The sequence below is a fragment of the Flavobacterium stagni genome (assembly GCF_004122105.1).
Classification (GTDB): Bacteria; Bacteroidota; Bacteroidia; order Flavobacteriales; family Flavobacteriaceae; genus Flavobacterium; species Flavobacterium stagni.
In genome coordinates this window covers 115,343-173,013 of sequence record NZ_SBKN01000003.1, presented here as the reverse complement: position 1 = coordinate 173,013, position 57,671 = coordinate 115,343, and the positions used below count along the sequence as shown (strand labels likewise).

The 57,671-nt window shown below is 38.5% G+C and carries 53 protein-coding genes and 3 tRNA genes (2 of these 56 running past the window's edge); 24 read left to right on the top strand and 32 right to left on the bottom strand.

Going from position 1 to position 57,671, the window contains the following annotated elements; genetic code table 11:
* Positions 1-591, top strand: the end of a protein-coding gene (locus tag EQG61_RS06835; protein WP_129461171.1) for a YHYH protein. The gene continues 744 nt to the left of window position 1, outside the view; 591 of the gene's 1,335 nt are visible here — the last part of the coding sequence; the start codon falls outside the window, past its left edge; its stop codon occupies positions 589-591.
* Positions 592-611: 20 nt separating this feature from the next.
* Positions 612-1,790 (top strand): cytochrome-c peroxidase, encoded by a 1,179-nt coding sequence (locus EQG61_RS06830; protein WP_129461170.1) that lies wholly within the window; start codon positions 612-614, stop codon positions 1,788-1,790.
* Positions 1,791-1,864: 74 nt separating this feature from the next.
* On the opposite strand, the gene sucD is transcribed toward EQG61_RS06830, so the two are convergent.
* The 8 genes from sucD to EQG61_RS06790 form a co-directional block, all read right to left on the bottom strand.
* The gene (sucD, locus tag EQG61_RS06825; protein WP_129461169.1) at positions 1,865-2,737 is read right to left on the bottom strand and encodes a succinate--CoA ligase subunit alpha; all 873 of its coding nucleotides are present in this window, start codon (positions 2,735-2,737) and stop codon (positions 1,865-1,867) included.
* Positions 2,738-2,848: 111 nt separating this feature from the next.
* A complete protein-coding gene (locus EQG61_RS06820) occupies positions 2,849-3,208 on the bottom strand; it encodes a nuclear transport factor 2 family protein (RefSeq protein ID WP_129461168.1) in 360 nt (119 codons plus the stop codon).
* Positions 3,208-4,140 carry a UDP-3-O-(3-hydroxymyristoyl)glucosamine N-acyltransferase gene (locus EQG61_RS06815; protein WP_129461167.1) on the bottom strand — a complete coding sequence of 311 codons (933 nt, stop codon included), beginning with the start codon at positions 4,138-4,140 and terminating at the stop codon, positions 3,208-3,210. The genes EQG61_RS06820 and EQG61_RS06815 overlap by 1 nt, the downstream gene beginning before the upstream one ends.
* 3 nt (positions 4,141-4,143) lie before the next feature.
* Positions 4,144-4,710 (bottom strand): elongation factor P, encoded by a 567-nt coding sequence (gene efp / locus EQG61_RS06810; protein WP_129461166.1) that lies wholly within the window; start codon positions 4,708-4,710, stop codon positions 4,144-4,146.
* Between the two features lie 20 nt (positions 4,711-4,730).
* A complete protein-coding gene (gene lpxA, locus EQG61_RS06805; RefSeq protein ID WP_129461165.1) occupies positions 4,731-5,516 on the bottom strand; it encodes an acyl-ACP--UDP-N-acetylglucosamine O-acyltransferase in 786 nt (261 codons plus the stop codon).
* 2 nt (positions 5,517-5,518) lie between these two features.
* The gene (locus tag EQG61_RS06800; protein WP_129461164.1) at positions 5,519-6,907 is read right to left on the bottom strand and encodes a bifunctional UDP-3-O-[3-hydroxymyristoyl] N-acetylglucosamine deacetylase/3-hydroxyacyl-ACP dehydratase; all 1,389 of its coding nucleotides are present in this window, start codon (positions 6,905-6,907) and stop codon (positions 5,519-5,521) included.
* A 23-nt stretch (positions 6,908-6,930) separates the two neighbouring features.
* A complete protein-coding gene (gene lpxD / locus EQG61_RS06795; RefSeq protein WP_129461163.1) occupies positions 6,931-7,947 on the bottom strand; it encodes a UDP-3-O-(3-hydroxymyristoyl)glucosamine N-acyltransferase in 1,017 nt (338 codons plus the stop codon).
* A 35-nt stretch (positions 7,948-7,982) separates the two neighbouring features.
* Entirely contained in the window at positions 7,983-9,215 is a 1,233-nt protein-coding gene (locus EQG61_RS06790; protein ID WP_129461162.1) for an HD domain-containing protein, read from the bottom strand.
* Positions 9,216-9,321: 106 nt separating this feature from the next.
* On the opposite strand from EQG61_RS06790, the gene EQG61_RS06785 reads away from it, so the two are divergent.
* Entirely contained in the window at positions 9,322-9,747 is a 426-nt protein-coding gene (locus EQG61_RS06785; protein WP_129461161.1) for an SRPBCC family protein, read from the top strand.
* Between the two features lie 133 nt (positions 9,748-9,880).
* Here EQG61_RS06785 and EQG61_RS06780 read toward each other — a convergent pair whose 3' ends face one another.
* Complete coding sequence (locus tag EQG61_RS06780) at positions 9,881-11,857, bottom strand: alpha-ketoacid dehydrogenase subunit alpha/beta (protein WP_129461160.1); 1,977 nt, start codon at positions 11,855-11,857, stop codon at positions 9,881-9,883.
* A gap of 183 nt (positions 11,858-12,040) precedes the next feature.
* Here EQG61_RS06780 and EQG61_RS06775 point away from each other — a divergent pair, with 183 nt between their 5' ends.
* The 8 genes from EQG61_RS06775 to EQG61_RS06740 all read left to right on the top strand — a co-directional run bounded on the left by EQG61_RS06775 (position 12,041) and on the right by EQG61_RS06740 (position 18,050).
* The gene (locus EQG61_RS06775) at positions 12,041-12,994 is read left to right on the top strand and encodes an isopenicillin N synthase family dioxygenase (protein WP_129461159.1); all 954 of its coding nucleotides are present in this window, start codon (positions 12,041-12,043) and stop codon (positions 12,992-12,994) included.
* A 114-nt stretch (positions 12,995-13,108) separates the two neighbouring features.
* Positions 13,109-13,441, top strand: coding sequence for a translation initiation factor (locus EQG61_RS06770; RefSeq protein WP_129461158.1), 333 nt, complete (start codon positions 13,109-13,111; stop codon positions 13,439-13,441).
* Positions 13,442-13,544: 103 nt separating this feature from the next.
* A complete protein-coding gene (locus EQG61_RS06765) occupies positions 13,545-14,411 on the top strand; it encodes a nucleoside phosphorylase (RefSeq protein WP_129461157.1) in 867 nt (288 codons plus the stop codon).
* Between the two features lie 73 nt (positions 14,412-14,484).
* Complete coding sequence (locus EQG61_RS06760; protein WP_129461156.1) at positions 14,485-15,024, top strand: GNAT family N-acetyltransferase; 540 nt, start codon at positions 14,485-14,487, stop codon at positions 15,022-15,024.
* Positions 15,021-15,872: a substrate-binding domain-containing protein gene (locus EQG61_RS06755; RefSeq protein WP_129461155.1), complete on the top strand. Its 852-nt coding sequence runs from the start codon at positions 15,021-15,023 to the stop codon at positions 15,870-15,872. The genes EQG61_RS06760 and EQG61_RS06755 overlap by 4 nt, the downstream gene beginning before the upstream one ends.
* A gap of 17 nt (positions 15,873-15,889) precedes the next feature.
* A complete protein-coding gene (locus EQG61_RS06750) occupies positions 15,890-16,822 on the top strand; it encodes a transglutaminase (RefSeq protein ID WP_129461154.1) in 933 nt (310 codons plus the stop codon).
* 48 nt (positions 16,823-16,870) lie between these two features.
* Complete coding sequence (locus EQG61_RS06745; protein WP_129461153.1) at positions 16,871-17,449, top strand: DUF3575 domain-containing protein; 579 nt, start codon at positions 16,871-16,873, stop codon at positions 17,447-17,449.
* Positions 17,450-17,462: 13 nt separating this feature from the next.
* Positions 17,463-18,050 (top strand): hypothetical protein, encoded by a 588-nt coding sequence (locus EQG61_RS06740; RefSeq protein WP_129461152.1) that lies wholly within the window; start codon positions 17,463-17,465, stop codon positions 18,048-18,050.
* Here the strand turns inward: EQG61_RS06740 and ung are convergent, their stop codons facing one another.
* The gene (gene ung / locus EQG61_RS06735) at positions 18,051-18,716 is read right to left on the bottom strand and encodes a uracil-DNA glycosylase (protein WP_129461151.1); all 666 of its coding nucleotides are present in this window, start codon (positions 18,714-18,716) and stop codon (positions 18,051-18,053) included. It lies immediately after the preceding gene.
* A gap of 81 nt (positions 18,717-18,797) precedes the next feature.
* Here ung and EQG61_RS06730 point away from each other — a divergent pair, with 81 nt between their 5' ends.
* Both EQG61_RS06730 and EQG61_RS06725 read left to right on the top strand, forming a co-directional pair.
* On the top strand, positions 18,798-20,972 hold the full coding sequence (locus EQG61_RS06730; protein WP_129461150.1) for an endonuclease MutS2: 2,175 nt from the start codon (positions 18,798-18,800) through the stop codon (positions 20,970-20,972).
* Positions 20,969-21,379, top strand: coding sequence for a thiol-disulfide oxidoreductase DCC family protein (locus EQG61_RS06725; protein ID WP_129461149.1), 411 nt, complete (start codon positions 20,969-20,971; stop codon positions 21,377-21,379). Before EQG61_RS06730 ends, EQG61_RS06725 begins: the two co-directional genes overlap by 4 nt.
* 251 nt (positions 21,380-21,630) lie before the next feature.
* On the opposite strand, the gene EQG61_RS06720 is transcribed toward EQG61_RS06725, so the two are convergent.
* From EQG61_RS06720 to aroC, 3 genes are all read right to left on the bottom strand, one after another.
* Positions 21,631-23,091 carry a T9SS-dependent choice-of-anchor J family protein gene (locus EQG61_RS06720; RefSeq protein ID WP_129461148.1) on the bottom strand — a complete coding sequence of 487 codons (1,461 nt, stop codon included), beginning with the start codon at positions 23,089-23,091 and terminating at the stop codon, positions 21,631-21,633.
* 73 nt (positions 23,092-23,164) lie between these two features.
* Positions 23,165-24,409: a dicarboxylate/amino acid:cation symporter gene (locus EQG61_RS06715; protein ID WP_129461147.1), complete on the bottom strand. Its 1,245-nt coding sequence runs from the start codon at positions 24,407-24,409 to the stop codon at positions 23,165-23,167.
* Positions 24,410-24,413: 4 nt separating this feature from the next.
* The gene (gene aroC / locus EQG61_RS06710; protein ID WP_129461146.1) at positions 24,414-25,478 is read right to left on the bottom strand and encodes a chorismate synthase; all 1,065 of its coding nucleotides are present in this window, start codon (positions 25,476-25,478) and stop codon (positions 24,414-24,416) included.
* A gap of 166 nt (positions 25,479-25,644) precedes the next feature.
* Here aroC and EQG61_RS06705 point away from each other — a divergent pair, with 166 nt between their 5' ends.
* Positions 25,645-26,130 (top strand): porin family protein, encoded by a 486-nt coding sequence (locus tag EQG61_RS06705; protein WP_129461145.1) that lies wholly within the window; start codon positions 25,645-25,647, stop codon positions 26,128-26,130.
* Positions 26,131-26,159: 29 nt separating this feature from the next.
* On the opposite strand, the gene EQG61_RS06700 is transcribed toward EQG61_RS06705, so the two are convergent.
* The 10 genes from EQG61_RS06700 to EQG61_RS06655 all read right to left on the bottom strand — a co-directional run bounded on the left by EQG61_RS06700 (position 26,160) and on the right by EQG61_RS06655 (position 36,840).
* On the bottom strand, positions 26,160-26,591 hold the full coding sequence (locus tag EQG61_RS06700; protein WP_129461144.1) for a protease complex subunit PrcB family protein: 432 nt from the start codon (positions 26,589-26,591) through the stop codon (positions 26,160-26,162).
* 2 nt (positions 26,592-26,593) lie between these two features.
* Positions 26,594-27,721, bottom strand: coding sequence for an N-acetyl-alpha-D-glucosaminyl L-malate synthase BshA (bshA, locus tag EQG61_RS06695; protein WP_129461143.1), 1,128 nt, complete (start codon positions 27,719-27,721; stop codon positions 26,594-26,596).
* Between the two features lie 148 nt (positions 27,722-27,869).
* On the bottom strand, positions 27,870-30,881 hold the full coding sequence (locus tag EQG61_RS06690; protein ID WP_129461142.1) for a glycoside hydrolase family 3 N-terminal domain-containing protein: 3,012 nt from the start codon (positions 30,879-30,881) through the stop codon (positions 27,870-27,872).
* 9 nt (positions 30,882-30,890) lie between these two features.
* The gene (locus EQG61_RS06685; RefSeq protein WP_129461141.1) at positions 30,891-31,373 is read right to left on the bottom strand and encodes an ABC transporter ATPase; all 483 of its coding nucleotides are present in this window, start codon (positions 31,371-31,373) and stop codon (positions 30,891-30,893) included.
* A gap of 4 nt (positions 31,374-31,377) precedes the next feature.
* On the bottom strand, positions 31,378-31,989 hold the full coding sequence (locus EQG61_RS06680; RefSeq protein ID WP_129461140.1) for a hypothetical protein: 612 nt from the start codon (positions 31,987-31,989) through the stop codon (positions 31,378-31,380).
* A gap of 1 nt (position 31,990) precedes the next feature.
* Positions 31,991-32,782, bottom strand: a complete 792-nt coding sequence (locus EQG61_RS06675) for a (Fe-S)-binding protein (protein ID WP_129461139.1) — start codon at positions 32,780-32,782, stop codon at positions 31,991-31,993.
* Between the two features lie 22 nt (positions 32,783-32,804).
* Entirely contained in the window at positions 32,805-33,251 is a 447-nt protein-coding gene (locus EQG61_RS06670) for an LNS2 domain-containing protein (RefSeq protein ID WP_129461138.1), read from the bottom strand.
* A 98-nt stretch (positions 33,252-33,349) separates the two neighbouring features.
* Positions 33,350-34,675 (bottom strand): (Fe-S)-binding protein, encoded by a 1,326-nt coding sequence (locus EQG61_RS06665; protein ID WP_129461137.1) that lies wholly within the window; start codon positions 34,673-34,675, stop codon positions 33,350-33,352.
* 5 nt (positions 34,676-34,680) lie between these two features.
* Complete coding sequence (locus tag EQG61_RS06660) at positions 34,681-35,637, bottom strand: MlaD family protein (protein ID WP_129461136.1); 957 nt, start codon at positions 35,635-35,637, stop codon at positions 34,681-34,683.
* A 33-nt stretch (positions 35,638-35,670) separates the two neighbouring features.
* Positions 35,671-36,840: an N-acetylmuramoyl-L-alanine amidase family protein gene (locus tag EQG61_RS06655; protein WP_129461135.1), complete on the bottom strand. Its 1,170-nt coding sequence runs from the start codon at positions 36,838-36,840 to the stop codon at positions 35,671-35,673.
* Positions 36,841-36,972: 132 nt separating this feature from the next.
* Here EQG61_RS06655 and EQG61_RS06650 point away from each other — a divergent pair, with 132 nt between their 5' ends.
* The gene (locus EQG61_RS06650; protein WP_235829038.1) at positions 36,973-39,570 is read left to right on the top strand and encodes a putative LPS assembly protein LptD; all 2,598 of its coding nucleotides are present in this window, start codon (positions 36,973-36,975) and stop codon (positions 39,568-39,570) included.
* Between the two features lies 1 nt (position 39,571).
* The gene (locus EQG61_RS06645; RefSeq protein WP_129461133.1) at positions 39,572-39,952 is read left to right on the top strand and encodes a RidA family protein; all 381 of its coding nucleotides are present in this window, start codon (positions 39,572-39,574) and stop codon (positions 39,950-39,952) included.
* A 1-nt stretch (position 39,953) separates the two neighbouring features.
* On the opposite strand, the gene EQG61_RS06640 is transcribed toward EQG61_RS06645, so the two are convergent.
* The 5 genes from EQG61_RS06640 to EQG61_RS06620 form a co-directional block, all read right to left on the bottom strand.
* Positions 39,954-40,325 carry a methylglyoxal synthase gene (locus tag EQG61_RS06640; protein ID WP_129461132.1) on the bottom strand — a complete coding sequence of 124 codons (372 nt, stop codon included), beginning with the start codon at positions 40,323-40,325 and terminating at the stop codon, positions 39,954-39,956.
* Between the two features lie 75 nt (positions 40,326-40,400).
* A complete protein-coding gene (locus tag EQG61_RS06635) occupies positions 40,401-41,252 on the bottom strand; it encodes an N-acetylglucosamine kinase (RefSeq protein ID WP_129461131.1) in 852 nt (283 codons plus the stop codon).
* Positions 41,253-41,323: 71 nt separating this feature from the next.
* Entirely contained in the window at positions 41,324-42,325 is a 1,002-nt protein-coding gene (gene gap, locus EQG61_RS06630) for a type I glyceraldehyde-3-phosphate dehydrogenase (RefSeq protein WP_129461130.1), read from the bottom strand.
* A gap of 30 nt (positions 42,326-42,355) precedes the next feature.
* On the bottom strand, positions 42,356-43,342 hold the full coding sequence (gene pfkA, locus EQG61_RS06625; protein ID WP_129461129.1) for a 6-phosphofructokinase: 987 nt from the start codon (positions 43,340-43,342) through the stop codon (positions 42,356-42,358).
* A gap of 152 nt (positions 43,343-43,494) precedes the next feature.
* The gene (locus EQG61_RS06620) at positions 43,495-47,934 is read right to left on the bottom strand and encodes a translocation/assembly module TamB domain-containing protein (protein WP_235829037.1); all 4,440 of its coding nucleotides are present in this window, start codon (positions 47,932-47,934) and stop codon (positions 43,495-43,497) included.
* A 199-nt stretch (positions 47,935-48,133) separates the two neighbouring features.
* Here EQG61_RS06620 and tsaD point away from each other — a divergent pair, with 199 nt between their 5' ends.
* From tsaD to EQG61_RS06585, 7 genes are all read left to right on the top strand, one after another.
* Positions 48,134-49,156: a tRNA (adenosine(37)-N6)-threonylcarbamoyltransferase complex transferase subunit TsaD gene (tsaD, locus tag EQG61_RS06615; protein WP_129461127.1), complete on the top strand. Its 1,023-nt coding sequence runs from the start codon at positions 48,134-48,136 to the stop codon at positions 49,154-49,156.
* A gap of 1 nt (position 49,157) precedes the next feature.
* A complete protein-coding gene (locus EQG61_RS06610) occupies positions 49,158-49,862 on the top strand; it encodes a 16S rRNA (uracil(1498)-N(3))-methyltransferase (RefSeq protein ID WP_129461126.1) in 705 nt (234 codons plus the stop codon).
* A 1-nt stretch (position 49,863) separates the two neighbouring features.
* A complete protein-coding gene (locus EQG61_RS06605) occupies positions 49,864-51,048 on the top strand; it encodes a thioredoxin family protein (protein ID WP_164974901.1) in 1,185 nt (394 codons plus the stop codon).
* Positions 51,045-51,686 carry a DUF4159 domain-containing protein gene (locus EQG61_RS06600; protein WP_129461124.1) on the top strand — a complete coding sequence of 214 codons (642 nt, stop codon included), beginning with the start codon at positions 51,045-51,047 and terminating at the stop codon, positions 51,684-51,686. Before EQG61_RS06605 ends, EQG61_RS06600 begins: the two co-directional genes overlap by 4 nt.
* Before the next feature lie 83 nt (positions 51,687-51,769).
* Entirely contained in the window at positions 51,770-52,732 is a 963-nt protein-coding gene (locus EQG61_RS06595; RefSeq protein ID WP_129461123.1) for a zinc metalloprotease, read from the top strand.
* Positions 52,733-52,811: 79 nt separating this feature from the next.
* Positions 52,812-53,903 carry an AI-2E family transporter gene (locus tag EQG61_RS06590; protein ID WP_129461122.1) on the top strand — a complete coding sequence of 364 codons (1,092 nt, stop codon included), beginning with the start codon at positions 52,812-52,814 and terminating at the stop codon, positions 53,901-53,903.
* The gene (locus EQG61_RS06585) at positions 53,904-55,082 is read left to right on the top strand and encodes a class I SAM-dependent methyltransferase (protein WP_129461121.1); all 1,179 of its coding nucleotides are present in this window, start codon (positions 53,904-53,906) and stop codon (positions 55,080-55,082) included.
* On the opposite strand, the gene EQG61_RS06580 is transcribed toward EQG61_RS06585, so the two are convergent.
* From EQG61_RS06580 to EQG61_RS06565, 4 genes are all read right to left on the bottom strand, one after another.
* Positions 55,079-55,774, bottom strand: coding sequence for a M15 family metallopeptidase (locus tag EQG61_RS06580; RefSeq protein ID WP_129461120.1), 696 nt, complete (start codon positions 55,772-55,774; stop codon positions 55,079-55,081). The genes EQG61_RS06585 and EQG61_RS06580 overlap by 4 nt on opposite strands.
* Positions 55,775-56,302: 528 nt before the next feature.
* Positions 56,303-56,376 (bottom strand) — tRNA-Arg (locus tag EQG61_RS06575).
* 4 nt (positions 56,377-56,380) lie between these two features.
* Positions 56,381-56,455, bottom strand: a tRNA-Pro gene (locus EQG61_RS06570).
* Positions 56,456-56,463: 8 nt separating this feature from the next.
* Positions 56,464-56,547 (bottom strand) — tRNA-Ser (locus EQG61_RS06565).
* A gap of 247 nt (positions 56,548-56,794) precedes the next feature.
* Between EQG61_RS06565 and EQG61_RS06560 the strand changes: the two genes are divergently transcribed.
* A protein-coding gene (locus EQG61_RS06560) for an acetyl-CoA C-acyltransferase (protein ID WP_129461119.1) crosses the window boundary here: on the top strand, positions 56,795-57,671 show its 5' portion. Its footprint extends 302 nt past the window's final position; the window shows 877 of its 1,179 coding nt (coding positions 1-877); its start codon is at positions 56,795-56,797; its stop codon lies beyond the right edge, outside the window.

Genomic DNA, 57,671 nt, shown 5'->3' with positions numbered 1-57,671 from the left:
ATGAAATCAAGTTATCAGTTAAAGAATCAAACCACACGAACCAATGGACCTGCGGTTAATGCAACGTATTTTAATGGATATTTTAGAGAAGATTACGAATACATTGCCCATCCCAATGACCCTTCATATTTGGATGAACACAACGGTCGTTTTTGCATTACCCCCGAATATCCTAACGGAATTTACTGCTATTTTGCTACGGTTGATACCAATCACAATTCGGCTTATCCGTATGTTGTGGGTCCGACCTTCTATGGTGTGAAGTCCGGTGTCAAAGTGACGTCTATTACAGAAACTACTACAACGTACACAGCGCCTTTAGCAGCAAGTGAATTTTCATTAGAAAAAATGCATCTTGTGGTTGCGCCCAATCCGGCTCAAGATTTTATTGCCATACAAACCACAATCACCGACCGTGATTTTGATGTTGTGCTTGTCGATGCATTGGGAAAAATCGTAAAACGCACCCAATTACTTCAAGGGAGTACGCTGGCAATTATGGAAACCGACGGACTTTACAACGGCGTATATTTTGTGAAAGTGGGTTCGGGGAATTTGGCAAAAACATTTAAAGTTATCATCAAGAAATAAATTCTTGTAAAATTGAACGTATGAGAAAACTACTTTATATTGTATTATCGAGTGTACTTTTGACTTCTTGTCACAAGAACGAAGACTATGTTGCGGTAGATCCTTTTGCTGCAGTGAAATCAACTTTTGGTTCCAATCTCGACATGAACAACTTGGCCAATTATGCCAACCAACCCGTTCCAGCTTATATTACTAAATTCAATGGAGCCAACAACCCTATCACGGATAAAGGCGCTACATTAGGCCGAGTTTTATTTTATGATAAAAAACTATCTTCCAACAATGCCATTTCGTGTGCCAGTTGTCATATTCAAGCCCATGCTTTTAGTGACACCAATGTGGCGAGTTTAGGCGTAAACGGTTCGACAGAACGCCATGCCATGCGATTGGTCAACTCGCGTTTTTCTATAGAATCTAAATTTTTCTGGGATGAACGTGCGGCCTCTTTAGAAGCACAAACTACCATGCCAATTCGCAATCATGGGGAAATGGGTTACAGTGGCACCAATGGGGATGAAGATTTTTCAGCTTTACTCACCAAATTAAATGCCGTTGATTATTACAAAGAATTGTTTCAGTATGTCTACGGTTCATCAGAAGTAACGGAAGCTAAAATTCAGAATGCATTAGCGCAATTTATTCGAAGTATTCAATCGTTTGATTCTAAATACGACACTGGAAGAGCTTTGGCAGGAAGTGATAACGGACCTTTTTCTAATTTTACTGCACAAGAAAATCAAGGTAAAAATTTATTCTTGACTCCTCCTGTTTTTGATGCAACTGGAAACCGAACAGGTGGAGGATTGGGTTGTGTGGGTTGTCATGGTGCACCTGAATTTGACATCAATCCGATTAGTGGAAACAATGGAATCATTGGTAAAATTTCAGGAACTGGAATTGACGTGACGGTCACCCGCGCTCCCACCCTTCGCGATTTGGTAAAACCCGACGGAACGACCAACGGTCCGATGATGCATACCGGAGTGATTACTTCATTGCAAGCCGCGATTGGTCATTATGGAACAATTAATATTGCACCGGGCAACACCAATTTAGATCCAAAACTAACACCTAACGGTTTTGGACAACAATTGCATTTGAATGCACAAGAAGTTAATGCAATGATTGCCTTTTTGAAAACACTCAGCGGCAACAATGTATATACCGATGTGAAATGGTCCAATCCATTTCCCAATTAATTGGAATAGCAAACTAAACTATAATAAAAAAGTCCCAAGATTACTTGGGACTTTTTTTATTGATGAATTAAGGATTAACCTAATACTTCTTTTACTTTTTTACCGATTTCAGCAGGAGAATCAACAACGTGGATACCACACTCTCTCATGATCGCTTTCTTAGCTGCTGCAGTATCATCAGAACCACCAACGATAGCACCTGCGTGACCCATAGTACGTCCTTTTGGAGCTGTTTCACCAGCGATGAAACCAACAACTGGTTTGCGATTTCCGTCTGCTTTGATCCAACGAGCCGCGTCACCTTCTAATTGACCACCGATTTCACCAATCATGATGATACATTCAGTTTCTGGGTCGTTCATCAACAATTCAACTGCTTCTTTGGTAGTTGTTCCAATGATTGGGTCACCACCAATACCGATAGCTGTTGTAATACCGAAACCTTGACGCACAACTTGATCAGCCGCTTCATAGGTTAAAGTACCCGATTTTGAAACGATACCTACTTTTCCTTTTTTGAAAACGAAACCAGGCATGATACCTACTTTGGCTTCTTCTGGTGTAATTACACCTGGACAGTTAGGTCCGATTAAACGACAATCTCTATTTTTGATATAATCGTAGGCTTTCATCATATCGGCTACAGGAATACCTTCAGTAATGGCAATGATTACTTTGATACCTGCATCAGCCGCTTCCATAATTGCATCTGCAGCAAAAGCGGGTGGAACAAAAATGATAGAAGTATCAGCACCGGCTTGGTCTACAGCATCTTTTACGGTATTGAAAACAGGACGGTCTAAGTGAGAAGTTCCTCCTTTTCCTGGAGTTACACCACCAACAACATTCGTTCCGTACTCAATCATTTGAGAAGCGTGGAAAGTTCCTTCGCTTCCTGTAAAACCTTGTACAATTATTTTTGAATTTTTATTTACTAAAACACTCATGACAGCTATTTATAAGTTTGTTAAAAGGTGTGACAAAAATAGGAAATTGAAATTAGTAAATCCATTTCATTTCGAACTATTTTTTACCAATTTGCTAAGTTTCTATACATTTTAAAATTGACTCATCTGATACCCGCGGTACAGTTTATTGTCTTTGACTTCCCAAATGACAAAAAAGTTGGCCAATAACATTTCTTCTCTTGGATTTTCAATGGTTTTTACAAAATGGGAATACCGAACAGATACCATATTTCCATCTTGCAAAATATGACTAATTCGAATTTTAGAACGTACATACGCCCGACTCAATTCATCCGTCAAATTTAAGACATCTTCAAAATCCAATTCGACAAATCCTTTGGTGCTATTCCATTCGATTTTTAATTCGGGATGCAAAAACTCTTTTACTTCGTCACGGCGCAGCAATACATCCGATTTATAAAAGTCCAAGACTAAATCTTTCGCCTGCATTATTCTTTATTTTTGTTTAGCAATTCGGGAATGCGTTTGACATTCGCCAGTTGTTTTAATTTTTCTCGGGATTCTTCGACTGGTGTGCCAAAATAACTTTTTCCACCTTCAATCGATTTGGTCACTCCGGTTTGGCCAAGAACTACGGCTTTTGCTCCAATAGTTATCCCGCTTGTCGTACCCACTTGCCCCCACAAGGTTACTTCATCTTCAATCACTACACAGCCAGCAATACCGGTTTGGGAAGCAATTAAACATTTTTTACCTATGATCGTATCGTGACCAACATGCACCTGATTGTCAATTTTTGTCCCTGCGCCAATGGTTGTATCCCCAGTAACGCCGCGATCGATGGTACACAGCGCTCCAATTCCGACATTGTCTTCAATGATTACGCGACCTCCAGACAAGAGTTGATCAAATCCTTCGGGACGTTTTTTGTAATAAAAAGCATCGGCGCCTAATACCGTACCCGCGTGAATAATCACGTTATCACCAATGATAGTGTGATCATAAATAGCCACATTAGCGTGAATCTGGCAATTTTTACCAATTTTCACTTGATTTCCAATAAAGCAATTGGGTTGAATTACTGTACCTTCTCCTATTTCCGCTGAAATTGATACCGATGCTTGTGCAGCAACAAAAGGGCGAAAATGACGTGTCAATTTATTGAAATCTCGAAAAGGATCATCCGAAACAAGTAACGCTTTTCCATCCGGACATGCCACTTCTTTATTAATAAGAACAATAGTCGCGGCAGATTGTAAGGCTTTGTCGTAATATTTGGGATGGTCAACAAATACGATATCGCCAGGAGTAACCACATGGATTTCATTCATCCCTTCAACAGGAAAATCATCGGAACCTACATAAGAGGTACCGATGATTTCTGCGATTTCTTTCAGCGTATGGGTGTACGGAAACTTCATGAATTATTCTTTTACCCTTTCTATATAGGCTCCCGTAGCTGTGTCAATTTTAATTTTATCTCCTTCATTAATAAACAAAGGCACATTCACGTTAGCTCCAGTTTCCACAGTTGCAGGCTTGGTAGCATTCGTAGCCGTATTCCCTTTAACACCTGGTTCAGCATACGTCACCTCTAAAATAATAGAAGCGGGCATATCCACTGACAAAGGCATATCGGTTTCTGTGTTGATTTGCACCATTACATTCGTTCCTTCTTTCAACAATTGAGGAGCATCCAATACATCTTTGTTTAAAGTAATTTGCTCATAGGTTTCTGTATTCATAAAATGAAAATCATTGCCTTCATTGTATAAATATTGAAAGGTGTGTGTTTCTACACGAACTACATCAATTTTATGTCCAGCAGAAAACGTATTATCCAATACTTTTCCATTGGTTAATGATTTTAATTTCGTACGAACAAATGCAGGTCCTTTTCCTGGTTTAACGTGTAAGAATTCTACGATTTTATAGATATCGTGATTAAATTTAATACAAAGTCCGTTTCTAATGTCTGCAGTAGATGCCATTGTTTTATTGATTTATTTTTTTAATAAGTTCCTGTATATCCTTTCATAATACCTCGTGAAGAGTTTCGGATAAAATCCAAAATTTCATCGCGCTCTGGAGAAGCAGCCATTTCGGCTTCAATGATACCAACGGCTTGCGAAGTATTGTAATTTTTTTGGTATAAAATACGGTAGATGTCTTGAATCTCACGAATCTTCTCTGTTGAAAATCCGCGACGTCGTAATCCTACCGAGTTGATGCCCACATAAGAAAGTGGTTCTTTTGCGGCTTTGGTATAGGGCGGTACATCTTTACGAACTAAGGATCCTCCTGAAATCATAGCGTGTTCGCCAATATGAATGAATTGGTGAATCGCCGCTAAACCTCCAATGATGGCAAAATTACCCACCACCACGTGACCCGCCAACGCAACACCATTCACAATAATCACATTATCACCTATATGGCAATCGTGTGCAACGTGCGCCGTAGCCATAATCAAACAGTTGCTTCCTATTTTCGTCTGACCCGAAGCGATGGTTCCGCGATTGATGGTTACGAATTCGCGCACCGTAGTATTGTCGCCAATAATGGCCAAAGAATCTTCTCCACCAAACTTTAAATCTTGCGGAACGGCGGCGATAACAGCACCTGGAAAAATGTTACAATTTTTACCAATTCGTGCCCCTTCCATGATGGTCACATTGGAGCCAATCCAAGTTCCCTCCCCGATTTCTACATTATTATGTATGGTTGTAAAGGGTTCGATTACCACATTTTTGGCAATCTTCGCACCCGGATGTACGTAAGCTAACGGTTGATTCATACTTATTGGTTTTTAGCGATTTGTGCCATTAATTCTGCTTCTGCTACTAATCGCCCGTTGGCATAGGCATTGGCTTGCATGTGGCAAATTCCGCGACGAATCGGAGAAATCAAATCACATTTAAAAATTAATGTATCTCCAGGCAACACTTTGTGCTTGAATTTTACATTGTCGATTTTCATAAAATAGGTCAGGTAATTTTCAGGATCGGGCACCGAACTCAAAATTAAAATTCCACCCGTTTGGGCCATGGCTTCCACGATTAAAACCCCAGGCATAACTGGAGCTCCCGGAAAGTGACCCACGAAAAAGTCTTCATTCATGGTCACATTTTTCAATCCAACCACGTGGGAATCCGACATTTCAATAATGCGATCCACCAATAGGAACGGCGGACGATGCGGCAACATTTTCATGATTTTCGTCACATCCATCAACGGCTCTTTGTTCAAGTCGTAGGTAGGCACATGATTGCGTTGCTCTATTTTGATAATCTTGGACATTTTTTTAGCAAACTGCGTGTTTACAAAATGTCCGGGTTTGTTGGCAATGACTTTTCCTTTGATGCGGCAACCGATTAAAGCCAAATCACCAATCACGTCCAATAATTTATGGCGTGCTGCTTCATTGGGATAATGCAAGGTCAAATTATCCAAAATACCGTTGGGTTTCACAGAAATATTGTCTTTCCCAAACGCTTTTTTCAAATTTACCATGGTTTTTTCAGAAATCTCTTTGTCCACATAAACGATGGCATTATTGAGATCGCCTCCTTTAATCAAACCGTGGTCCAAAAGGGTTTCTAATTCGTGTAAAAATGAGAACGTACGGGCATCTGCGATTTCTGTTTTGAATTCGCTCATGTGCTTCAAGGTAGCATTTTGTGTACCTAATACTTTAGTACCAAAATCCACCATAGTTGTCACCTGATACTCATCTGATGGCATCACAATAATTTCACTTCCCGTATTTTCATCTACATAAGAAATGACTTCTTTCACTACATAATAGTAGCGTTCTGCCTCTTGCTCAACAATTCCAGCCTTTTCAATGGCTTCCACAAAATATTTCGAAGAACCATCCATGATGGGTGGTTCCGATTCGTTCAATTCAATAATCACGTTATCCAAATCGCAACCAATACACGCCGCTAAAACGTGTTCTGAGGTTTGGATTTTCACGCCTAATTTTTCCAAATTGGTGCCTCGTTGTGTATTCACCACATAATTGGCATCCGCTTCAATAACAGGACAACCTTCTAAATCAACACGTACAAAGGTAAATCCATTGTTTACCGGTGCCGGTTTTAAAGTCATTGTCACTTCTTTACCAGTATGTAAACCCACACCGGTTAGGGTAATTTCAGATTGAATGGTTTTTTGTTTAACCATGGTTAGTTTATTTTCAGTTTAGCTTATTGTTTCTTTTTTAGTTCGTTCAAGTCGGCCACAATTTTGGGCAAATTACGGAAATGAACATAGGATTTGTTCCAATCGCCGTAGTTGAAGGCCGGACTACCTTGAATGGTCTCGCCATCAGCAATGCTTTTACCAATACCGGATTGGGCTTGAATGCGTACGTTGTTACCAATAGTGATGTGACCTACAATCCCTACTTGCCCACCAATCATGCAGTTTTTACCGATCTTGGTCGAACCCGCAATTCCAGATTGAGAAGCGATGACTGTATTTTCACCAATTTCAACATTGTGTGCAATTTGGATTTGATTGTCCAGTTTTACGCCTTTGCGAATGATGGTCGAACCCAACGTAGCACGGTCAATCGTAGTACACGCGCCTACTTCAACATTATCTTCTAAAATAACATTACCAATTTGTGGAATTTTACTGTAGGTTCCATCTTCAGAAGGTGCAAATCCGAAACCATCGGAACCGATAATTACACCCGAGTGTATGGTGCAATTGTTTCCAATTTCTGATTCGGAATAGATGCGAACACCTGCGAATAAAACGCAATTGTCACCAATTGTTACGTTGTCGCCAATGAACGAATTGGGGTATATTTTCACATTGTTTCCAATGGTAACGTTTTTACCGATATAAGAAAAACTGCCCAAATACAAATGTTCGCCATACGTCACATTTTCAGAAATCACCGAGGGTTGCTCGATACCTGATTTCATCAATTTGACTTGATTGTAGTATTCTAAAAGTTTTGAAAAGGACTTGTACGCATCTTCCACCTTAATTAGAGTGGTTGTGATGGGTTGTTCCGGCTCAAACGTTTGATTGACAATGGTGATGGAGGCTTGAGTGGTGTAGATGTAGTTTTGGTATTTTGGATTGGCTAAAAACGAAAGCGAACCTTCCGTTCCTTCTTCGATTTTGGCTAATTTATAGACTTCAACCTGTGGATTTCCCACGACTTCTCCGCCTAAAATACCTGCTATTTGTTCCGCTGTAAATTTCATTCCGACAAAAATATAAAATTTAATAGAATAAGCCGTTACCCAAGTAATACTTTTGGATAACAGAGGAAATACTTGGTGACGGCTTTGGACATGGCTTTCACTTGGGATTGCTCCGAAGTTTCTTCCAAGACTTCCACCGTGCGGTCTTTTTTCAAAATACGAATGGGCACACTTTCTTTGCTGTACGCGATATTTTTCAATTTCCCTTTAAACACAAAATAATCCGCTTCTTTATCAGTAATGGGATATTTTTGAAGCAACTGAGCTTTCAACTGTTGCAATTGCTCGGATTGGGGTTTTCCTTCTGTCATTTCAATTTTAAGCAAATCCCGATTGATAATCATCTTACACAAACTGGATAACACAAAGTCTTCTGCAAACTGCCAGGATTTAATAGCGCCCATTACATCGTAATCATCCAATAATGCAAACTTTTCCAAAGTAGCCGCATCAAAAGATTCCTGTGCAATTTTATGTTGCAAAAAAAACTGTAAGGGTTCGCTACACGGTAAAACAACTCCTTTTTGGGTTAATTCTTTGGCGCGTTTTAGTATTTTGGTTAAAATTAACTCGGCAACCACCGAAGTTTTGTGCAAATACGCCTGCCAATACATGAGGCGGCGCGCCATCAAGAATTTTTCTACCGAATAAATCGCTTTGTCTTCTATCACCAAATTATCATCGGCCACATTCATCATTTGAATCAACCGATCGCTGTTGATGTTTCCTTCGGCTACGCCACTGTAAAAACTATCGCGTTTTAAATAATCCATGCGATCCATATCCAATTGACTTGAAATCAATTGCAACATGAACTTACGGTGGTATTCTCCTTTGAAAATTTGAATCGCCAGACTTAATTTACCCTCAAATTGAAGGTTTAAGGCGTCCATAAAACGCAAGGAAATTTCCTCATGGTGAATATCTTCCACAATGCTGTGTTCCATGGCATGTGAAAAGGGTCCGTGACCGATATCGTGTAGCAAAATGGCAATATACAAAGCGGTTTCTTCTTCGTCTGAAATTTCGACACCTTTGTATTTAAGCGTTTCCACGGCTTTTTGCATAATGTGCATACAGCCCAACGCATGATGAAAACGGGTATGATGCGCACCGGGATAGACCAAATAGGACAAACCCATTTGCGAGATACGGCGTAAACGTTGAAAATACGGGTGTTGGATAAGATCAAAAACCAGGGAATTAGGAATCGAAATGAAACCGTAAATCGGATCGTTGAATATTTTGAGTTTATTGGTCGAATTCACAAAAACAGAATTAGAGCACAAATATAGGTGAAAAGCGAAAAAGCACAATATCAATTGGTTTTGTACTAAAAATTTGATTAATTTTAAAGGATAAATTCGCAACGAAATGGCTTCCACAATTCGTGTTTCAGAAATCTACCCCGTCCCTCCTGCTGAAGTTTGGCAAGCACTTACGGATGTTCATTGCATGAAATTTTGGTATTTCAATCTAAAAGAGTTTCGAGCTGAACCCGGATTTACTTTCGAATTTTACGGTGGGAAAGATGAAAATATGCAGTATTTACACCGTTGTACTGTACTTGAAGTGATTCCGAACAAACTACTTACTTACAGTTGGTTGTATGTGGGATTCAAAGGGATTTCTGAGGTCAGTTTTGAATTGACTGCAACAGCACAAGGTACGTTATTACAACTCACACACAGCGGCATTTCATCGTTTGAACAAGAAAATAAAGATTTCGATTGCAGTGAATTTCAAGCAGGCTGGAATTATATTTTACGCATCAGTTTAAAACAATATTTGACCGCATAAAAAAACCTAACTACTCGAGGCAGTTAGGTTCACTATTCTTGAATTTTTGCACGATTTAGCCCTGATGGAAGCGGCATCCTCACGGAGTTTACGGAGTGAGATACAGCGGACAGCAGGAAATAGCTCCAAAAAATTAATAGGCAATCAATTCCTTTAATGCCGTTTCAAAGCGTGCTTTAGGTAAGTATTGATCTTCCAAAGTTTTCATAAACGGAATGGCGGTTTCAAGACTTCCAACCCGTTGCACAGGCGCATCCAAATACTCGAAAGCTTGCTCCATAATCAAGGCCGAAATATCGCTCGCAATTCCGCCAAACAAGGTGTCTTCTTGTAAAATTATCGCGCGGTTGGTTTTCTTCACCGAGTTCAAAATGGCTTCGGTGTCGAGCGGCTGTAGCGAACGTAAATCGATCAAGTCGGCACTAATTTCAGGATGTTTATCCAACAACTCGATGACCCAATGCACACCGGCGCCAAAGGTAATGATGGTTACTTGCGAACCTTCACGCAATAACGATGCTTTCCCAAAAGGTAAGGTAAAATAGTCTTTCGGTACATCTTGGTAAATACTGCGATACAACAATTTATGTTCGAAATACAATACCGGATTTGGATCATTGATGGCCGTATTCAACAATCCTTTGGCATCGTAGGGAAATGCGGGATAAAGCACTTTTAAACCTGGTGTTTTGGTAAACCAGGCCTCATTGGTTTGCGAGTGGAAAGGTCCGGCCTGCGTTCCGCCGCCACAGGGCATGCGCACCACTACATCCGATTTTTCACCCCAGCGGTAATGTTGTTTGGCCAAAAGATTCACGATGGGATTGAATCCAGTGGACACGAAATCGGCAAACTGCATTTCGACCACTGCTTTAAATCCGTTGATGGACAAACCGTTGGCAGCTGAAACGACAGCGCTTTCACAGATGGGCGTATTGCGTACGCGGTCTTTACCGAATTGCGCGACAAATCCGTCTGTGATTTTAAAAGCTCCACCGTATTCGGCAATGTCTTGACCCATGATTACCAAATTAGGATGACGTTCCATGGATTCGCGTAAGGCGCCTGAAATGGCGTCAATTACCCGTATATTTTCTTTTTCGGTAGACGGACTTACTTCTTGATAATCAAAAGATTCGTACATGTCACCTAATTCTTCTTCTAAATTGGCTACAAAGTCCGGTTCGGCCTGCGTAATGGCCCAATGGCTATCGATTTCTTGTTTGATAGCTGCGCGGAAAGCTTCGTCTTGTTCATCGGTGAGAACACCTTCTTGTTTTAAAAAGGATTGATAGTTGGCAATCGGATCTTTAATCGCCCACATATCCATTAGTTCTTGGGGCACATATTTGGTACCACTCGCCTCTTCGTGACCGCGCATGCGGAAGGTTTTGAATTCCAATAAAACGGGACGTGGATTTTCTGCTAATGATGCTTTCAATTCGGCAATCTTGGTGTATACCTCCAAGATATTATTCCCGTCGAGTATATGACTTTCCATACCGTAACCGATGCCTTTGTCGGCTAGGTTTTCACAACGGTATTGTTCGTTGGTAGGTGTAGACAAACCGTAGCCGTTGTTTTCAATAACGAAAAGTACGGGTAAGTCCCAAACGGCTGCAATATTTAAGGCTTCGTGAAAATCGCCCTCAGAAGTGGCGCCTTCTCCGGTAAATACGGCGGTTACTTTCCCGTTTTTCTTTAATTTATTGGCTAAAGCGATTCCGTCGGCTACGCCCATTTGCGGACCTAAATGCGAAATCATTCCGATGATTTTGTATTCTTGCGTTCCAAAGTGGAAACTGCGATCACGGCCTTTGGTGAATCCTGATTTCTTTCCTTGCCATTGCGAGAACAACTTGTGTAACGGAATATCGCGACCGGTGAAAACGCCCAAATTACGGTGCATCGGAAGAATGTATTCGTCTTTGTCTAATGCTGCGGTGATTCCAACTGAGATCGCTTCTTGTCCGATGCCAGAGAACCATTTGGATACTTTTCCTTGACGCAATAAAATGAGCATTTTTTCCTCAATTAATCGCGGTTTTAATAATCTTTTATATAAATCCAATAAGACTTCATTGGATAAATCGTGACGATTAAAATTCATGTGTTCAGTTTGTGGTTTGTGGTGCCAAAAGTAGTAAATTCTATCTACTTACACTTTTAAAAAAGGCAAAGATTAAAATTGGTTAATGTTGATAACTTTTAGCTTGAAATCCTTTAAAAGTCTTACATTTGTAGTTGCGCTTTGATTTCACAGCGTTTAAGTTATTAACAAAAAATGTTTAGTATGCAACAAATTCCAAGTGTTGACTTACGTGATTTCCTGTCGGATGATCCGGCACGTAAACAAAAATTTGTAAATGAAATCGGCAAAGCCTACGAAGAAATCGGCTTCGTAGCATTAAAAGGTCATTTTCTTGATGATCAATTGGTGGGAGAATTGTATGACGAAGTGCGTAACTTCTTCAATCTTCCATTGGAAACCAAAGCAAAATATGAGATTCCAGGCATTGGAGGACAACGCGGTTATGTTTCTTTTGGAAAAGAACACGCCAAAGGTCGTTCGGCAGGTGACTTAAAAGAATTTTGGCATTTTGGCCAATACGTGAGCGAAGGCTCCAAATGGGAAGGCGAATATCCCGATAACGTGACGGTTGATGAATTACCAAAGTTCAATGCCGTTGGAAAGCAAGCTTACCAAATGTTGGAAAAAACGGGTGTGTATGTATTACGCGCTTTGGCTTTACACATTGGTTTGGACGAGTTTTATTTTGACAATTACATCAAAGACGGGAACAGCATTTTACGTCCGATCCACTACCCGCCTATTACGGACGAACCGAAAGACGGTGCTGTTCGTGCGGCTGCTCATGGTGACATCAACTTGATTACACTATTAATGGGTGCGCAAGGAAAAGGATTGCAAGTGCAAAACCACGAAGGCCAATGGATTGATGCCATAGCCCAAGACGATGAATTGATGATTAATGTTGGCGATATGTTGTCCAGACATACCAACAATAAATTAAAATCAACCATTCACCAAGTGGTTAATCCGCCGCGTGAATTATGGGGAACTTCGCGTTTCTCGATTCCTTTTTTCATGCATCCAGTAAGTGATATGAAATTGGATTGTTTACCGCAATGTATTGATGAAAACAATCCTAAATTGTATGAAGACATCACGGCGGGTGATTTCTTAAACGAACGTTTGGTGGAATTAGGATTGATTAAAAAATAAGGAAATATAATTTCCCAAACTGAAATTCCAAATTCCAATGCATTGTTGGGATTTGGAATTTGGTTTTTTACACCTTGATTATTCGGAAATACAAAACCTAAAAAAGAGACTCCCATGAGTAACTTAGAAGAACAACTAAAGAAACTATTCCCTGATCATATTCCAACGGAACCCGAACCCGAAGTTCCGCAAGAACACGAATTGTTTGTTCAAAAAGAACCGATGATTTGTAAATATGAAAAGCGTAAAGGAAAACCCACTACCATCATTGAAGGGTATGAAGGCGAAGACGAAGATTTTAAAATCTTAGCCAAAGAAATCAAAACCAAATTGAGTGTGGGAGGCAGTTTTAAAGACGGCGCAATAATCATTCAAGGCGACTACCGCGATAAAATCATGAATTTGTTAAAAGACAAAGGTTTTAAAGTGAAGCGCGTGGGAGGTTAAGAAAATTAGAAATTATAAATTATGAATTATAAATTGTCTTTCTAATCAAAAACCAGTCACTAATTACTAATCACTAATTACTAATCACTAATCTCTATCACCGATGATTGCTTCATCTGAATTAATATTAAATCCTGATGGAAGTGTTTACCATTTGAACTTACTTCCCGAACATATTGCCCACGACATTATTTTTGTGGGGGATCAAAACCGTGTGGAAAAAATTACCCAACATTTTGACCGTATCGAATTTTCACAACAAAAACGCGAATTTAAAACCCAAACTGGCTACTTCAAAGGCAAACGTATGACGGTAATGTCTACGGGTATCGGTCCGGACAACATTGATATTGTCATGAACGAGTTGGATGCCTTGGTCAATATTGATCTTGCGACGCGAACCGTTAAAGACGAATTAACGTCGTTGAATATTATCCGAATTGGAACTTCAGGATCGTTGCAAGCCGACATTCCCGTTGATAGTTTTGTTATGAGCCAATACGGATTGGGTTTGGACAACATGCTTCGCTCCTATATAATTGACGCCGTTTCTGAAAAAGAAATGGAAGAAGCCTTTATCCAACAAACCAATTGGGACTTGCGCAAAGGTCGGCCATACGTAATCAAAGGTTCGGAAACCTTAGAAAAAAGAATAGAAAGCGACCAAATGCACAAAGGATTTACAGGTACGGCGGGCGGATTTTATGGTCCACAAGGAAGAGTATTACGTTTACCAATTCAAGATCCGGATTTAAATGCAAAAATGGACAGCTTTGAATTTAACGGAATAAAAATGACCAATCTCGAAATGGAAACCGGTGCAATTTATGGCTTGGGGAAATTACTAGGCCATGAATGTTTATCACTGAATGCCATTATTGCTAACCGAGCCAATGGTACCTTTAGTGCCGATCCATACAAAGCCGTAGACGCCTTGATCGCCTATACTTTGGATAAATTAGCACAATGATAATAAGGAGCTATTTCCCGCTTTCGCCTTTACCTGCCTGCCGGCAGGCAGGTCGGGGCTAAAACAAACCGTGATGATTCAACGTTTAGAAACCGAAAGACTGTATATGCGTCCCTTTAAAATCTCGGATGCAGCCGATATGTTTGCCATGGATGCCAATCCCAATGTGCACAAATACTTATGGCAACAACCTACGCTCGAACTGGAAGAATCGGTAAAAGTTATCGAGTACATTCTGGGACAATACGAACGTAATCAAATTGGGCGTTTTGCTACTTTTTTGAAAGAAACGAATGAATTTATTGGCTGGACAGGAATCAAATACATCGATGACCATGTGGAAAATGGGAACACCAACTTCTTTGATTATGGGTACCGACTTGTAGAAAAGCATTGGGGAAAAGGCTATGCGACCGAAGCCTCTATTGCTTGGCTAGAGTACGGATTTGAAACCCTCAAAATTCCGGTAATGAATGCCTACGCACACAAAGAAAATGGAGCATCGAATCGCATTTTGCAGAAAATAGGACTTAAATTTAAAGAAACCTATCCCGACAAAGACGGCGTGCCATGGAATTGGTATGCGTTAGAAAACCCAAATTTACAACCATGAAAACGATAAAGATTGTAGGCGTTCCCGAACATTTTAACTTGCCTTGGTACCAAGCTATTGAAAATCAACTTTTCGAGGCAGCAGGTATCGATTTACAATGGACCGATATCCCAGAGGGTACCGGTAAAATGTGTCAAATGCTTCGCGAAGGGGAAACCGATATCGCCATACTACTTACAGAGGGAATCGTTAGGGATATTGAAGCGGGCAATCCGTCAACGATTGTTCAAGTGTATGTAAAAACGCCTTTGATCTGGGGAATTCATGTGTCTGCCAATTCGTTGTATGAAACGGTAGCCGACTTACAACATACCAAAGCGGCCATTTCCCGTATGGGTTCGGGTTCCCATTTGATGGCTTATGTCCATGCACAACAACAGGGTTGGGATACAAAATCGTTACAATTCCATATAGTAAACACGATAGATGGAGCCGTTGAATCCTTAGATCGTGGCACCTCTGATTATTTTATGTGGGAGCGATTCATGACACAACCTTTGGTAGATCGAGGTGTCTTTAGACGTGTTGGTGAATGCCCAACACCTTGGCCTTGTTTTGTTATTGCGGTTCGAAATGAAGTTTTACTTTCAGAAAAAGAAACGCTACAAAAACTGTTAGCGATAATCAATTCCGTTACAATTGGTTTTAAAAATCAACCGAATATAGCTTCTCTTTTGGCCCAACGTTTTCATCAAAAAACAGAAGATATTCAGCAATGGCTTTCTTTTACCGGATGGAGTCAAGCAGCATTAACGGTTGAACAATTAATTAACATCCAAAATCAACTTCTTGAACTTCAATTAATCGATAAAAAAAGTAATTTTGACACTATTGTTTCCGTTATATAGTTCAACCTCCTAGCCGAATGGTAGCTTCTGCTAAAAATTCATTGCAGCTTTTACAAGACCGACTTCGTATTCCAAAACCTTGGGATAAGATCATCATTTTGGCGTTGAATCTACTGATTACAGTTCCTCTTTTTATCATTATCCATCAAAACATAACGCCGCTAAACTGGCCGTATGCTTTGGATAAAATCGGATTGTTTATTTTGCTCTTGGTCGTTTTGCAACTTCTTTTAGTGGCCTTGCGACGAATCACCTTTGTGAGCATTGCCTTGTATATAGTGTTTTTACTGTGGGGTACATTGATTGGTGATTATGGATTTGGTGAAGTCTACTCTGATTATGAATCTATGATTTATACCATGCAAGACAATCCCTATCCACAGGATATCGTCGTGGATAAATTACTTCCTTTTCCCAACAAAACAAAAATCACCAAAGCCATAACATTTGATCATTATAAAGTCAGGAATTTTGCTATTATGGCTGCCAATAAACATTTTAAAAACATAAAACAATACCCCGAATACACCTACTTAATTCAGTATTTTGCGGTTTTTAAAGAAATCAATTCCCGTTGGTATTATGTCAAAGATCCTGTTGGGCATGAATACATTGCCACTGCCGATGAATCGTTAAATTATTTATCAGGCGATTGTGATGATCACTCCATTTTAATGGCAGCGGCAGTTAAATCAATCGGTGGAATTCCGAGACTCATCCACACCCAAGGTCATATTTATCCTGAATTGTATGTGGGTACACATAAAGACATGGAGAAGGTCAATTTTTTAATCAAAAAAGTATTGTTTCCAAAAGAGAGTCAGCACAAATCCGTGCATTATCACATCGATGAACGCGGAAATATTTGGTTGAATTTAGATTACACTGCCAAATACCCTGGTGGACCTTTTATGAAAGAAGAAATTTTAAGTGCTTTGACGTTAAATTAAAATCCCGTTTAAATAAATTACTATATTAGCCAAGCTAATTGAATCACCATGAAAAAAATACTATTGCTTTGTTGCACTTTGCTTCTCACTTTTGAGATGGCCGCACAGCAAAATGCCCCAAGTGGATTGGAATCCAAGAAGAATGAATTGCGTGTCGATGTTTTACAAGCCTTAGCCTATGGTAAAATTGGCTTGAGCTATGAACGCTTTTTTGAAGGTAGTTTTTCTGTCGGAATAAACGCAAATTTTTCAAACAGTTCCAAATTTGAAGAGGATTTTAATAATGGTTTCCGAAACAATATTCCGCGCTACGAGTTCAATCCTTTTGTACGATATGCGCTTTCGAAGAGTAAAGCCCGCTATTATTTCGCTGAAATTTTTGGATCTGCTAATGGTGGTGATTACAAAGAAATCATTCGTGAGTCCGAAGGTGGTGTAGGTTATTATACCATCAAACAAAGTAAATACACTGATTATGCCCTTGGTGGAAGTTTGGGTTACAAAATGTATATCAAAAATGCTTTAGCCATTGAGTTTTTAGTTGGATTTGGTTCGAATTTAACCAATAAAGAAAAAAGTCCGGATGTGATTTCGCGCGTCGGTCTAAATCTAGGGTACCGTTTTTAATATTTGAATGACCATGAAAAAAATAATCGCACTTTTTGTTTTAGTAGTAACCACTCCATTTATCGGTTGTGATACCAACGATGATGATTTTTACAATACGGAATATGTTCGTGTAAATGGCCTTATCAATGTAGAAACGCAATCCAACTATCAAGTTGGTGATAAACTCTATATTAATTGCAATGCCAATCGTTTAGTGACTGAAGTGGGACAAACCACTCCATTAGACATTCGAAAAACCACAAATAATGCACCTTCGTTAAGTTTTTCTTATGTATTGGAAAAGCAAACGAGTCCGACAGAATGGACCACGGTTACTATTCCCAATGCACAAATTGACCTTACAGCTGGTGCTATTGAGAGTATTGGATTTTATATGGCTACCGCTAATTATAACGCACTAACCGATTCGTATCAATTCAGAGCAGGCTTACCTTTATTAAGTGCAGGAACCTATAAATTGTCCTACGGATACAACAGTTCGGCTACCGATGTAGTCGAATTGCGTTCGAACAGCCGTTCGTCTGACATTACACTGATGATTTATACCACATCCAATGCAGTTAATTCGGAAGGAAACTACATTTTTACTGTGAATTAGTTACCAAGCAATCGGCTCCTTTTGACGTTCAATTAAAAAAGCGTTGGTTTGTGAAAAATGTCGATTTCCAAACCATAAACCACGATTGGCACTCAGTGGCGAAGGATGTCCTGATTCCAAAACTAGATGTTTTATTCGATCAATTTTAGCTCCTTTCTTTTGGGCAAATGCACCCCATAATAGAAAAACAACGTCTGACTTTTGTTCTGATATTGTGGCAATTACGGAATCGGTAAATTGCTCCCACCCTTTCTTTTGATGGCTTCCTGCCTGATTTTCTTGAACGGTCAAGGTAGCATTTAATAACAAAACTCCTTGTGCCGCCCAACGTTCGAGATTTCCAGAGATAGCAATCGGGATATCACAATCTTGCTCCAATTCTTTAAAAATATTGATTAAAGAAGGTGGAAAAGCGACCCCATCATTGACTGAGAATGCTAATCCGTTGGCTTGACCAAATCCGTGATAGGGATCTTGTCCGATGATGACCACTTTAACCTGATCAAACGAACACTGTTCAAAAGCATTAAAAATAAGTTCTTGTGAAGGGAAACAGCGTGAAGTTTGGTAGGCCTCAATGACAAATTGGGATAAGGATTGGAAATACGGTTGATTCCATTCACTTTCTAATGCAACTTGCCATGTGGGTTCGTTAATCCTTAACATCTCTTAATTTTTTTCAAAAATATAAAAACGAATAGTACGAAGCCCAAATTGCTTTGTAACTTTGAAGTGTAGACTTAAGTTATGATTTCAATCACCGATAAAACATTAAAAGACTTAGAATTCAGGACCGTTTTGGAGACCATTGCAGCCAACTGCGTCACTGAAATAGGTCACGATAAGGCAATGGCGATAGGTCCTTTTAAAGACAAGGAAACCTTACTCCCTTCCTTGCAACAAACGTTTGAATACCTTGCTTCCTATACGAACAATAATGCCATTCCCAATCATGGATTTGAAACGATAACGCACGATCTTAAATTACTTCATTTAGAAGATAGTTTTTTAGAAGTAACGGCATTTCGAAAATTTGCCGCGATTTCTGATACCGTAAATACTCAGCTTCTTTATTTTAAAAAGTTTAAAGAGTATTATCCTGAATTGTATTTGAAATCGGCTACTATCGAATTCACGAAAGTGATCATTCAGAAAATTGAAGAAGTTATTGATAAACATGGCGTTATTAAAGACAATGCGTCACCAGACTTAATTGAAATTCGCAGAAACATCAATATGGTGCGTGGGAAAGTCAACCAAAGTTTTGGTCAGGCCCTCACCCACTACAACAGTTTAGGTTATTTGGATGATATTCGGGAATCCGTGATAGAAAACCGACGAGTTCTAGCGGTATTGGCCATGTACCGAAGAAAGGTTAAAGGTTCGATTTTGGGCAATTCCAAAACGGGAAGTATTGCGTATATCGAACCTGAAGCCGCGTTAAAATACAGCCGCGAATTACAGCATTACGAATACGAAGAACGGGAAGAAATTATTCGAATTTTACGTCGGTTAACCAATGATATCCGACCCTTTCATTCCCTTTTGTCGGATTATCAAGAGTATTTAAGTGACATCGACGTTATTCATGCAAAAGCACGCTATGCGTTAGCCATTAATGGGATTTTACCTAAAATCACTACGGAGAAAAGAATGTTTTTGCGGGAAGCCTACCATCCTATTCTTCTGTTAACCAATAAACAAAAAAATCAAGTTACCTATCCCCAAACCATTGAATTAAAACAAGACAATCGCATCATTGTGATTTCGGGACCCAATGCTGGTGGAAAGACTATTTCCTTGAAAACAGTGGGTTTATTACAATTGATGTTGCAATCGGGGATATTAATTCCGGTGCATGAACGCAGTGAAACCTTTTTATTTGATCGAATTTTAACTGATATCGGTGATAATCAGTCGATAGAAAATCACTTAAGTACCTACAGTTACCGATTAAAAAACATGAACTATTTCCTAAAGAAATGCAACGCAAAAACCTTGTTTTTGATCGACGAATTTGGAACCGGTTCCGATCCTGATTTGGGGGGTGCATTGGCGGAAGTCTTTTTAGAAGAGTTTTACCACCGTGAAGCTTTTGGCATCATTACTACGCATTATACCAATTTAAAGATTTTGGCGAATGAGTTACCGCACGCCAATAATGCCAACATGTTATTTGATGAAAAATCGCTAGAACCCATGTTTAAATTACATTTGGGTCAGGCCGGTAGTTCGTTTACATTTGAAGTAGCCCAAAAAAATGGCATTCCTTATGGCTTGATTAATCGTGCAAAGAAAAAAGTTGAAGGTGAGAAAGTGCGCTTTGACAAAACAATTGCTAAACTTCAAAAAGAACGTTCCAAATTGGAAAAAACATCTGAAATTTTGAAGGAGGAAGAAGTGAGAGCCCGCGAAGAAAGTAAGAAAATGGAAAGTATCAATGCAAAAATCCAAGATAAGCTCGAGCGTTATCAAGAGTTATATGATGCTAATCAACGTCTTATTTACATGGGTCAAAAAATTGACGACATTGCTGAAAAGTATTTCAACAACAAAGACAAAAAGGTTCTCATTGGCGAATTTTTAAAAATGATTGAAATAGAAAATTCGAAGCGAAAAAAATTATCGGCTAAAGAGAAAAAACAACAAGAAGTAGTCCAAAAGCAGGTCGTTGAAGAAGTCAAGGTTAAAGTAGAAGAAATTCGTAAAGTTAAAAAAGAGAAGAAAGTAAAGGCTTTACAACAGGAATTAGAAAAACCCAAAATGGAATTAAAGTTGGGTGATCGGGTGCGGATGATTGACGGTAAAGCGGTGGGTACTTTGGATACTATAGAGAAAAATAAAGCAGTTGTCAATTACGGTTTATTTACTTCGAAAGTTAGTTTAGATCAATTGGAATTTGTAGAACGACCAAAAAAATGATGGAATTACCTCGAGATAAATATTTGATACTTTACGATGGGGAATGCAATTTATGCCATAGCGTTGTCCAAAAAATAATCGTTTATGATAACAAAGATGTTTTTCGCTTTTTGGCTCAAAATTCTGAAAAGGGACAAATTGTTTGTCAATCGTATGGGGTGAAAAATACACTTGAAAGTATTATACTTATTTCACCTGCTGGAGAAACTTTGGAAAAATCAGCGGCAGTATTTGCAATTGCTTCTCAATTACCAAAACGTTTTCTATGGATTCAATGCTTCAGAATATTCCCTAGATCTCTATGTGACCGTTTATATGATTATATTGCTCGTAAACGGTATTTTTGGTTTGGAAAATCTTCAACCTGCTTACTTCCTACCCCCGAAATTAAACACCGATTTTTATGACAAATATCATTAGCTGTGTTTAAAGTTCCACTTACTTTTGGGATACAACTTTAAACCAACAACTATGATAAATCGTGTTTTACCATTATATTCTTGGAATAATGGTGCCTTTGTAATGATAATTGTTTTCGGACTGGTTATCGTCGGACTTGTAGGAGCTATCTACTTGATGGCTTCAGGAGATAAAAGAAATAAAAAAGACTAAGCTTTCGCTTAGTCTTTTTCATTAAAGGCAATAGGTAATTAATAAATTATTGCTTGATAATTTTACGAACAGCGGTTCCATTTTCTGAAACTACTTTCACTGTATACATACCAGGAGCAAGATCAGCTACATTGATAGATGCATCAGTTGCACTTGTGTATGCGATATTTTTAACAATTCTTCCATTCAAATCATACATTTCAACAGCGCTGAATGAAGTATTAGCAGCAGATTGTACAGCAATAACATCAACTGCTGGGTTTGGAGATACTGTAAAACTAGCATCAACAAAATCATTGTTTGCCAATACTGAAGTCATACTAACTGTATCTAAACGTAAAGAAGTTGCAGTTGTAATAATTGGAGTTGCATTGTTGAATGCGAAATAATAGGTACCTGCAGTAGTAGCTGTAAAAGTAGCGGTTTGTAAAACATAAGTCGTTCCAGAAACAGTAATATTTCCTCCTAATTGAGTTGCTCCTGTTAATGATCTTGACGTATTTACATATACTTTTAGCGTTTGAGCTGAGCCTGTAGCAGATCCTAAACGAGTATAATAGGTTAAAGTTACTTGCTCATTAGCTTGTAATGCGATTGCTCTAGTATACAATGTAGCATTAGTAGCAGCTGTAGTACTTGAATTAACGAAATAATAAATTGCACCACTTTGTGCAGCACCAGCAGTATTTCCTAAACCCCAAGTAGTACTAGTGAATCCGTCCGTGTAATCCGTAGTATCATCAAAGTTATTTGCATAAGGACATGTTGCAGCTAAGTACAATGAAAATGGACCTACATAAGCACTTTGAGTTGCACCACAATTTGCTCTAACGTAATATTCTAAATCACCAGAAGCAGGTGTTAATCCTGTCAATCCAATTGAAGTTCCATTAGCAACAGCTGTTGTTCCAGAACCTTGAGTAAATCCAGCAACACCATACTCTACATCATAAGCATTTGGATTACTTAAAGAAGCAGTCCATGATAATGTTGCAGAATCAACTGTTAAGTCAGAAGCTGCATTTACATTTGTAGCATTTAAGCGAATACATGAAACCGCTTCAAAAGTTACATCAAAATCAAATGGCAAATCCGACCAACGGTCATCCCATACAATGTAATACGTTGTTCCAGAGGTTACAGGAATTGTTAAAGTAGAAAGATAATTTACATCATCTACGTCATCATTACCTGCATAACAAGCTAGAGCCGCACATGTACCTGTAATTACTGAAACACGCGTATCGTCACTATTCGTAGTACCATCATTTTGAGGTAAATCTGAAGTAATGGTTAATTCACCATTAGCAGGTGCTGTGTACGTGTACCAAATAGCATTTGGAGAAGTAGCGGCAGTTCCACCGGCACAATTCCCTAAATAAGTCCCTGTGATTTGAGGACAAGTTGTGGTTGAACCTGCAGTAACAGGTAATGCAGTAGCACAAGTTAATTGTGCATTTGCCATCATACCTCCTAAAGCAAAAATTGAAAGTAATAGTTTTTTCATATGAAATAATTAAAATTTTGTCGTTTTCAAATTTAGAAATAATTTACGATATAACACAAACAAGTATTAAATTTTACTCTTTTTCCCATTTCCCTACTACACTTGTAGCCAATGCATTACCTAACACATTCGTGGCACTACGAAACATATCACAAAAATGGTCGATGGGCAAAATTAAAGCAATGCCTTCCACAGGGATTTTAAACATGCCACATGTTGCAGCAACCACAACCAAACTAGCGCGCGGTACACCCGCAATTCCTTTACTAGTAAGCATTAACACCAATAGCATGGTCATCTGAGTAGGAATATCCAAATGATGTCCCGAAGCTTGTGCAATAAAAATACTGGCAAACGTCATGTACATCATACTTCCGTCTAAATTGAATGAGTAGCCCAAAGGCAACATAAAAGAAACTATTCGGTCTTTGATGCCGAATCGTTCCAATTCTTCAGTTAACTTTGGAAAAACCGCTTCACTACTTGTGGTACCAAAGGCAATGGCTAATGGAGAAATTATACGCTGTAATAATTCTTTTAATCGGGATTTCAAAAACAAATAACCAACCACTAGCAGAACTAACCAAAGTGATCCGATTCCGACCAAAAAAGCGCCTAGGAATTTTGTATATGTAAGTAATAATACATTCAAATCTTTGGTAGCAAAAACAGCTACAATGGCACCAAAAACGCCATACGGCGCAAACTTCATCACATAATTCACCATTTTTAAAATGATGTGCGAAATTTTGTCAAGCACTTTAATAACAGGATCAGCATAGGTTCCCATGGAAGCGGCTGCTAACCCAAAAAAGATAGAAAACACAACAATTTGAAGGATTTCATTCGTAGCCATGGCTTCAAAAATACTTTTGGGAATAATGTGCTCTACAAAGTGTTGGGCCGAAAAATCTTGGGTTTTCTCAGTCACTTCTTGCGCTGTGGAAGGATCAATATCAATCAACTGAATGCCAACACCCGGTTCGAAAAAATTCACCCAAAAAAGTCCGATCAAAAGCGAAACAAATGAAGCGGTAAAAAACCATCCCAAGGCTCTCCCTCCTATTCGCCCCACAGATTTTATATCACCCAATTTGGCAATACCCACCACCAAAGTAGTAAAAACCAAAGGAGCAATGATCATTTGAACCAATCGAATAAAAAGGGTTGCCAATAATTTACTGTAGGTACTAAATTCTGTGGCAAATTCTTTGGTTGTCGATTCATGAATATAAACCCCTATTCCCAAGCCTAAAAGAAGTGCAATAAATATTTGTACGGTTAAATTAGAGGCTAATGCTTTTTTACTAAAATCCATGAAATTATAATTTGTTTGTTTTTTCTAATAAATAAAAATCGGCTAAAACCAAGGCAGTCATGGCTTCTACAATAGGAACTGCTCTAGGAACTACACACGGATCATGTCGTCCTTTACCTTGCTGAACTTCAATTCGTCCATCATTGGTGAGAACTTCTTGTTCTTGTATTAAAGTGGCTACAGGTTTGAAGGCAACTCGGAAATAAATATCCATACCGTTTGAAATTCCACCTTGAATTCCTCCCGAAAGATTGGTTCGTGTGGTACCATCTTCATTGTATAAATCATTATGTTCGCTTCCTTTCATACGCGCTCCACAAAATCCGCTGCCGTATTCAAATCCTTTAACTGCATTGATCGACAACATTGCTTTTCCCAATTGTGCATGCAATTTGTCAAAAACGGGTTCGCCCCATCCAATAGGTACATTTTGAATAACACAAGTAATGGTTCCACCTATAGTATCGCCTTCTTTACGAACGGCCCGAATGAGCGCTTCCATTCGTTCGGCTGTTTCGGGATCGGGACAACGTACCGGATTGGATTCAATTAAATTAAAATCTAGTGCTTGATACGGTTTCTCAACAAAAATATCACCAACTGAAGAAACAAAAGCATTTATTTTGACATCGGACAAGAGTTGTTTTGCAATAGCTCCTGCCACTACACGCGAAGCAGTTTCACGTGCCGAACTCCGTCCACCTCCCCGGTAATCGCGAATGCCGTATTTTTTTTCATAAACATAATCGGCATGACTGGGTCGGTAGGAATTTTGAATAGCATTGTAATCCTCCGACTTCTGATTGGTATTCTGAATGGCAAATCCGATTGGAGTTCCCGTTGTTTTACCTTCGAATATACCCGATAAAAACTGGACTTCATCCGCTTCTTTACGTTGGGTTACTATAGCTGATTGACCCGGCTTTCTGCGCTGCAATTCCAACTGAATGGCTTCAAAATCAAGTGTAAGTCCTGCCGGACATCCATCGATAATACCTCCAAGGGCTGGACCGTGTGATTCACCAAAAGTGGTTAATTTAAAAAGCGTTCCGAAAGTATTTCCCGCCATAAAATGTAGTTTCAACAAATATAAAATTTAATTTTGGGGTTCCGAACGATGCCAACTGTAAATATTATAATTCAATTGTAAAATTATATAACAATTCCATTTAAGTATCGTTCTACATTTGTAAAGTAAATAAACTTGAAAATCTTTAAACCTTAAATTAATTCGTATGAAAAAACTAATTGTAACACTATCGTTTTTAGGATGTGCTTTTTTTGCACAAGCACAAGACATTTCTAAAAATGCCCTCGGACTACGTATAGGAGATAATGATGGTTTCGGTGGCGAAATCTCGTACCAACGTGGCTTATCAAAATCCAATCGTTTAGAATTCGATTTGGGATGGCGCAACAGCAATGATGTCGATGCGTTTAAATTGGCTGGTTTATACCAATGGGTATGGAATATTGATGGCGGTTTCAATTGGTATGCCGGTGTCGGTGGTGGTTTAGGTAGCTGGAGCTACAGTAAAAATGGAGTTTCTGACAACGGAACTTTTGTTTTTGCAGCGGGAGATATTGGTATTGAATATAATTTTGATATTCCCCTACAACTCTCTTTAGATTTCCGTCCTGAAATTTATTCCAATTCAGACAGCTTCAGAGATAATGGTTTTGGTCCTGATCTCGCTCTCGGAATTCGTTACCGATTCTAAATTTTGAATGAATACAAAAAAAATCCCGGCTAACTACCGGGATTTATTATTTCTATAGGTTTCTTACTTTTTATTTTGATTACAAAATTAGGAGTTGTCATAGCGGTAGTTGCCATTCCTTTGGGGGGAATTTCTTTAATCACAACCTCTACTTTATCTTTGAGTACTTTAACACGTTCGACTTTAATCGTCCAACCTCCAGTTGGTTTTTCGCCTAAATTGACCAATATAAAATTGCAGGTTTGAATATCTTCCTTTTTCAAATACGGACTTATAATAGGATCATTCAAAAGCATTTTGTATTCACTTTCCTCGGTGATGATTTCATAAAATTGAAACCGTCCGCCATCTTGTTCTCTGCTAAATAATACATCATAAGACGTATAACTCGACTCGGGTGGCTTTACGGACGAACATGCGAGCAACAAGAAGGAAAAACAACTGAATACAACTTTTTTCATGGTTAGGATTTTAAAGCATTTTGGTATAAACTTTCGTATTGGGGTAGAATTTGTGCAATGTCAAATTTCTTAGCCACCGTCAACGCATTTTCCTTAAACGCAGCTAAAGTTTCATTATTGTCTAAGATAGCAATCGCTCGATTCGCCATCGTATCAATATCGCCTACATTGGCCAAATATCCCGAAACACCTTCTTCATTTACTTCAGGTAAGCCCCCAGAATTACTGGAAATTACAGGAACACTCCAAGCCATTGCTTCCAAGGCAGCCAATCCAAAACTTTCTGTTTCTGAAGGCAATAAAAACAAATCGGAATAGGCTAATATGCTATCAATTTCATTACTGTTTCCAAAGAAAATCACTTTATCGGAAATTCCTAATTCTTCACATAAATACTCGGCTTTGACTCGTTCAGGGCCGTCTCCAACCATCATTAACTTAGCGGGGATTTTTTGTTGAATCTTATAAAAGATTTTCACGACATCTGGAATTCGTTTCACCTTTCTAAAATTACTAATGTGAGTGATAATTCGCTCTTCCTTTTGTGCCATTACCGAACGTTGGCAATCAATATGGGATTCATTCCGACTCTTTTCCAATTCGATAAAATTGGGAATGACATGAATTTCTTTGTTGATATCAAAAAGTCGGTAGGTTTCCTCTTTCAAATCTTGTGAAACTGCAGTAACCACATCCGAATGATTGATGCTAAAACTCACCGCAGTTTTATAATTGGGATGATTGCCCACCAAAGTGATATCGGTCCCGTGCAAAGTCGTGACCATTGGAATATCGATTCCTTGCTCTTTCAACATTTGTTTAGCCATATAACCCGCATACGCATGAGGAATGGCATAATGCACATGCAATACCTCAATTTTATAGAGTTTGACCATGTCGACTAACTTACTCGACAACGCCAATTCATAGGGTTGGTAATGAAAAAGAGGATATTCGGGTACATTCACTTCATGGTAATGCACATTGGAATTCAATAGTGCCAAACGAACGGGTTGACGGTACGTTATAAAGTGAACTTCATGTCCGCGATGGGCTAATTCTAACCCCAATTCTGTTGCGACAACACCGCTTCCACCAAATGTGGGATAACAAACAATTGCTATTTTCATAGTTTTTTTCGAAACACACTTCAATTTTCAAGGGTTAAATCCAACAACCAATTGAAACACAAATCATTGCTGAAATTGAAATTTTTCAAGTATGAGTTAACGAATTTACGGAAAAATGCAGTTGTATTTTATCTTAACAAAAAAATAACTATCGGTCCAAAATGGCTTCTTGAATCACCTTTTGGATGTCTTCACGGATGTTTTCTTTGGACAATTTATTGGGTAAATTCGAATCAGGGAAGGTTCGGTTCGAAAGAAAAACATATACAATTTCAGTCTCTGGATCTGCCCAAGCCATCGTACCGGTAAATCCGGTATGCCCAAAACTACTCATGGAAACGCAACCACAAGTGGGACCTTCTTTGCCTAATTGTGGCTTATCAAAACCAAGTCCTCTGCGATTTCCTTCGCCACAATAATAACATGTATTAAATGTCGTAAACGTCTCGGGTTTGAAATACTGAATGCCGCCATAGTTTCCTTTTTGCAAAAACAGTTGCATCATTTTCGCGACATCCATGCTATTGGAGAAAATTCCGGCATGTCCACCCACGCCACCCATCATCGCAGCGGCCATATCGTGTACATATCCACGAATCCAAACATTTCTAAAGTACGAATCGATTTCGGTAGGAACAACTGTAGATGCCTCTCTGAATTTCAACGGATGAAAAGAAGTATTGTTCATCCCCATCGATTGATAAAATCGTTGGTTGACCAACTCATCCAACGGCTTACCCAGTTTTTTCTCGAGATATTCTTTTAAAATTATAAAGGTAAAATCGCTGTATTTGTATTCTTTTTTATCCAATAATTTACTGTTGACGATCTGACTAAAAATGGAATCTTTATAATCATCGCGCAAGTATAAATTTTCGGCCACTTGTGTGGTAAAGCCCGACTTTTGTCCCCAACTGTAATACTCCGGTTTGGGACAGTTGGAAGCGTCCACTGTTTTTTTATAAAATGGAATCCAGGCTTGGAGTCGTGCGTAATGCGACAACAATTCTTTAAACGTAATATCTTGCTTATCTGTTCCTTTAAAAACAGGCAACATCTCCCCTAATTTAGAATCCAAATTGACATTTCCTTGATCAAAATCTTGCATTACAACGGGCAATGTGCCGATCATTTTGGTCACCGAAGCCACATCATACAAATCTGTATTTTGAATTTTTGACTGCTTCTCATAGGTTTGGTACCCAAATGATTTTTGATAAATCACTTTTCCACGGCGGGCCACCAAAACTTGAATTCCGGGTGTCATTCCGCCATCAATCGCTTTTTGTGCGATTTGGTCAATCCGACTTAAGGTTTTCGGACTCATCCCCACATTCTCTGGAGCTGTGAATCCGAGTCGGTTCAATTTTTCAAAATTAAATCCGTGACCTTCATGAAATTCTTCATTGATGGTAACCGGCAATTTGCCTTTGGGTTCGACCGCACCAAAAAGAATCTCAGCAGAGACAATTTGCGCAATATCACTATTTTGATACGAAACCAAAACCGCTTCAATATCTTCAAAAGATGGAATCGCCGAAAGCGCATACGGTTTCACAAAACCATCCAAAATCACTTTATGGTTTTTAGCAATTTTTGCAATTAACGCCAATTCATTGTCCGACAAATCATGTTTTTTCCAAGCACGATCGGATTTGTGGTATCCTAAAATGACGAGATCATAGTTCTTTAAACAAACATCCAAAGAATCCAAATTCGATTCATTTACTTCCGTAATCTCTGTGTATTTTTTTAATGTAGAAACAAAACTAGAATTCACATCATCACCTATTTTCACATAGGCAATTTTTTGACGTAAATCTTTTATTGGCAAGATTTCATCATTGTTTTTAACTAAGGTGATGGCGTTCTCATAGACTTGATAATGCAAAGCATCTTTAAACGTAGTAAACATAGCATCTGAGATGTTTTTTTCATCTACAGGACGGTACTGATGCAATCCTACTTTGTATTTGTAATGCAATATTTTTTTTACCGAATGGGCCAAACGATCTTCTGTAATCAATCCATTTGCATAGGCTGTACTTATTTTTTCACTCGCCAAAGGCACATTTTCAGGGAATAATAAAATGTCATTTCCCGCCAAAAAGGCCTCTAAATCCAATTCTCCCGGAGCCATAAACTTACTGGCGCCTTTCATATTTAAAGCATCGGTAAAAATGAGTCCGTCAAACCCCAATTCTTCTTGAAGCAAATTGGTCACCACACTGTGCGAAACGGATGTGGGCCAACCTTCGCGGTGTTCGAGACTTGGAATATTCAAATGCGCTACCATTACAGAAACTAACCCTTCATCAAACATGCGTTTGTAAGGATACAACTCTACTTTTTCTAGGCGTTCTTTATCAAAAAGCAATTGCGGTAAGGCATAATGAGAATCCGTGGAAGTATCACCATGACCGGGAAAATGTTTCCCAGTACAAAATACGCCATTACTTTGTACGCCTTTCATTAAAGCAATGGCATGATCGGTAACATTATGTTTTTCTTCCCCAAACGAACGATGACCAATAATCGGGTTTTTGGGATTGGTATTAATATCTAAAACGGGAACAAAATTAAAATGACACCCTATACGTTTGGTTTCTAGTGCCATTTGCTTGCCCACTTCTTCGATTAGTTTCAAATCTTTGACCGCACCAAGCGTCGAATTCCATGGGTATTTATAGGTAGAATCCAAGCGCATATTCAATCCCCATTCGGCATCAATTCCGATAAATAACGGTAATTTGGAAAGTGATTGAAAACGATTGGTTAATCGAACTTGGCGGTTGGGTCCGCCCTGAAAAAAGATCAATCCACCAATTTGTTCTTCTTTGATGAGTTTGTCAATGGAGGCAATGTGCGCACTGTCTTTGTTGGAATAGGCAGCAACCATAAACAATTGCCCAATTTTTTCTTTGAGTGACATTTGATTGTACACACTATCCACCCAATGCTCCTCTTTGTCGGTATCCTTGAAAAAGGTTTTACGATCCGATTTTGCGACAGGAAGGTATACATCATCATCGTCGCCCAACACTTTTGGCTTTTGAATCGATTTTGACGAAGAATTTGTAGTGGTTTTGTGTACAGTACTACAATTGACTGCAAACAAAACCACTCCTAAAAATGCACTATATTTTATGTATTTTACCATTTTTAAATTTTAAAAGAAACGAGAATGCCAACTATCAGCGGCAGGAACTTCCCAAGATTCTTTCCATTCTTCAATGGTATTAACGAGATTATTAAAAACAATAGTATTGGAAGAAACCGATTTTTCTTTCACCATTTTTTTAAAATCCAACAACGTTTTATGGGTAATGAAATCACCTTGACGGAAAGTCACGTTCATTTTATCCAATAAATCAATATTGTATTGTTGTTCCAATTGTTGTATAAAAACTACAGAAGCATCGATGGAACAACCCGTAACCGCTTGTACTTCTTGATTAACCGCCAAAATAATGAATCGATTGTACATCACTAAAAAGGAGGCTTCTAGTGGAGTTCCGTGAGCGGCCCAATTCATTAAAAAAGCTTGCGTTGCGGTTTCTATATCAGCAACTTCCTCATCCGATAGTTTGCGATTGGATTGATAAATCCAAATACGAGAATCTTCGGGAAGGGTATCAAAAGGTACAAACATGGTATTAGTTTTTCTTTAAAGCGGTAATGACTTTATACGTTCTAAATTCTTTTTGAACAGGATCATACAACTCGACATCACCATAACTGATTGCTACTTTGTCATTCACTTTTAGTTTACCATCGGTGTATACACTTGCGGTTTCAAAATAATCCAACAATAAAAACTGAACTTGTTTCCCATTTTTATCTTTCATTTTAATGGTCACAAATTGTTTCACTTCAATTGCCGTAATTGTACCTTCAATAGTTTCATATTCAGGTTCCGCTTCAGCTTCAGCATTTTCTTCATCACGACTCATCATTCCTATTTCCAAAATAGTTTCTGGACAATAAGTCACCATTTTCATCGCTACTTTTTCTCCTAATTTTTCAGCTGCATTTTCATCTGTCATGCTGATTTGTTCCTCCTTCGGGAATTTATCTTTGTATTTCTCATAACTCGATAATAAACACAAGCCTACTGTTAAAGTAAGTTCTTCTTTTGCGATTTTACCCTCGGCTTTTTTCTGAGTAACACATTCACAAGTTTCTTTCGCTACAAGATCCATCGGAGATGTTTGTGCATTGGACCATAAACCGGCCCCTAAAAATAATAGTGTAATTGTTTTTTTCATGTTATAAATCTTGTGCGTTAGCAATTAATTCGGCGATATCTAAAACTTTGATATCGGCTTCTTTGTGGTTGTGTTTTACTCCATCAGTTAACATGGTGTTACAGAAGGGACAACCAGCGGCAATGACTTCGGGTTTTGTTTCCAAAGCATCATCGGTGCGCTCGATATTAATGTCTTTATTCCCCGCTTCAGGTTCTTTAAACATTTGTGCACCACCTGCTCCACAACATAAACCGTTCGCCTTGGAGCGTTTCATTTCTACCAATTCGGCATCCAATTTTTGAATCAAATCACGAGGCGCTTCGTACACGGAGTTGGCCCGACCTAAGTAACAAGGATCGTGGAAAGTGATGCGTTTTCCTTTGTAGGTACCGCCTTCAATTTTTAGGCGGCCGTTATCCAACAATTCCTTTAAAAACTGGGTATGGTGCACTACTTGATAGTGACCGCCCAATTCAGGATATTCATTTTTAAGCGTATTAAAACAATGGGGACAGGCAGTTACGATTTTTTTTGCTTCGTAGGCATTCAAAACCTGAATGTTCATCATGGCTTGCATTTGAAACAAAAATTCATTCCCTGCACGTTTTGCGGGATCACCTGTACACGATTCTTCCGTTCCTAATACCGCAAACGACACATTGGCATTGTTCAAAATTTTGACAAATGCTTTTGTAATGCGCTTAGCACGGTCGTCGAAACTTCCTGCACAACCTACCCAGAACAATACTTCAGGCTGTTGACCTTGCGCCAACATTTCAGCCATTGTAGGCACAATTAAATTTTCTGCCATATCACCTTGTTTTATGTCTTATTTATTCGTGTTTCCCATCGTCAAAAACTTGGATGGTCACTTCTTTTTCAATTAAATCGGTAAATTTTCCACGGTAACGTGTCGCTTTTACCAAGTGGTTATCAATCCAGTGGTAATTTCCTCCACGCGGTTTGCCAAACAAAATTCCGTGGTATTTGAAACCGTGTTTTTTCAGCCAGGTTTCCGTATACTCACGATGTGCTTCGGTGCGCGAGGTAAAGAAAAAAATCACATGACCTTCTTCATACCATTTGTTCAATGTGATCAAAGCATCCGGATAGACTTCTGCGGTTAGCATACGCTCCGGCTCTTCATTCGGAATATCGTCGCAAATGGTACCGTCGATATCAATTAAATAATTCTTTATACCTTCCGGTAAAATAGGGCTTAAATGCTGTCCGTTTTCTGTAATGGACTGCAAAGACTTTTCAATGTCTTCCGCTTTCATTTTTTAATTTTTTGCGTTAAAAATTTCACTTTCATTTGACAATTCCCAAGCCCTCACATAATGGAAATTATCATTATTTTTTGATGCTAAGCATCGACTTACTCACTTTTCCAGTTTAAACGATCCATCTGATTGTATTGCCAAGGCGCACCGTTGTTTTCAATATTGGTCATCATGGCATTCAACGATTGAGGTGCCGCACTTTGCTCCATCACTAAATAACGGCGCATATCCATAATAATGGACAACGGACTGATATTTACCGGACACTCTTCCACACAAGCGTTGCAAGAAGTACAGGCCCACAACTCTTCTTGTGTAATGTAATCGTTCAACAAACTTTTATTATCAGGCACAAAAACACCTTTGTTGGCATCCAAGTTTCTTCCCACTTCTTCCAATCGATCACGTGTATCCATCATGATTTTTCGGGGAGATAATTTCTTACCTGTTTGATTTGCCGGACAAGAAGATGTACAACGACCACATTCGGTGCAGGTGTAAGCATTCAATAATTGAACCCAATTCAAATCCATAACATCACTTGCTCCAAATTTAGCCGGCGCTTCATCAGCACCTGGTGCAGGAGCCGCAAAGGGATCGGCATTGGGATCCATCATCAATTGGACTTCTTTGGTTACACTTTCCAAATTGTCAATTTTCCCTTTAGCATTCAAATCTGCATAATAGGTATTTGGAAATGCTAAAAGAATATGCAAATGTTTGGAATAATATAAATAGTTCAAGAAAATCAAAATCCCAACAATATGCATCCACCAAAAGGTGCGCTCCAACATCACCACCGTTCCTTCATTCAAACCATTGAAAACCGGACTAATAAAATGACTGATTGGAAAAGAACCCGCTTGAATATAATGTTCAACACCGGCTTGTTGCAACCAAAAATCAGCGGCATTCATCAACAAGAACAACGACATTAAAACAATCTCGAAATATAAAATATAATTGGCGTCTTTGCGGGGTTTGCCATTTAAATCAGGATTAGCAAAACGACCCAATTTCAACACATTACGGCGCGCCCAAAAGACAACAACCGCTACAAGAACTAAAACCGCTAAAATTTCGAAAGAACCAATCAAGAAACTATAGAATCCGCCCAAGAATGCAAATACACGATGGGTACCAAACAATCCGTCAATAATGATTTCTAGCAATTCTAAATTGATAATCACAAAACCCACATAGATTAAAATATGCATGAATCCGGCCACAGGACGCTTCACCATTTTGGATTGTCCTAAGGCCACCATCAACATATTGTTCCAGCGGGCACTTGAATTATCGGAACGATTTACATCGCGTCCCATGTTGATGTTACGCACTAACTTTTTTACATTGATTGCAAAATAACCAAATCCAAGGGTTAGTATAATCGCGAAGAAAATATTGACTAAAAAGCTCATCTCACTTACTTTTTATTATTCGAATCGTTTACGGGAGCCACATAGGGCTTATTTTTTTTACCAAACAATGAAACATTCACATAGCGTGTCGGATTCAATCGTAAATCCTGTAACAACAGTTCGAGTTCTTTAGAAGTTTTGGTAAAATTAGTATATAATTGATCGTCTTTCATGAGTTTACCCATCGAACCTTTGCCTGATTCTATGTCACTCATAATTTTTTGAACACTAATTAATGTCTGATCAAGGGTTGCTACTGTTTCCTTCAAATTGGACTGTGCCAAATCATTGGAAATTTTTGCAAAATTGGCCGACGTTTTTTCAGCATTGGTAAGGGTATTTCCAATCTTTTTCTGATTATCGGCTAAAAGTGTATTGGCTTGTTCGCCCGTTTCTTTAAATGTGGCGATGGTCGCATCTAAATTCGCCAAACTACTTCTTAAGTGCGCTTTACTGTTAGCATCCAATACCTGATTGAAGTTTTCCAACATCGTATTGGCATTGTCTAACAACTTAACAATCTTATCTTTTAACGGTTCGATTTGACGGGCTAATTCATCGGTCAATCCTAATTTTTCTGAAGCAGTTAAGGTCGCACCATCTTCCACTTCTTGACCGGTAGTTCCAGGTAAAATAGCAATTTGTTTACCGCCAATCGGACTCGGTGCATAAATTTCAGCTTTGCTGGAAGACTTTATTGGAAAATCAGTAGTCAATTGTAGTTCCACCCGAATTTTTGCGGTCTCATTATCTATAGTAATGGCATTCACTTTTCCAATGGTTAAACCGTTTATGGTCACAGGAGCTGATTTTTCAAGTCCTTCAACATTATTATAAACTACATAAACCGTTTTGTGGTTGCTGAGCAAGTCTCTTCCTTTCAAAAAGCTATAGCCCCAAATAAATAAAGCAATTGAAGCAATGACAAGTACGGCTGATTTTAATTCGCGGGTTAGTTTCAAAACAAAGAATTTTTGATGGCAAAGTTACACTTTTTATTTTAAAGCTTCTTGAACCGAAACACTCTTTCCGTCTTTAAAAGCAATTATAAAAGCCTGGTTGTATCCTTTGCTTTTGGCTTCTGTCAACAAACGTTTCGCTTCTTCATAATTGGCTGTTTCGCCGTACATATATTTATAAAGACCCGCTGGCGTTTGCGTCATCGAAATGGATTTAAGCCCTTTGAAATTGGAAGGTGTAGTTTCTAATTTTTTGGCACTCGCCGAAATTTGAATTTTGAAAACCACCCCTTTGGTAGGTTTTTCATTTTCCACAAGAACTTTTTTGGGCTCTGTTTTCTTAACGACTGAATCCTTTTTTACGGGTGTATTCACAATTACTTCTTCTACTCGTTGAGAAGGTTTTACATTGTCTGAAGCGGCATCTTCCCCGTCAAAATTATCTTTTTTATAACTCAAAATCGCTTTGTAAATCGCTTCAGCAATTTCACTTTGCCCTTCTTCTGAATCCAAACGCGCACCTTCAACTGGATTGGAAACAAATCCCGTTTCAATCAAAACACGGGGCATGTAGGCTTTGTGCAAAACCATATATGGTGCTTGTTTTACGCCGCCACCACGACTTTTCTTTCCTAGCAATTTGACAAAATTATCCTGAATTTTAGCAGCTAAAGCAATGCTATTCTCTAAGAATTCCTCTTGCATAATGGTCATTCCCAACATGGATTCTGGCTTTTTAGGATCAAAGCCTTCGTATTTTTGCTTGTAATCTTTCTCCATCGTGATTACAGCATTTTCTCGTTTAGCCGCTTCAAGATTAGAAGCGTTTTTGGACATACCCATTACATAAGTTTCAGTACCATCCGCAGCTGTATTCTTGTTTGCATTGCAATGCACAGACACAAAAATATTGGCATCTGCACGGTTGGCAATGTTGGCTCTTTCGATCAAATCCACGAAAACATCAGTTTTACGCGTATAAATCACATCAATGTTGTTGTGCTTTTCCAACAATTTGCCCACTTTCAAAACAATGGCCAAATTGATGTTTTTTTCAATATGTCCGTTGTAAACCGCTCCAAAGTCGTGATCGCCATGTCCAGCATCGAGTGCGACTTTAAATTTTCCATTTTGACTCCAAGCCATTGACAATGAAAAGAGTAGAACAAAAAAACAGGTGATTATCGTGCTAATGCGTTGATTCATGGTATTTAAACGTTAATTTTAATTAAAACCCAACAAGTATAAAATTAATTATTCTCTATTTTTGACGAAATTATATGTAAGTTTGCCCGTCAAAAATCAGGCCATATTTTTACAAAAATAGTATTAATCCGTTTGCGCACAAAGTTATTTTATATCGTTTTATCCATAGTGTTTCTAACAAAAGGAAACGCAGTACTTTATGGTCAAAAAGAAACGAATACCGCACCTACTTCTAACGTAAAAAACGCCACTGTTATTTCAACCGATACGATTTTAAAAAAGAAGAAATATCTTGAGAGCAAAGTCGAATATTTCGGGAAATCTTATGCGAAATTCGATCAAAAAAAGCAAATCATCACCTTGATGGATGAAGCGGTGTTGAAATACCAAGATTATGAATTAAAAGCTGGCATCATTGTTTTTGATTATAAAAAAAATGAAGTCTACGCCGGGCGTTTAAAGGATACTGCTGGAAATTTCATTCAATATCCCGTTTTCAAACAAGGCGGCAATGTGATTGAACCGGATTCCATTCGATTTAATTTTAAAACCAAAAAAGCATTGGTTTGGAATTCCCGCACCAAGCAACAGGAGATGTATATTAATGCGGAAAAAACCAAAAAAGAAAACGATTCCACCTATTACATGAAAGGGGCTCGGGTTACAACTTCTGCAAACTTAGAAGATCCAGAATACTATTTTTTGGTTCGAAAAATGAAATTTGTGCCCGGTAAAAAAGTCGTAGCCGGATTCACCAACATGTACATCTACAATGTACCTACGCCTATTGCGGTTCCGTTTGCTTTTTTCCCTATCACCACAAAAGCGCGATCAGGAATCATCATTCCGGCCTACGGACAAAGTAATTCCCGAGGGTTCTTTTTACAAAACGGGGGATATTATTTTGCATTGAGCGATCATTATGACTTGGCCCTTTTAGGCGATTATTATACGAATGGTAGTTATGCTTTACGCGCAGAAACCAATTACGGTAGTCGATACCATTTTACCGGCGCTTTCAGTCTTCGTTTTGAAAATCAAATTACAGGTGAACGCGGATTTCCAGGTTATGCCAAGCAAAACATTTACAATATTCAATGGAATCATTCCAAAGATCCTAAATCCAATCCCAATTCACGATTCTCGGCTTCTGTGAATTTAGGAAGTAGTAAGTATTTCCAACAATCATTAAACTTAGCCAACTTAGGATCCCAGTTAAACAATACCTTGAGTTCGTCGGTGACCTTTTCCAAAACATTTAAAACGGTACCGCAAATTAATTTCACCACTTCGGCCAACCATACACAAAACAACCAGAGTCAGATGATCAGTTTGACCCTACCTACTTTACAAGCGAGTATGGACCGTGTGTATCCGTTTGCACCAAAAAGTGGCATCAAAAAAGGGTTCATTCAAAACATTAACTTCCAATACAATGTCAATGGTAGAAACCAATACAATGTAAAAGAAGACATCTTTTTTAAATCGGAAATGTTTAAAAACGGACAAATGGGAATGCAGCATACGCTTCCCTTGTCGACCAACTTTAAAGTATTCCAATATTTTAGTTTCACCAGTTCGTTGAATTATAACGAAGTGTGGGTGAATAAAACCATTCGTAAAGATTATGATGCAGCGGCTGGTGCGGTAGTCTCTTCAACGGTCAATGGCTTTGATGCTTTCCGTACCTATTCCATCAGCAATTCGGTGGGAACATCTATTTACGGAACTTTTAAATTTAAAGGAAAAGGGCGTTTGCAGTCCATTCGTCATACCATGCGACCTACATTAACCCACAATTACACTCCTGGATTTAATCAATATTATCAAAATTATACGTCAGATGCCGCGGGGACAGTATTGCGTTATTCCCGTTTTGAAAGTGGTATTTATGGTGCCCCAACGAGTGCATTAGCCAATGCCTTGGATTTTTCTTTAGTGAATGTTTTGGAAGCCAAAGTAAAGGACAAAGATTCTACGAAAACTGAATTGAAAAAAATCTTTTTATTGAACAATTTAACCTTTGGCACACGCTATAATTTTGCCGCCGATGGATTTAAGTTGGATGCCTTCCGAATGTCAGGAGGGACCGCATTATTCAAACAAAAAATGAATGTGAATTTTGCTGCTGTTTTTGACCCTTATGTTTTAAATAGTGACAAAAAAAAGATTGACAAATATGTTTGGAATGACGGCGGATTCCTTCGCATGACCAGCGCCAATATAACCCTCAATTATTCATTTAATAGTGCCGGTGATGGCAATCAGAATGAAAACACCCAAGGTTTACGCAACGGCGGTCGCAATGATGACCTTTTCGGTTCCAATAAAGAACCGAATCGAACGGATGAAAACGAAGAGGAAAAAGATACGTTTGCCGGATTTTATAACGCTATTATACCATGGGACATCAATTTAGCCTATGCCCTCACCTATTCTAATGCTTTGGGTGAAAATAAAATAACCGGAAATTCATTGATGATTTCTGCCAATACGACGCTAACATCCAAATGGACTTTAGGAGCTTCAACAGGGTACGATTTCCAAAACAAAGGCGTCACGTTTACGCAATTACGCATCAACCGCGATTTGGACAGTTGGAGCATGAATTTCAATTGGAGTCCGTTTGGTTTAAACCCGTATTGGGGATTCTTTATCGGGATTAAATCCGGAATGTTGAGCGATATTAAATGGGATAAAAATTCACAACCTGACCGAACTTTACGTTAATATGAAACAAATTATTTTTACAGAAAAAGCGCCGGCACCAATCGGACCTTATAATCAAGCCGTATTAATTGGGAATACTTTATACACTTCGGGTCAAATTGCGTTACATCCTGAAAGTGGCGAATTGGTACTAAATGATATTGAAACCGAAACGAAACAAGTTATGGAAAACATGAAAGCAGTTTTAGAAGCGGCTGGAATGGGATTTGAGCATGTCGTTAAAACCACCATCTTCATCATGAATATGGGTGATTTTGCCCGAATAAACACTGTTTACGGCAGTTATTTTGACGAAAAAACCGCTCCAGCTCGTGAAACGGTTCAGGTGGCTTGCCTGCCTAAAAATGTCAATGTTGAAATTTCGATGATCGCCGTGAAGTAATTCACGGTTTTTTTATGGCATCCAATAACAATTGAGCCGTGGCTTCGTTGGTCGCCAACGGTACATTGTGCACATCACAAATTCTGATCAGCATATTAATATCGGCATCATGGGGATGACTCGAACCTGGGTCTTTAAAAAACAAGACCATTTTGGTTTTCCCTTCAGCAACTCGAGCGGCAATTTGTGCATCGCCACCCAACGGACCTGAAAGGTATCGTTTCACCTTAAACCCCGCAGCTTCTGCTTTTCCTCCTGTTGTTCCCGTAGCGATAATTTTAATTTCGTCCTGACTCAAGGTTACTTTATTTTTATTTAAAAATTGAACCATGTCCGCTTTTTTACCGTCGTGCGCTATAATTGCAATTTCCATTGAATACTTTTTTACAAATTTACAATAAAAAACCCCGATTTCTCGGGGTTGTACGTTGTTGTGTTGTCGGTTTAATTATTTGTTTAAAACATGGTAGGCAATCAAACCGTCGATAGGTCGACGCAATACATTGCCAATTGTAATGCCGTAACGATTTAATATTGTGGTCAATTCATCTTTTAAATAAAAAGCAATTGAACCTACGAAATGTACCGGGATTTCTTTACAATTTTCGAACTGCATGATGTAATTTTCTACAAAATCCACCATTTCCATTTCGATATATTGTTTGCAGAATTCCGTGTCTTTGTGTTTGATTAAAAATTTTGCAAAGGTTGCCAAATACGCATTCGGATTGGGTTCTTTATACAAATTATGCTTGATGTAATCAGGGTCTACATTGTATTCTTCTTCAAATTCTAAGGCCAAATCTTTGGGCATTTTATTGAAATAATACCCGCGAATCAAATGACGTCCAAAACGGTTACCCGAACAATCATCCATGGCGATGTAGCCGAGCGATTGTACTTTTTGATGCAACACTTTTCCGTCAAAATAACTGCAATTAGAACCTGTTCCTAAAATACAAACGATAGCTTCTTCATCTTTGGGTGTAGTGGCATACACCGCGGCATAGGTATCTTCATGAACAACAACAGCGGCCTTGGAGAAATAATCTTCAAAAACTTCAGTCAAGAAATTTTTCATGCGGTCGGTTCCACAACCGGCGCCATAAAAGAACAAATGCGTTGCTTTATCTTTATTGTGGGAAATATCAAATTTATCATCCAAACGTGCGATAATTTCTTCTTTATCGAGCACTTCCGGATTTAAACCTAACGATTGCGTGGTGAAAAGTACTTTACCATTCTCATCAATAGCAATCCAATCGGCTTTGGTTGACCCACTATCTACTAATAATTTCATACAATTTGGTTTGGTTAGCGAACAAAAAATCCCGCATTGATTGGTCTCAACACGGGATTTTTTAATAGGTTTTATAAATTGGCAATATGAACAGACAAGTCAATTAATTTGCTTGAATAGCCGTATTCATTATCATACCAAGAAACTAATTTGAAGAAAGTCGATGTTAATCCGATACCTGCTTTAGCATCTACAATTGAAGTGCGAGAATCGCCCACGAAATCTTGTGAAACCACATCGTCTTCAGTAAAGCCAAGAATACCTTTCATTTCATTTTCTGAAGCATTTTTCAAAACAGCCATGATTTCTTCATAGGTTGTTTCTTTTGCCAATTTCACAGTCAAATCCACTACTGATACATCTACTGTTGGCACACGGAAAGACATTCCTGTTAATTTTCCATTTAAAGAAGGAATTACTTTTCCTACTGCTTTAGCCGCACCAGTTGAAGATGGGATAATGTTTACGCTAGCTGCACGACCACCACGCCAATCTTTACGTGAAGGTCCGTCGGCTACCATTTGTGTTGAAGTGGAAGCATGAACGGTTGTCATTAATCCTTCCACAATTCCAAAATGATCATTGATTACTTTGGCTAATGGTGCTAAACAGTTGGTTGTACATGAAGCATTCGATACAATCAAGTCGGTAGGTTTAACTTCATTATGATTTACACCCATTACAAACATTGGTGCATCGGCTGAAGGAGCAGAAATAATTACTTTTTTAGCGCCCCCTTTAATATGTGCTTGAGCCGAATCAACAGTGGTGAAAATACCGGTACATTCTGCAACAACATCAACTCCTACTGCATCCCATTGAATAACAGCTGGATCTTTTTCAGCAGTCACACGAATGTGTTTGTCATTTACATACAATTTACCTTCTTTCACTTCTACTTTTCCGTTGAAACGTCCGTGAACCGAATCATATTTTAATAAGTAGGCCAAATGATCCACATCCAACAAGTCGTTGATGGCTACTACTTCTACGTTGTCTCTATTATAGGTTTCTCTGAAAACGATTCTACCAATACGACCAAAACCGTTAATTCCTAATTTTACTTTAGACATTTTTTCTAGATTTTTTTAGTTTATAATTTATTAAGTAGTCATGATATCTGAAACGCGAAGTAATTCCAAATCGATTTCAGTATGACCTTTAATTGCTTGTTCTAATGGTGTAAGGTTTACTTTATCATTCATTAAACCTACCATATAATTGGATTTACCTTCCAACAAGGATTCCACGGCTTTAACCCCTAAACGAGAAGCCAAAACACGGTCAAAACAAGAAGGAGAACCCCCGCGTTGCATATGTCCTAAAACGGATACGCGAACATCGTACTCGGGTAAATTTTGTTCGACATAATCTTTCAATTCGAATACGTTTTTACCAATTTTATCCCCTTCTGCAACCACAACAATACTGGAAGATTTTCCTGAAAGTTTACTGCGGCGTAAGGATTCTAACAAACGTTCCAATCCCAAATCTTCTTCTGGAATTAAGATTTCTTCTGCTCCCGCACCGATTCCGGTATTCAAAGCGATATGTCCGGCATCACGGCCCATCACTTCCACAAAGAACAAACGGTTATGAGAACTCGCAGTATCGCGAATTTTGTCTATCACTTCAACCACGGTATTTAAAGCGGTATCATAACCCAAAGTATGGCTCGTACCGTAAATATCATTATCAATGGTACCTGGAATTCCGATTACGGGAACATGGTATTCGCGGTTGAAAATTTCAGCTCCTGTAAATGAACCGTCACCACCAATAACCACTAAAGCTTCAATACCTGCTTCTTTTAAATTCTCAAACGCTTTGGCTCTTCCCTCGGGCGTCATGAATTCTTTGGAACGGGCAGATTTTAAAATAGTTCCTCCTTTATTCACAATGTTATGAACTGAACGGGGCCCCATTTCTTTGAAGTCACCTTCAATCATTCCTTGATATCCTCTGTAAATACCCATACAATCTACATTGTAATAGGCACAGGCGCGTACTACTGAACGAATGGCGGCATTCATTCCCGGTGAATCACCACCCGAAGTTAGTACACCAATCTTTTTTATTCTTTTTGACATAATCCTCACTTTTGTATTGTAAAATTAGCAAACCAAACCCATATAGAATACTGACTTTTTACCAATTTGAAAAAATCGGTAAAATTCAAACGTTTTCGTTGATAAGTTTCTAGTTATTTACAGAAAAAAAAGCGAAATTCTCAAAATGAGACTTAATCGTCTTGAGGAACAGCCTCTTGATTGGGCTTAGGGGTAGTTTCTTCCGGTTTTTTATTTTCCGGCTTGGTATTCATATCAATGTAATCTGGGAAATAGCCTGAATCAGCAGGTACATCATGGCCTGCAGTAGAAACCTGAACTGCTTTTTTGCCAAAGATTTTCTTAATCAATTCGTTAAACGTATCAAAGTCAACTTCATACGAAATACCGGCACCTTGCGTATATCCAACTCCTTGACCGATATAATTGATGTCGTTTTCACGATTGAACAAACGTAAATTCAATGTTCCGTCTTCATTTACGCGGTACAAGGCTTCAAAGTTGCCGACAATGGCAGTTTGGGAAACACCGCCTGTGGGCACCCCGACTTTACCATTGATGGTAATACGATCGTTAATTTGTGTAGTAATATTGGCTACCAAACGCCCATCTGTAGGATTCAAAGCGGTACGATCGGCCTGACTGTAAGTAACATCAACAATAAATTTCCCATCTTTATCATTGAATAAATCGCCAAAAAGAGCTCCTGCTTTTTCGTAGAAACTGTTGGTGATTTGCGACTGACTCAAACCTTCCGGACTTAAGAAACCACCCGTAGATAGTAAATAAAGTGCTTGGGTTTGGCGCGTATCTTTATCGCTTAATTTGGTTTCAATTTCAGAGCGAATAACCGAACTCACATTGGGGAAATTGATGGCGAAATCAGGTTCAGGAGTTAATACAGTTCCTTTTAAAGAAATCACCACTTCTACCGGAATTTTGCGATTAAATGAAGCATTTTCAATAAGTACAGCAGGGTTTGCCGTAATGTTTTGAGAAACCGCTTCTAAGTTCAATTGGGCGCGATACGGATTTCCGTCCCAAACAATCGAACCGTAGCGTTTTACTTTGAATTTTTTATCGATTAATCCGCCGTATTTGAAGTTATAATAGCCATCCCAAACCTGGAAGTCCCCGTTCATTTCAAACTTACCCAACGTATTAATATTCATGAATAAAGTTCCTACTCCGGTACCGCGCATACCGTGCTTGGATTCACGATTTAATATCACTTCAATATTGGCCACAGGTGTAATATTAAATTCGAAATTCATTTGCAATCCGTTGTAATTGCGAATAAATTCAACATCCTTGGTCGTTTGCCCTTTCTTCTCTGAAGGTGTTACAAAATGGATGTAATTATTTTCGGCCACGGCATCGGCATCGTTAATTGGAATTTTGATGTCGGTTCCTTTCACCGAAGTGGCCACCATATTGATTTCCAAATTTTCGGTCGGCCCTTTAATCGTGGCATAGCCATCAATAAATGCAGTTCCAAAATAAGCCGCATCCTCGCTATCTTTCGTGTCTAAGGCTAAAATTTTATCAGAGGCAATATTTAAATCCAATTCCCAATTGCCGAATTGTTTGTGTTTAACAAAGCCTTGTAGCGTTCCTTCGGTATTGAATTTGGAATCAAAAATTCGGGCTTTTTGAATAATGAAGCGGTCTTGCGTCACATCGACAATGGAATTGGGCTGAATTTTATAATCCACATTCAAATACGGCACCGTCACACCGGCATCGTCTACAAACAACCGACCGTTGTAATCGATGTTATTGATATTGCCGTCTAAACGAGCATTCCCCGAAACAAATCCGCGAATATTCGACAATACTTCTCCTCCCAAATGATCCAATACGCCAAGATTGAAACGTTGGAAATTTAGATCCAAATCCAAAAAGGTTTCTCCGCTTTGGGTACGTAAATTCCCCTCTGCGGTAAACGAACGTAACAATTTATTTTCAATGGTGGAATGAATATCAAATTTGGAAAAATCATCATTTCCTTTTATCTGTAAATCCAGATTCCCAAGTTCATTATCATTGACCAATAAATCTTCAATTTGCAACTGAGCTGTGGGTTGGTATACCGAATTGAATTGCTTGATGTTTACTTCCCCATTTACTTTTCCTTCAAATGCAAATTGTTTGACATCGGGGGTGATTTTGTTCAAATTGACATCATGGAACGTGAGCTGTAAATCTTTGGAACCGCCCTGACTGCTGATGCCACCATTCAATTTCATGAATTGGTCCTCATGAGAAATCACCAACTCATCAAATTTAAAATTGCTTAATTTTTTATCAAAAACTATGCGGTGCTTCTCGTCTTCTTTTTCATTGATGTACCACAAGAAATCTTTGAACATTACCTCTGATTTTCGGAATCCAACCACGTTTTGTTTATTGGCATCAATGGTATGGTACAAGTTCAAATTGTAAAAGTCGTTGCCTTTTTCCCCGCCTTTGAATTCGGTACGGAATGAAAGCGTATCCTTTGAAGTTGCATTGATTAACGAAAAATCGCGGATTTTATAGTACTTTGTTTTGATACTATCCATTTGTACATAAGTGTTGTACAACGGATTTTTATTGTCAATATCTACCAACACATTGTCCAAATGAATTCCGTAAGCATCAACCGATTTGGACTTTAAATCCATTTTAAAATCATTTTGATCACTGCGAATGATGCCACTTAATTCGGCATCTTCACTGAAGGTCACTTTTGGATTGATGATTTCAATGATATTGTGAAATTCTTTAAATTCAAATTTCACATATTGCCCCGATTTCACTTTGTTAGGACGGTAATTGGTATATAAACTTCCCAACGAATTTTCCACCATTTTGGAAATTTGTTCAAACTCGAATTTACCTTGAATTTTACCGCTCACTTCATCGGGTGAATACAGCGTCACTTCATGTTCGCCATTGGCATTAAAACTCGAATTCAACGACAAATAATCGAAAAAGTATTGGTTTTTCTTGTTGATGTAAGAGGCATTGGTAAACACCACATCTCCTTTCATATTATTCAACGAATTTCCATTCATTTTCATGACGATGTCGCCGCGAAAAACGGCCACATCATCGGATAAGAAGCGGAGTGTTTTCAAGTTGGCATAATCCACACGCGCATGAAAATCATATCGGTTTTCCTTTTTACTTAAATCAACGATTCCATCAAAGTCAAAGAATAAATTGGGATCATTTATATTTACTTTCCCTTTGAAGATTGGCTTTTTAAAACTACCGTCGGCAAGAATATTTTGATACGTGTAGCCATTGTAGTTGATACTTTGCACGCCACCTGAGAACTGAACATCTAAGTATTTTTCAACAAATCCATTACCGTCTACCGCTACATTTAGACTTACTTTTCCGAGATCGTTCCGACCCAAAAATGTCCCCACATCAAATTGGTTCATGACTAAAATACCCGAGTAAGAAGCATTGTCAATATTATCAATATTGGTCATCACCATATCGGCACTTAATTGCCCAAGTAATGTAGAAAGTTCAAAATTAGAGTCTATTGATTTGGGCGTAATTTCGGCTTCACCCGAAAGTTGGAACTGCCCTAATTTAGCTAATGAAGAAGGTAGTTTTTTCCCTAAAACATTGGGTAACAAAGCTGTTAAATCTTCGTAATTGGAGGACACTTTCTTGAAGCGGCCTTTCATATAAAAATCTCCTTCTCCGCGGGTCGCAAATAAATTTCTAAAGTTGACATTTCCGGCAATTTCAGAATTTAATCGATCTTTTAAATACAGTCGTTTTGCGGTGAAATTATTGAGTGTGCCGTCCAATTTTCCTGAAAATGTGATGCGGTTATTTTTACCGATTTCATTGTAAAAAAATCGAATATCATTGGTTGAAATAGAGGCTAATTCGGTGTTAACATCGAAGCGAACTTTGTTGTTAAAATCGGCAAAGTCCTTACGGTCATAGCGTAGAATAACATCACCTTTGAAATGGGATTCCTCCGTTTTTAAATCTGTTTTTTCTAAACGAATATTTTGCTTGGTGTAGGTAAACTGTGAGGAAAGACTGGTTACAAATAAGCCGCGATGGTCCAAAAACGACATGGCATCGATGTGGGTATACACATTTGGACCCTTAATTTTAAAATCGGAAATTACGGCGTTGATTTTGGTGAAATCAGCGTCTTTAGGCACTTTTCGGTTATAGTCGGTTAAACGAAAAGTACTATTTACCAACGTAATTTCTTTGGAAACCATTCTAAATTTACCCGAAGCCTTTTTCCCATCGTCAAAGGCTGCCACAAATTTATCTAGGTTCGTGTCGCGTTCGCCTTTCAAGGTTTTTACATCCAGCAACAATTCATCCACCTTCATTTTACCGAAATACAAATTCCCGTCCAATAACGATTTGGCATCAGTAATGGAAGTGCCAATGCGATTGGCAAAAATTAAAGTGTCTTTGGAAGCATCTTTTACGAGAACTTCTTTGAGTTGAACACCGCCAAAAAGATTGATTTCGACCCGACTCACATGAATATCGACATGATAATCGCGGTTCAATTGTTCGGTAAAATGCTGGGCGATTTTGGTTTGTACAAAGGGAAGAGAAAGTGCAATAGCCAAAAGAATTAGCAAAATCAACACGGATAAAAGTACCCTGATTGTAATTTTTCTAATCTTCTGTAAACGTATATTTGGTTTTTTCTCTTTCAAATTTAATTTTGTACGGGCGATGAAAACCTGAAATAATGTACTTTTGTAATCGATGTAAAAATACAGGTTTTACGCGGTTTAAACCAAATTTAAACAAAAATTGTGCCTAATGAGTACTCCTCCAATTTATATTTTAGCCATTGAAAGTTCGTGCGACGACACAGCGGCAGCTGTTTTGAAAGATAATGTAGTACTTTCCAATGTGGTAGCGCGGCAACATATTCATGAAGAATACGGTGGCGTTGTGCCGGAATTGGCTTCAAGAGCGCACCAACAAAATATTGTTCCTGTGGTAGATGTTGCTTTGAAAAAAGCGGGGATAACACGGGATCAATTAAGTGCTGTGGCATTTACTCAAGGTCCAGGATTAATGGGCTCTCTTTTGGTAGGAACTTCATTTGCAAAGTCATTGGCCATGGCTTTACAAATTCCCTTAATTGCGGTGAACCATATGCATGCGCATATTTTGGCGCACTTTATCAAAGAAGAAGGTTTTGCGATGCCTGAATTTCCTTTTTTGGCATTAACCATTTCTGGTGGACATACTCAAATTGTGAAAGTGAATAGTTTTTTTGATTTAGAAATCATCGGTGAAACGACTGACGATGCCGTTGGGGAAGCTTTTGATAAATCGGCAAAAATATTGGGATTACCGTATCCCGGCGGACCGTTGATTGATCAATTAGCGAAAGAAGGAAATCCGAAGCGTTTTCCGTTTACCCGACCCAAAGTGGACGGTTTGGACTTTAGTTTTTCTGGACTTAAGACACAAATTTTATATTTCATTCAAAAAAATCAAGCGGCAAATCCAAATTTTATTGAAGAAAATAAAGCCGATATTTGTGCCTCAATTCAACACATCATCATTGAAATATTAATGGAAAAACTGAAGTTGGCAGTGTCTACAACTGGAATTAACCAAATTGCTATTGGCGGTGGTGTTTCGGCCAACTCGGGAATTCGTCAAACTTTAGTTGACGCTCAATCCAAATACGGCTGGAAAACATTTATTCCGAAATTTGAATACACTACAGATAATGCAGCGATGATTGGAATTGTAGGATACCACCGTTATTTGGAAGAACGTTTCACTGCAACTGATGTGGTTGCCAAAGCACGAATTGAATTTTAAGATGCAATTATTTTACACTCCGACGCTTACGCCCGAGGCTACTTCATTTACCTTTGATCGCGAAGAAAGCAAACACATTATTAAAGTCCTTCGTAAAAAAGAAGGCGATAGTATTCACGTTACAAACGGTTTAGGGAATTTGTTTGAAACAGTAATCACCATTGCTTCTGACTCAAAATGTACGGTATCCATTCAAAAAGTTCATACCGCAACACCTAATAAGACGCATTTGCATTTGGCTGTAGCGCCTACCAAAATGAACGAACGGTACGAATGGTTTTTGGAAAAAGCTACCGAGATAGGAATATCGGAAATCACACCCATTCTTTGCGACAATTCGGAGCGAACCGTTGTGAAAGTTGACCGAATGGAGAAAATCTTGGTTTCGGCCATGAAACAGTCCAATCAATATTTTTTACCTAAATTGAACGAACCCATTCGCTTTCAAAAATTTACAAACCAAGCGTATTCGGGACAAAAATTTATAGCCCATTGTGAGGAAACCAACAAAAAATCCTTGAAAGAAGCCTTGGTGAAAAATCAAAATGTTTTGGTATTAATCGGACCCGAGGGCGATTTTTCTGTTAAAGAAATTGAAATGGCTTTGTCAAACAATTTCATTCCGGTAACTTTGGGTACCACCCGATTACGAACAGAAACAGCGGCGGTGGTCGCTTGCCATAGTGTGGTTTTCAATAATGAATAAGATGAAAAAACAGTTGCTATTTTTCTTTCTATTGCTTGGATTCAGTGGTTTTGCCCAATCCAATATGATTTTCAAAGACCGAAATTATTTTGAAGCTCAAAATGAAGCCAAAGAAAAAAACAAACCTTTAGTGGTTATGTTTTATGCGAATTGGTGTGAACATTGCAAAAAAATGAAAAGTTCGGTTTTGGTTGATACGGACGTGGTTTTATTCTACGGATCCAATTACATAACTGTTGCAGTGGATGCCGAATCGGAAGCGGGAAATGCCTTAAAAAATAAATTCAATAAACTTTTTAAAGTTCGCTCCTATCCTACTTTCGCTTTTTTGTCCAACAAAGAAGTGTATTTAGGCGGATTTTCGGGAGAAATGAAGAAAGAAAGTTTTTTGGAAGAAGGCAATAAACTCCTTCAAAATGACAATCAATATGAAACGCTAAAAGCCGTATTCAATGCCGAACCTTCTAATGCCGATAAATGTTTAAAATTCATCACCGCTGTGCGAAAAGCCGGATTTGATGCGACTGAAGTTACCCAAAAATACTTAGCAACCCAAGCCAAAGAAAATTTATTTACCGAACTTAATTGGCGGGTGATGGCCAATGGCATTAATACTATTGAAGCCCCTGAGTTTCAGTTTATTTTAGATCATCAAACCGAATTTGGAAAAGCTGCTAGTCCGTCGCGTGTGGAGAAGAAAATACTTTTTATGGTGCAAGATAATTTGCGAGCGTATGTGGATGCTTCAGACACTTTGAATTACAACAAACGCAGACCCTATGCAGAAAAAATTCACTTGCGCAAAACGGATTCAATGTTGTTTAAATACGACACTCAGATTTATGCCAATACCCAAGATTGGAAGAAATATGTTGCCGTTACCCAAGCCAAAACAGACGAATTTGCAGCAAAAGACAGCAACCAACTTGTTGAAATAGCATCTGTGTATTTGAATTACATAAAAGATCCTATCGCTCTAGAAAAAGCAATCAATTGGATCCAAAAAGCCATAGAGATTTCTGAGAATGCTGAAAAACATTTAGTTGCGGCAAAATTGTACCTCAAAGTAAAAAATAAAGCAAAAGCCCTTGAAGAAGCGGAAAAAGCAAAAAAATGGTCGGCCAATATGGGCTGGAGTACCTCTGAAAGTGATAAAATAATTCAAGAAATCAAAGCCACAAAATGAAACGAATAGCGATTGTATTAGTTGGATTACTCAGCTTCGGCATTCAGGCTCAAGAAATTGGACTTTTGAAATACAACGGTGGCGGCGATTGGTATGCCAATCCGACATCATTACCTAATTTGATCAAATATTGTAATGCTTCTATCAACACGTATATCAAGAATAAACCCGTGACAGTCGAACCTTCGAGTCCGGATTTATTTTCCTATCCTTTTGTGCACATGACAGGACATGGTAATGTCGTTTTCAGTCCGGCCGATATCACCAACTTAAGAAACTATATGTTATCCGGCGGTTTTTTGCATATTGACGATAATTACGGTATGGATGAGTACATTCGAAGAGAAATCAAACGCATTTTTCCCGACAAAGCACTACAAGAAATACCTGCGAATCACCCCATTTTTACTGGGCCCAATTCTTTCCCCAATGGATTGCCTAAAATTCATGAACACGACGCTAAGCGCCCACAGGCATTTGGAATTTTTGAAAACAATCGATTGGTCTTGTTATACACTTTTGAATGCGATTTGGGTGACGGTTGGGAAGACGCTGATGTCCATAACGACCCTAAAGAGGTTCGGGAAAAAGCATTAAAAATGGGCGCGAATATTATCAACTACATTTTTAACAATTAAATTGTAAAAAAAACAAGGAAATCTTTCTCACAATACACATAATTTTATAATTTGCACATATAACCAAACAAATTGTAAAACTTATGAAAAAATTGATTGTTTGCGTAGCTACAGCGCTTGCTTTATTCTCTTGTCAAAGTGAAGAACAAAACAACTCGGGTGTTTCAAACACTCAAAACGCTAAGCGTTCTTGTGCTTCCAATGATGTTTTGATGCGTCAAATTGCTGAAGACCCTTCTCTTTTACAACGAATGGAAGATATCGAACGATTCACGGATGAATATCAAAAAAACCCTTCTGCATTTCGTTTAGTGAATGGTAAAATCCAGATTCCTGTTGTTGTAAATGTGTTGTACAGAACGACAGCGGAAAATATTTCTCTTACCCAAATTCAATCACAAATTGACGTATTAAACCAAGATTATAATGCAACCAACAGTGATTACAACCAAGTTCCTGCAATTTTCTCTGGTGTAAAAGCCAATGTTGGAATCTCATTTGTTTTAGATCAAGTTATTCGTAAATCAACGACTAAAACTTCTTGGGGAACCCGTGATGCTATGAAAAAAGCGAATCAAGGAGGTTTAGCTCCAACTTCACCTACTACTAAATTAAACATGTGGGTTTGTACAATTGGAGGTGGAATTTTAGGATATGCGCAATTCCCTGGCGGATCGTCTGCAACAGATGGTGTTGTAATTGATTCAAAATATTTCGGACTTTCCGGCACTGCTAATTATCCCTACAACTTAGGTCGTACAGCGACTCACGAAGTAGGTCACTGGATGAATTTACGTCACATTTGGGGTGATGCTACTTGTGGGTCTGATTTAGTGGCTGATACACCACAACACAACACTGCTAATTATGGTGTTCCAACTTATCCACATTACAGCACATGTACAGGTACACCAATTGAAATGACCATGAACTACATGGATTATACTGATGACCGTGGAATGTATATGTTTACAGCAGGTCAAAAAGCAAGAATGGATGCCATATTTGCTGCCGGTGGTGCACGCAACTCTTTTGCTCAGCCATAATTTTTATAATATTATTTCCAAAACCTGATTGAATTATTTCAGTCAGGTTTTTTTATTTTTACACTTTAAATTTTGAGTTATGATTACGTCCAAAATGATTGCCCATGGAATATTACGCGCAATAGGCGTGCTTCTGCTTTTAGTTTTAGGCGTCTATTTCATCTATCAAATTCAGACGGTAATCGTTTACTTACTCATTTCCTTAGTACTCGCTTTAATTGCCAATCCTATTGTCGAATTTTTAAAACGAAAATTAAAATTTAAAAATACGCTTGCCGTAGCTATCACACTTACATTGTTTATATTGCTTTTGGTTGGATTAGCTGCCCTTTTTGTACCGTTAATCATTGATCAGGGAAATAAATTATCGCTTTTGAATGCCAATGCCATTGAAACCCGATCATTAGAGTTGTACCGCCAATTGGATGTTTATTTGAATTCCCATAACATGGACATGGATCGCATTCTCAAAGAAACCGATCTCACTTCAAAAATTAAGTTTAATTCCATCACCGATTTTTTAAACTCTTTAATAAATACCATAAGCAGCATCGGAATTGGAATCGTCTCGGTATTTTTTATCACGTTCTTTTTTCTAAAAGACAAAGTACAATTTATACTAATCGCAAAACGTATTTTACCCGATTCGCATGAAGATCAAATATTAAATTCAGTCGATAAAATTCGCGAATTGTTAAGTCGTTATTTTATTGGATTAATTATCCAACTCAGCGTTGTTTGTGTGTTATATCTGGTTGTACTTCTCATTTTTGGTGTAGACAATGCTTTTATTATTGCGTTTTTGTGTGCTTTATTAAACATTATCCCTTATGTGGGTCCGTTAATTGGAACAGCCGTTGCGGGTATATTAACCATGCTTTCTTTTATTAACTCCGATTTTTCAGCCGTTACTTTGCCTACAACCTTGTATGTGCTAATAGGATTTACCTTGGTGCAATTTATCGACAACAACATTACCTCACCGATCATTTTTTCGAAAAGTGTGAATTCACACCCTTTAGAAATCTTTTTGGTGGTATTGATTGCTGGAATGTTGTTTGGTATTCCAGGGATGATCATTGCGGTACCCGTGTTTACAATTTTAAAAGTGATCGCTAAAGAATTTTTCCCCGACACAACTTGGATTCAGTTGTTTACTAAAAACATTTAAATGCTTTTGAAATCATTATTACAACCTGAAATCCAAGCCTTTATTCAATCCCATTTAAAAGGTGCAATCAATGAATTGGCTTTAAAAAAGAATCCTTTTCCTTCACTAGATTATAAATTGATTTTAAATCAAATTGAGGCAAAAAATAAAGCGGAAAACAAGCTTCCGACTTGGTTTAAATCCGAAAACATTCTTTATCCTTCCAAAGTTTCCATCGAACAAACTTCTTCAGAAGTTACAGCAGCATACAAATCCAACTTTGTTTCAGGAGAAACATTAGTGGATTTAACGGGAGGTTTTGGTGTGGATAGTTTTTATTTTTCAAAAAAAATAGCAACCGTTTATCATTGTGAACACCAAGCCGAACTCAGCGAAATTGTACAGCACAACTTTTCGCAATTGGGCGTAAACAACATCACTTGCGTGAACGGAGATGGTTTGGATTGGCTTCAAAAGAATAACAAAACTGTAGATTGGATTTACATCGATCCATCCCGAAGACATGAGGTTAAAGGTAAAGTTTTTCTTTTGGCTGATTGCGAACCCAATGTGCCCGAATTAGTAACCGCCTATTGGAAATTTACAAACCAAATTTTAATTAAAGTCGCCCCCATCCTTGATATCACTTCTGCTATTCGCGAACTTGAATTTGTCAAAGAAGTGCGCGTAGTTGCCTATCTTAATGAAGTGAAAGAATTGTTGTTTTTTTTAGAAAAAGACTGGACGGGTCCGATAACCATCCATGCGGATTCCATCGCTAAGGATCAACAAGTGGAAACGTTTTCTGCTATTTTTGGAGAAAACGTAGCAATGGATTGTGAATTACCGCTTACTTACTTATACGAACCCAACGCAGCAGTTTTAAAGTCAGGAGTGCAAAACGGACTAGCAAAATTGCATCAATTAAAGAAACTCCATCCGCATACGCATTTATTCACAAGTTCCGAATTAATAGATTTTCCGGGTCGTCGCTTTCAAATAACTCGAATTGAAGAGTATTCCAAAGCAATTTTAAAAAGTATGAGCGGTAAAAAATTCAATGTAGCGACACGTAATTTTCCGGAGACTGTGGAAGAAATTCGGAAAAAAGGGAAAATAAAAGACGGTGGTGACGATTATGTTTTTTTTGTAACCCTTTTGAATCAGAAAAAAGCGGTTCTTTTTACCCAAAAAATTTAAGGACAATCCCATTTAAAATTAGCCAACGGATCTTTGATGGATTCGGCCAAGTTATAATGCCACCACTCCGATTTGAAAGCGCGAAAATTGTGGCGCAACATAATTTCTTTCAATAGCGCTCTATTGGCTTTTACTTTACTAGAAAGTTTCTTGTAGGCATGGGCTGCTTCGGGTCCGAAATGATCAAAAGAAGTTCCCATTTCCAATTCGACACCATTCAAATCCACTAATGTAATATCAACGGCTCCTCCACGATTATGAATAGAACCGCGTTTAGGATCGGCGACATAATCTGCATCGGGCATGATATTCCACATCTTCTTTTGGATATCCAGTGGACGGTAGCAATCAAAAATTTTTATACGATAGCCTAACTGTAAAAATTCATTATTGGCTTCAATCAAATTGCGAACGGTTTTCATGCGCAAATAACATTCGGCACAATCATACACTTGCGTTTTCAAAAAATTATCCTTCGAAGCATATTTCATATCAAACACAAACATCCCTTCATAATTGCGTAAACGAACAAATGCAGTATCATGAATCCCTTCATAGATGGCCAAGGACTTAGAATTAATGTAATTGTTTTTAATAAAATCTTTGTTGGAAATGGTCTTATCTGCTGTTTTACAAGAAACAACAGACAATAAGGTGAAAGATAGTAAAAGCAAAACAATGCTTTTGTTCATAGGATTTAAATTAAGACCTAAAAATAGTCTTTTTTGTACAGAATTTGTGCCTTTGGTTTAATTTCTATTTGTTAAAAAAACGACTAAAAACAGCCGCTATCCTATGATCCAGTCAGTCCCGAATTTTCGGGAGAATCGGACACTATAATTTTTAAACAAAAAAAGCCTCTAAAACAGAGGCTATCCTATGATCCAGTCAGTCCCGAAACATCGGGAGAACCTGAGACTATAATTTTTAAACAAAAAAAGCCTCTAAAACAGAGGCTTTCATGTGATCCAGTCAGTCCCGAAACATCGGGAGAACCTGAGACTATAATTTTTAAACAAAAAAAGCCTCTAAAACAGAGGCTTTCATGTGATCCAGTCAGTCCCGAAACTTCGGGAGAACCTGAGACTATAATTTTTAAACAAAAAAAGCCTCTAAAACAGAGGCTTTCATGTGATCCAGTCAGTCCCGAAACTTCGGGAGAACCTGAGACTATTAAATTTTTTTAAACAAAAAAAGCCTCTAAAACAGAGGCTTTCATGTGATCCAGTCAGGATTCGAACCTGAGACCTACTGCTTAGAAGGCAGTTGCTCTATCCAGCTGAGCTACTGGACCTAAGTCGGGGTGGCAGGATTCGAACCTGCGGCCTCCTGCTCCCAAAGCAGGCGCGATAACCGGGCTACGCTACACCCCGAAAAGAAGCGGAGAGACAGGGACTCGAACCCTGGCGACGGTTACCCGTCGACAGATTAGCAATCTGCTCCGTTACCACTCCGGCACCTCTCCTAATTCTTAAAAGTAAAGAACTTTCGCTCTAAAGCGGTTGCAAATGTAAAGTAACATTCTAAAAAATACAACAATTTAGGTCGATTTTTTATGAATTAATTTACGAGCTTCTTCGAAGCAATTCGTTATCAACAGTATAGCCCATAAAAAAACGACATTAGTCGTAAAAACAACCCAATTTTCGGGCATATTTGGCAAAAAATAGTAGATTTGCACAACAAACAAACCAATCTAATTTTAGTGAATCATGAGTAAAAAAGTGGTTATCGTAGCAGCAGCTCGAACTCCTATCGGAAGTTTCATGGGAGCTTTATCAACTGTAACAGCCCCTCGCCTTGGTGCAGCAGCCATTAAAGGTGCATTAGACAAAATCAATTTAGATCCTAAATTGGTCGATGAAGTCATTATGGGAAATGTCGTTCAAGCGGGTGTGGGACAAGCTCCAGCACGTCAAGCGGCATTGTATGCTGGATTATCTGAAGAAGTTGCCTGTACTACTGTAAATAAAGTTTGTGCTTCTGGAATGAAAGCCATTATGCAAGGTGCCCAAGCCATTATGGCAGGTGATGCTGAAATTGTGGTTGCTGGTGGAATGGAAAACATGAGTTTGATTCCGCATTATGTTCATTTGCGAAATGGTGTGAAATTTGGTCCTACTTCCATGCTCGACGGAATGCAAAAAGACGGCTTAACGGATGCTTACGACAATAATGCTATGGGAGTTTGTGCCGATTTATGTGCTACGGAATACAACATTTCTCGTGAAGAACAAGACAATTTTGCCATCCAATCGTACCAGCGTTCGGCGCAAGCATGGGAGGCTGGAAAATTTGATGCCGAAGTGGTTCCTGTAGCGGTTCCCCAACGCAAAGGTGATCCAATTATGATAACCAAAGATGAAGAATACACCAATGTGCGTTTAGATAAAATTCCAACATTAAGTCCGGTTTTCACCAAAGAAGGAACGGTAACGGCTGCTAATGCTTCAACTATTAATGATGGAGCTGCTGCTGTAGTTTTAATGAGTGAAGAAAAAGCAAAAGCGATGGGCTTAACGCCTTTAGCAGTTATTCGCGGTTACGCTGATGCGGCACAAGAACCAAAATGGTTTACCACAGCTCCAG

What these genes read in the sequence shown, in the direction of transcription:
- EQG61_RS06830 (WP_129461170.1), top strand. Translation starts at nt 612, where the DNA reads ATGAGAAAACTACTTTATATTGTATTATCGAGTGTACTTTTGACTTCT.
- sucD (WP_129461169.1), bottom strand. Translation starts at nt 2,737, where the DNA reads ATGAGTGTTTTAGTAAATAAAAATTCAAAAATAATTGTACAAGGTTTT.
- EQG61_RS06820 (WP_129461168.1), bottom strand. Translation starts at nt 3,208, where the DNA reads ATGCAGGCGAAAGATTTAGTCTTGGACTTTTATAAATCGGATGTATTG.
- EQG61_RS06815 (WP_129461167.1), bottom strand. Translation starts at nt 4,140, where the DNA reads ATGAAGTTTCCGTACACCCATACGCTGAAAGAAATCGCAGAAATCATC.
- efp (WP_129461166.1), bottom strand. Translation starts at nt 4,710, where the DNA reads ATGGCATCTACTGCAGACATTAGAAACGGACTTTGTATTAAATTTAAT.
- lpxA (WP_129461165.1), bottom strand. Translation starts at nt 5,516, where the DNA reads ATGAATCAACCGTTAGCTTACGTACATCCGGGTGCGAAGATTGCCAAA.
- EQG61_RS06800 (WP_129461164.1), bottom strand. Translation starts at nt 6,907, where the DNA reads ATGGTTAAACAAAAAACCATTCAATCTGAAATTACCCTAACCGGTGTG.
- lpxD (WP_129461163.1), bottom strand. Translation starts at nt 7,947, where the DNA reads ATGAAATTTACAGCGGAACAAATAGCAGGTATTTTAGGCGGAGAAGTC.
- EQG61_RS06785 (WP_129461161.1), top strand. Translation starts at nt 9,322, where the DNA reads ATGGCTTCCACAATTCGTGTTTCAGAAATCTACCCCGTCCCTCCTGCT.
- EQG61_RS06780 (WP_129461160.1), bottom strand. Translation starts at nt 11,857, where the DNA reads ATGAATTTTAATCGTCACGATTTATCCAATGAAGTCTTATTGGATTTA.
- EQG61_RS06775 (WP_129461159.1), top strand. Translation starts at nt 12,041, where the DNA reads ATGCAACAAATTCCAAGTGTTGACTTACGTGATTTCCTGTCGGATGAT.
- EQG61_RS06770 (WP_129461158.1), top strand. Translation starts at nt 13,109, where the DNA reads ATGAGTAACTTAGAAGAACAACTAAAGAAACTATTCCCTGATCATATT.
- EQG61_RS06765 (WP_129461157.1), top strand. Translation starts at nt 13,545, where the DNA reads ATGATTGCTTCATCTGAATTAATATTAAATCCTGATGGAAGTGTTTAC.
- EQG61_RS06760 (WP_129461156.1), top strand. Translation starts at nt 14,485, where the DNA reads ATGATTCAACGTTTAGAAACCGAAAGACTGTATATGCGTCCCTTTAAA.
- EQG61_RS06755 (WP_129461155.1), top strand. Translation starts at nt 15,021, where the DNA reads ATGAAAACGATAAAGATTGTAGGCGTTCCCGAACATTTTAACTTGCCT.
- EQG61_RS06750 (WP_129461154.1), top strand. Translation starts at nt 15,890, where the DNA reads ATGGTAGCTTCTGCTAAAAATTCATTGCAGCTTTTACAAGACCGACTT.
- EQG61_RS06745 (WP_129461153.1), top strand. Translation starts at nt 16,871, where the DNA reads ATGAAAAAAATACTATTGCTTTGTTGCACTTTGCTTCTCACTTTTGAG.
- EQG61_RS06740 (WP_129461152.1), top strand. Translation starts at nt 17,463, where the DNA reads ATGAAAAAAATAATCGCACTTTTTGTTTTAGTAGTAACCACTCCATTT.
- ung (WP_129461151.1), bottom strand. Translation starts at nt 18,716, where the DNA reads ATGTTAAGGATTAACGAACCCACATGGCAAGTTGCATTAGAAAGTGAA.
- EQG61_RS06730 (WP_129461150.1), top strand. Translation starts at nt 18,798, where the DNA reads ATGATTTCAATCACCGATAAAACATTAAAAGACTTAGAATTCAGGACC.
- EQG61_RS06725 (WP_129461149.1), top strand. Translation starts at nt 20,969, where the DNA reads ATGATGGAATTACCTCGAGATAAATATTTGATACTTTACGATGGGGAA.
- EQG61_RS06720 (WP_129461148.1), bottom strand. Translation starts at nt 23,091, where the DNA reads ATGAAAAAACTATTACTTTCAATTTTTGCTTTAGGAGGTATGATGGCA.
- EQG61_RS06715 (WP_129461147.1), bottom strand. Translation starts at nt 24,409, where the DNA reads ATGGATTTTAGTAAAAAAGCATTAGCCTCTAATTTAACCGTACAAATA.
- aroC (WP_129461146.1), bottom strand. Translation starts at nt 25,478, where the DNA reads ATGGCGGGAAATACTTTCGGAACGCTTTTTAAATTAACCACTTTTGGT.
- EQG61_RS06705 (WP_129461145.1), top strand. Translation starts at nt 25,645, where the DNA reads ATGAAAAAACTAATTGTAACACTATCGTTTTTAGGATGTGCTTTTTTT.
- EQG61_RS06700 (WP_129461144.1), bottom strand. Translation starts at nt 26,591, where the DNA reads ATGAAAAAAGTTGTATTCAGTTGTTTTTCCTTCTTGTTGCTCGCATGT.
- bshA (WP_129461143.1), bottom strand. Translation starts at nt 27,721, where the DNA reads ATGAAAATAGCAATTGTTTGTTATCCCACATTTGGTGGAAGCGGTGTT.
- EQG61_RS06690 (WP_129461142.1), bottom strand. Translation starts at nt 30,881, where the DNA reads ATGGTAAAATACATAAAATATAGTGCATTTTTAGGAGTGGTTTTGTTT.
- EQG61_RS06685 (WP_129461141.1), bottom strand. Translation starts at nt 31,373, where the DNA reads ATGTTTGTACCTTTTGATACCCTTCCCGAAGATTCTCGTATTTGGATT.
- EQG61_RS06680 (WP_129461140.1), bottom strand. Translation starts at nt 31,989, where the DNA reads ATGAAAAAAACAATTACACTATTATTTTTAGGGGCCGGTTTATGGTCC.
- EQG61_RS06675 (WP_129461139.1), bottom strand. Translation starts at nt 32,782, where the DNA reads ATGGCAGAAAATTTAATTGTGCCTACAATGGCTGAAATGTTGGCGCAA.
- EQG61_RS06670 (WP_129461138.1), bottom strand. Translation starts at nt 33,251, where the DNA reads ATGAAAGCGGAAGACATTGAAAAGTCTTTGCAGTCCATTACAGAAAAC.
- EQG61_RS06665 (WP_129461137.1), bottom strand. Translation starts at nt 34,675, where the DNA reads ATGAGCTTTTTAGTCAATATTTTCTTCGCGATTATACTAACCCTTGGA.
- EQG61_RS06655 (WP_129461135.1), bottom strand. Translation starts at nt 36,840, where the DNA reads ATGAATCAACGCATTAGCACGATAATCACCTGTTTTTTTGTTCTACTC.
- EQG61_RS06645 (WP_129461133.1), top strand. Translation starts at nt 39,572, where the DNA reads ATGAAACAAATTATTTTTACAGAAAAAGCGCCGGCACCAATCGGACCT.
- EQG61_RS06640 (WP_129461132.1), bottom strand. Translation starts at nt 40,325, where the DNA reads ATGGAAATTGCAATTATAGCGCACGACGGTAAAAAAGCGGACATGGTT.
- EQG61_RS06635 (WP_129461131.1), bottom strand. Translation starts at nt 41,252, where the DNA reads ATGAAATTATTAGTAGATAGTGGGTCAACCAAAGCCGATTGGATTGCT.
- gap (WP_129461130.1), bottom strand. Translation starts at nt 42,325, where the DNA reads ATGTCTAAAGTAAAATTAGGAATTAACGGTTTTGGTCGTATTGGTAGA.
- pfkA (WP_129461129.1), bottom strand. Translation starts at nt 43,342, where the DNA reads ATGTCAAAAAGAATAAAAAAGATTGGTGTACTAACTTCGGGTGGTGAT.
- tsaD (WP_129461127.1), top strand. Translation starts at nt 48,134, where the DNA reads ATGAGTACTCCTCCAATTTATATTTTAGCCATTGAAAGTTCGTGCGAC.
- EQG61_RS06610 (WP_129461126.1), top strand. Translation starts at nt 49,158, where the DNA reads ATGCAATTATTTTACACTCCGACGCTTACGCCCGAGGCTACTTCATTT.
- EQG61_RS06605 (WP_164974901.1), top strand. Translation starts at nt 49,864, where the DNA reads ATGAAAAAACAGTTGCTATTTTTCTTTCTATTGCTTGGATTCAGTGGT.
- EQG61_RS06600 (WP_129461124.1), top strand. Translation starts at nt 51,045, where the DNA reads ATGAAACGAATAGCGATTGTATTAGTTGGATTACTCAGCTTCGGCATT.
- EQG61_RS06595 (WP_129461123.1), top strand. Translation starts at nt 51,770, where the DNA reads ATGAAAAAATTGATTGTTTGCGTAGCTACAGCGCTTGCTTTATTCTCT.
- EQG61_RS06590 (WP_129461122.1), top strand. Translation starts at nt 52,812, where the DNA reads ATGATTACGTCCAAAATGATTGCCCATGGAATATTACGCGCAATAGGC.
- EQG61_RS06585 (WP_129461121.1), top strand. Translation starts at nt 53,904, where the DNA reads ATGCTTTTGAAATCATTATTACAACCTGAAATCCAAGCCTTTATTCAA.
- EQG61_RS06580 (WP_129461120.1), bottom strand. Translation starts at nt 55,774, where the DNA reads ATGAACAAAAGCATTGTTTTGCTTTTACTATCTTTCACCTTATTGTCT.